The 57,097-nt window shown below is 68.4% G+C and carries 48 protein-coding genes and 3 tRNA genes (1 of these 51 running past the window's edge); 29 read left to right on the top strand and 22 right to left on the bottom strand.

Annotated elements, in window-relative coordinates; genetic code table 11:
- The first annotated feature begins 176 nt into the window (after positions 1-176).
- The 5 genes from LIN44_RS09120 (at position 177) to LIN44_RS09140 (ending at position 2,756) form a co-directional block, all read left to right on the top strand.
- The gene (locus tag LIN44_RS09120) at positions 177-1,094 is read left to right on the top strand and encodes a transcriptional regulator (protein ID WP_227311886.1); all 918 of its coding nucleotides are present in this window, start codon (positions 177-179) and stop codon (positions 1,092-1,094) included.
- 208 nt (positions 1,095-1,302) lie between these two features.
- A complete protein-coding gene (locus tag LIN44_RS09125; protein ID WP_227311887.1) occupies positions 1,303-2,385 on the top strand; it encodes an alpha/beta fold hydrolase in 1,083 nt (360 codons plus the stop codon).
- 107 nt (positions 2,386-2,492) lie between these two features.
- Positions 2,493-2,568: transfer RNA gene (locus tag LIN44_RS09130), tRNA-Asn, on the top strand.
- 4 nt (positions 2,569-2,572) lie between these two features.
- Positions 2,573-2,648: transfer RNA gene (locus LIN44_RS09135), tRNA-Gly, on the top strand.
- A 33-nt stretch (positions 2,649-2,681) separates the two neighbouring features.
- Positions 2,682-2,756, top strand: a tRNA-Thr gene (locus LIN44_RS09140).
- A gap of 58 nt (positions 2,757-2,814) precedes the next feature.
- On the opposite strand, the gene LIN44_RS09145 is transcribed toward LIN44_RS09140, so the two are convergent.
- From LIN44_RS09145 to LIN44_RS09155, 3 genes are all read right to left on the bottom strand, one after another.
- The gene (locus LIN44_RS09145) at positions 2,815-4,161 is read right to left on the bottom strand and encodes a type II toxin-antitoxin system HipA family toxin (RefSeq protein WP_227311888.1); all 1,347 of its coding nucleotides are present in this window, start codon (positions 4,159-4,161) and stop codon (positions 2,815-2,817) included.
- A 2-nt stretch (positions 4,162-4,163) separates the two neighbouring features.
- Positions 4,164-4,496: a helix-turn-helix transcriptional regulator gene (locus LIN44_RS09150; RefSeq protein WP_227311889.1), complete on the bottom strand. Its 333-nt coding sequence runs from the start codon at positions 4,494-4,496 to the stop codon at positions 4,164-4,166.
- Between the two features lie 228 nt (positions 4,497-4,724).
- Positions 4,725-5,435, bottom strand: a complete 711-nt coding sequence (locus LIN44_RS09155; protein WP_227311890.1) for a VTT domain-containing protein — start codon at positions 5,433-5,435, stop codon at positions 4,725-4,727.
- A gap of 228 nt (positions 5,436-5,663) precedes the next feature.
- Here LIN44_RS09155 and LIN44_RS09160 point away from each other — a divergent pair, with 228 nt between their 5' ends.
- Entirely contained in the window at positions 5,664-6,515 is an 852-nt protein-coding gene (locus LIN44_RS09160; protein WP_227311891.1) for a LuxR C-terminal-related transcriptional regulator, read from the top strand.
- 30 nt (positions 6,516-6,545) lie between these two features.
- Here the strand turns inward: LIN44_RS09160 and LIN44_RS09165 are convergent, their stop codons facing one another.
- From LIN44_RS09165 to LIN44_RS09180, 4 genes are all read right to left on the bottom strand, one after another.
- Entirely contained in the window at positions 6,546-7,775 is a 1,230-nt protein-coding gene (locus LIN44_RS09165; protein WP_227311892.1) for a hypothetical protein, read from the bottom strand.
- Positions 7,776-8,073: 298 nt separating this feature from the next.
- Positions 8,074-8,595, bottom strand: coding sequence for a phage tail protein (locus LIN44_RS09170; RefSeq protein WP_227311893.1), 522 nt, complete (start codon positions 8,593-8,595; stop codon positions 8,074-8,076).
- A gap of 36 nt (positions 8,596-8,631) precedes the next feature.
- A complete protein-coding gene (locus LIN44_RS09175) occupies positions 8,632-9,168 on the bottom strand; it encodes a phage tail protein (protein ID WP_227311894.1) in 537 nt (178 codons plus the stop codon).
- Between the two features lie 9 nt (positions 9,169-9,177).
- Positions 9,178-9,726, bottom strand: coding sequence for a phage tail protein (locus LIN44_RS09180; RefSeq protein WP_227311895.1), 549 nt, complete (start codon positions 9,724-9,726; stop codon positions 9,178-9,180).
- A 435-nt stretch (positions 9,727-10,161) separates the two neighbouring features.
- Between LIN44_RS09180 and LIN44_RS09185 the strand changes: the two genes are divergently transcribed.
- Complete coding sequence (locus tag LIN44_RS09185; protein WP_227311896.1) at positions 10,162-14,292, top strand: putative Ig domain-containing protein; 4,131 nt, start codon at positions 10,162-10,164, stop codon at positions 14,290-14,292.
- Positions 14,293-14,365: 73 nt separating this feature from the next.
- Here the strand turns inward: LIN44_RS09185 and LIN44_RS09190 are convergent, their stop codons facing one another.
- Positions 14,366-14,839 (bottom strand): hypothetical protein, encoded by a 474-nt coding sequence (locus LIN44_RS09190; protein WP_227311897.1) that lies wholly within the window; start codon positions 14,837-14,839, stop codon positions 14,366-14,368.
- Positions 14,840-15,087: 248 nt separating this feature from the next.
- On the opposite strand from LIN44_RS09190, the gene LIN44_RS09195 reads away from it, so the two are divergent.
- Both LIN44_RS09195 and LIN44_RS09200 read left to right on the top strand, forming a co-directional pair.
- On the top strand, positions 15,088-16,515 hold the full coding sequence (locus LIN44_RS09195) for a homospermidine synthase (protein ID WP_227311898.1): 1,428 nt from the start codon (positions 15,088-15,090) through the stop codon (positions 16,513-16,515).
- Positions 16,516-16,547: 32 nt separating this feature from the next.
- Positions 16,548-17,858: an FAD-binding oxidoreductase gene (locus LIN44_RS09200; protein WP_227311899.1), complete on the top strand. Its 1,311-nt coding sequence runs from the start codon at positions 16,548-16,550 to the stop codon at positions 17,856-17,858.
- A 12-nt stretch (positions 17,859-17,870) separates the two neighbouring features.
- Here the strand turns inward: LIN44_RS09200 and LIN44_RS09205 are convergent, their stop codons facing one another.
- Positions 17,871-18,311 (bottom strand): DUF2231 domain-containing protein, encoded by a 441-nt coding sequence (locus LIN44_RS09205; protein ID WP_227311900.1) that lies wholly within the window; start codon positions 18,309-18,311, stop codon positions 17,871-17,873.
- 105 nt (positions 18,312-18,416) lie between these two features.
- Positions 18,417-19,946 carry an FAD-dependent oxidoreductase gene (locus LIN44_RS09210; RefSeq protein WP_227311901.1) on the bottom strand — a complete coding sequence of 510 codons (1,530 nt, stop codon included), beginning with the start codon at positions 19,944-19,946 and terminating at the stop codon, positions 18,417-18,419.
- Between the two features lie 181 nt (positions 19,947-20,127).
- Here LIN44_RS09210 and LIN44_RS09215 point away from each other — a divergent pair, with 181 nt between their 5' ends.
- Complete coding sequence (locus LIN44_RS09215; RefSeq protein ID WP_227311902.1) at positions 20,128-20,742, top strand: DUF2239 family protein; 615 nt, start codon at positions 20,128-20,130, stop codon at positions 20,740-20,742.
- Between the two features lie 9 nt (positions 20,743-20,751).
- Here LIN44_RS09215 and LIN44_RS09220 read toward each other — a convergent pair whose 3' ends face one another.
- Positions 20,752-21,153 carry a hypothetical protein gene (locus LIN44_RS09220; protein ID WP_227311903.1) on the bottom strand — a complete coding sequence of 134 codons (402 nt, stop codon included), beginning with the start codon at positions 21,151-21,153 and terminating at the stop codon, positions 20,752-20,754.
- Between the two features lie 180 nt (positions 21,154-21,333).
- Here LIN44_RS09220 and LIN44_RS09225 point away from each other — a divergent pair, with 180 nt between their 5' ends.
- The 6 genes from LIN44_RS09225 to LIN44_RS09250 all read left to right on the top strand — a co-directional run bounded on the left by LIN44_RS09225 (position 21,334) and on the right by LIN44_RS09250 (position 26,855).
- Positions 21,334-21,840, top strand: a complete 507-nt coding sequence (locus LIN44_RS09225; RefSeq protein WP_227311904.1) for a DUF1993 family protein — start codon at positions 21,334-21,336, stop codon at positions 21,838-21,840.
- A gap of 371 nt (positions 21,841-22,211) precedes the next feature.
- Positions 22,212-22,847 (top strand): 7-carboxy-7-deazaguanine synthase, encoded by a 636-nt coding sequence (gene queE / locus LIN44_RS09230; protein WP_092308461.1) that lies wholly within the window; start codon positions 22,212-22,214, stop codon positions 22,845-22,847.
- Between the two features lie 145 nt (positions 22,848-22,992).
- Positions 22,993-23,469 carry a 6-carboxytetrahydropterin synthase gene (locus LIN44_RS09235; protein ID WP_012352882.1) on the top strand — a complete coding sequence of 159 codons (477 nt, stop codon included), beginning with the start codon at positions 22,993-22,995 and terminating at the stop codon, positions 23,467-23,469.
- Positions 23,470-23,479: 10 nt separating this feature from the next.
- Entirely contained in the window at positions 23,480-24,079 is a 600-nt protein-coding gene (gene tadA / locus LIN44_RS09240; protein ID WP_227311905.1) for a tRNA adenosine(34) deaminase TadA, read from the top strand.
- Positions 24,076-25,032 carry a muramoyltetrapeptide carboxypeptidase gene (gene ldcA / locus LIN44_RS09245; protein ID WP_227311906.1) on the top strand — a complete coding sequence of 319 codons (957 nt, stop codon included), beginning with the start codon at positions 24,076-24,078 and terminating at the stop codon, positions 25,030-25,032. The genes tadA and ldcA overlap by 4 nt, the downstream gene beginning before the upstream one ends.
- A gap of 200 nt (positions 25,033-25,232) precedes the next feature.
- The gene (locus tag LIN44_RS09250; protein WP_227311907.1) at positions 25,233-26,855 is read left to right on the top strand and encodes an ABC-F family ATPase; all 1,623 of its coding nucleotides are present in this window, start codon (positions 25,233-25,235) and stop codon (positions 26,853-26,855) included.
- Positions 26,856-26,920: 65 nt separating this feature from the next.
- Here LIN44_RS09250 and LIN44_RS09255 read toward each other — a convergent pair whose 3' ends face one another.
- Positions 26,921-27,523, bottom strand: coding sequence for a hypothetical protein (locus LIN44_RS09255; protein WP_227311908.1), 603 nt, complete (start codon positions 27,521-27,523; stop codon positions 26,921-26,923).
- 221 nt (positions 27,524-27,744) lie between these two features.
- Here LIN44_RS09255 and LIN44_RS09260 point away from each other — a divergent pair, with 221 nt between their 5' ends.
- The 4 genes from LIN44_RS09260 (at position 27,745) to LIN44_RS09275 (ending at position 33,323) form a co-directional block, all read left to right on the top strand.
- The gene (locus LIN44_RS09260) at positions 27,745-29,178 is read left to right on the top strand and encodes an aldehyde dehydrogenase family protein (RefSeq protein ID WP_227311909.1); all 1,434 of its coding nucleotides are present in this window, start codon (positions 27,745-27,747) and stop codon (positions 29,176-29,178) included.
- A gap of 130 nt (positions 29,179-29,308) precedes the next feature.
- Complete coding sequence (locus tag LIN44_RS09265; protein ID WP_227311910.1) at positions 29,309-31,768, top strand: penicillin acylase family protein; 2,460 nt, start codon at positions 29,309-29,311, stop codon at positions 31,766-31,768.
- A 131-nt stretch (positions 31,769-31,899) separates the two neighbouring features.
- Positions 31,900-32,607, top strand: coding sequence for a glutamine amidotransferase (locus tag LIN44_RS09270; RefSeq protein ID WP_227311911.1), 708 nt, complete (start codon positions 31,900-31,902; stop codon positions 32,605-32,607).
- Positions 32,604-33,323, top strand: a complete 720-nt coding sequence (locus LIN44_RS09275; protein ID WP_227311912.1) for an MOSC domain-containing protein — start codon at positions 32,604-32,606, stop codon at positions 33,321-33,323. Before LIN44_RS09270 ends, LIN44_RS09275 begins: the two co-directional genes overlap by 4 nt.
- Positions 33,324-33,340: 17 nt before the next feature.
- Here LIN44_RS09275 and LIN44_RS09280 read toward each other — a convergent pair whose 3' ends face one another.
- On the bottom strand, positions 33,341-33,592 hold the full coding sequence (locus LIN44_RS09280) for a DUF1289 domain-containing protein (protein WP_227311913.1): 252 nt from the start codon (positions 33,590-33,592) through the stop codon (positions 33,341-33,343).
- Positions 33,593-33,803: 211 nt separating this feature from the next.
- Between LIN44_RS09280 and LIN44_RS09285 the strand changes: the two genes are divergently transcribed.
- The 5 genes from LIN44_RS09285 to LIN44_RS09305 all read left to right on the top strand — a co-directional run bounded on the left by LIN44_RS09285 (position 33,804) and on the right by LIN44_RS09305 (position 39,166).
- Positions 33,804-34,289 carry a PaaI family thioesterase gene (locus LIN44_RS09285; protein WP_227311914.1) on the top strand — a complete coding sequence of 162 codons (486 nt, stop codon included), beginning with the start codon at positions 33,804-33,806 and terminating at the stop codon, positions 34,287-34,289.
- Between the two features lie 252 nt (positions 34,290-34,541).
- Positions 34,542-36,122 carry an alpha-amylase family glycosyl hydrolase gene (locus LIN44_RS09290; protein WP_227311915.1) on the top strand — a complete coding sequence of 527 codons (1,581 nt, stop codon included), beginning with the start codon at positions 34,542-34,544 and terminating at the stop codon, positions 36,120-36,122.
- Positions 36,119-37,741: an alpha-amylase family protein gene (locus tag LIN44_RS09295; RefSeq protein ID WP_227311916.1), complete on the top strand. Its 1,623-nt coding sequence runs from the start codon at positions 36,119-36,121 to the stop codon at positions 37,739-37,741. The genes LIN44_RS09290 and LIN44_RS09295 overlap by 4 nt, the downstream gene beginning before the upstream one ends.
- A gap of 37 nt (positions 37,742-37,778) precedes the next feature.
- Positions 37,779-38,150 carry a sensory rhodopsin transducer gene (locus LIN44_RS09300; RefSeq protein ID WP_227311917.1) on the top strand — a complete coding sequence of 124 codons (372 nt, stop codon included), beginning with the start codon at positions 37,779-37,781 and terminating at the stop codon, positions 38,148-38,150.
- Between the two features lie 44 nt (positions 38,151-38,194).
- Positions 38,195-39,166, top strand: coding sequence for a TIGR03885 family FMN-dependent LLM class oxidoreductase (locus tag LIN44_RS09305; RefSeq protein ID WP_227311918.1), 972 nt, complete (start codon positions 38,195-38,197; stop codon positions 39,164-39,166).
- Between the two features lie 176 nt (positions 39,167-39,342).
- On the opposite strand, the gene LIN44_RS09310 is transcribed toward LIN44_RS09305, so the two are convergent.
- From LIN44_RS09310 to prpB, 5 genes are all read right to left on the bottom strand, one after another.
- Positions 39,343-40,467 (bottom strand): asparaginase, encoded by a 1,125-nt coding sequence (locus LIN44_RS09310; RefSeq protein WP_227311919.1) that lies wholly within the window; start codon positions 40,465-40,467, stop codon positions 39,343-39,345.
- Positions 40,468-40,762: 295 nt separating this feature from the next.
- Complete coding sequence (gene prpF / locus LIN44_RS09315; RefSeq protein ID WP_227311920.1) at positions 40,763-41,953, bottom strand: 2-methylaconitate cis-trans isomerase PrpF; 1,191 nt, start codon at positions 41,951-41,953, stop codon at positions 40,763-40,765.
- Positions 41,954-42,230: 277 nt separating this feature from the next.
- Positions 42,231-44,843, bottom strand: coding sequence for a Fe/S-dependent 2-methylisocitrate dehydratase AcnD (gene acnD, locus LIN44_RS09320; protein ID WP_227311921.1), 2,613 nt, complete (start codon positions 44,841-44,843; stop codon positions 42,231-42,233).
- Positions 44,844-44,978: 135 nt separating this feature from the next.
- Positions 44,979-46,136: a 2-methylcitrate synthase gene (gene prpC, locus LIN44_RS09325; protein WP_227311922.1), complete on the bottom strand. Its 1,158-nt coding sequence runs from the start codon at positions 46,134-46,136 to the stop codon at positions 44,979-44,981.
- A gap of 112 nt (positions 46,137-46,248) precedes the next feature.
- A complete protein-coding gene (gene prpB / locus LIN44_RS09330) occupies positions 46,249-47,157 on the bottom strand; it encodes a methylisocitrate lyase (protein WP_227311923.1) in 909 nt (302 codons plus the stop codon).
- Positions 47,158-47,449: 292 nt separating this feature from the next.
- On the opposite strand from prpB, the gene prpR reads away from it, so the two are divergent.
- Positions 47,450-49,435 (top strand): propionate catabolism operon regulatory protein PrpR, encoded by a 1,986-nt coding sequence (gene prpR / locus LIN44_RS09335; protein ID WP_227311924.1) that lies wholly within the window; start codon positions 47,450-47,452, stop codon positions 49,433-49,435.
- Positions 49,436-49,443: 8 nt separating this feature from the next.
- On the opposite strand, the gene LIN44_RS09340 is transcribed toward prpR, so the two are convergent.
- On the bottom strand, positions 49,444-50,445 hold the full coding sequence (locus tag LIN44_RS09340; RefSeq protein WP_227311925.1) for a cysteine synthase A: 1,002 nt from the start codon (positions 50,443-50,445) through the stop codon (positions 49,444-49,446).
- A gap of 153 nt (positions 50,446-50,598) precedes the next feature.
- A complete protein-coding gene (locus tag LIN44_RS09345) occupies positions 50,599-50,892 on the bottom strand; it encodes a putative quinol monooxygenase (protein WP_092318219.1) in 294 nt (97 codons plus the stop codon).
- Positions 50,893-51,115: 223 nt separating this feature from the next.
- Between LIN44_RS09345 and LIN44_RS09350 the strand changes: the two genes are divergently transcribed.
- The gene (locus LIN44_RS09350) at positions 51,116-52,339 is read left to right on the top strand and encodes an HD-GYP domain-containing protein (RefSeq protein ID WP_227311926.1); all 1,224 of its coding nucleotides are present in this window, start codon (positions 51,116-51,118) and stop codon (positions 52,337-52,339) included.
- Between the two features lie 173 nt (positions 52,340-52,512).
- Here the strand turns inward: LIN44_RS09350 and LIN44_RS09355 are convergent, their stop codons facing one another.
- The gene (locus LIN44_RS09355) at positions 52,513-53,409 is read right to left on the bottom strand and encodes a hypothetical protein (protein WP_227311927.1); all 897 of its coding nucleotides are present in this window, start codon (positions 53,407-53,409) and stop codon (positions 52,513-52,515) included.
- Between the two features lie 190 nt (positions 53,410-53,599).
- Positions 53,600-54,508: a LysR family transcriptional regulator gene (locus LIN44_RS09360; protein ID WP_227311928.1), complete on the bottom strand. Its 909-nt coding sequence runs from the start codon at positions 54,506-54,508 to the stop codon at positions 53,600-53,602.
- A 117-nt stretch (positions 54,509-54,625) separates the two neighbouring features.
- Between LIN44_RS09360 and LIN44_RS09365 the strand changes: the two genes are divergently transcribed.
- Together LIN44_RS09365 and LIN44_RS09370 are read left to right on the top strand one after the other, a co-directional pair.
- Positions 54,626-54,943, top strand: coding sequence for a multidrug efflux SMR transporter (locus tag LIN44_RS09365; RefSeq protein ID WP_227314370.1), 318 nt, complete (start codon positions 54,626-54,628; stop codon positions 54,941-54,943).
- A gap of 214 nt (positions 54,944-55,157) precedes the next feature.
- On the top strand, positions 55,158-57,097 hold the 5' portion of the coding sequence (locus tag LIN44_RS09370) for an autotransporter domain-containing protein (protein WP_227311929.1). 1,846 nt of this gene lie beyond the right edge of the window; only the first 1,940 of its 3,786 coding nucleotides appear in the window; its start codon is at positions 55,158-55,160; the stop codon falls past the right edge of the window.

Consider the following 57,097-nt stretch of genomic DNA (forward strand, 5'->3'; position numbering starts at 1 on the left):
GGAGGCATGCCGCTCGGGGGAGGGGCATGCCGCGTCCGTCCATTTCCTGTGCTGCAGAAAAAAAGAAATTGCACATGACCACGGCAGTACGTCCGCCCGTTGCGGCGGCGGCATGCCGCGGCATTACATGTTGGGGGTCCCACTAAGCAGCAAGGGATAAAATGCAGCATTCACGGATGTTCACGCGCCAGGAACTGGACCGTTATTTTGCCTCCTATGTCGGGATGGAGGGAGGCAATCCAGGGGCTGCCGTCTGGATATGCGACCGAAGCCCCGCGTGGTCGGAGCCTATCGTCGCACCGCTTAATCCACAACTGGCCCCGCCGGCCTGGGACGCCGTGTTCCGCCAGCAGCATCGACAAGACATGGCCAGGTGGTTCGGCCACCAGTGCATGGCGCGCATCATGGCCGCCGCGCGGGCCGAGGCGCTGGGGGTGCGGCTCGGCGACAACGACTGGGAACACTACTACTGGGGCCATCTCTACTCGCCTGGCGGCGCGGAATTCAGGCTGAGCCTGTTTCCGCTGCCCGCGCATGTCGACGGCAGAACCACGTGGTCCAAGGCGTTCCGCGGCCAGCCGGAACTGATTCCGCAGAAGCGCTATGTCACGTTGTGCCGGGAGGGTGAACGCTTCCGCTTCATCGCCAGGACCTGCGAGCGCTGGCGTCCGAAGGTGGTCATCTGCCTGAGCCACCGCCATACCGACGAATATATCGAAGCGTTTGCGCTGGACGGCGTCGCGGGCGAAGAGCACGCGCTGCGGCCGGCGGACCAGGCCAGGCGCCTGCACCTGTTCACCCGGGGCGACACCACCTGGATCATCTGCCCGGCGATCGGCGGCAGCGCCGGCATGACCTCGCAGGTCCAGCTCGACGCGTTCGGGAAGTTTATCGGGGCGCGGCTGGCGGCGAGCGACTTCAAGCATTGCCTGGAGCTGGATGCGCATCAGCCAGCGGCCCGGCCCGAGCGCCAGCCGGAGCGGCACGCGGTGCCGGCGGTCGCGGTCGCCGAGCGCGAGATGGGGCATCGCATCCGGCCGGGTCTTGCCTGGGGCCAAGCCGCCATGACCGGGAATTGCGAGACCTTCGCCTAGCGCTGCCTGGCGGGGACGGGCTGTGTGGTATCGCCATGTGGTATCGCCGTGTTGTATCGCCGTTTAGGATCGCCACTTTGTATCCCCGTATTGGACGATCCCGGTCCAGATACACGGCGATACACAAGGCCCGGTTTCAGACACATGCCGCTTGCACCGGACTCCTAGACTTGCGTTCGGATTCACACCACGCATACAGGAGAACAATATGTCGAACGCCATCAACCTGCCCCGTCGGGGCTTTCTGGGTGCTGCCGCGGTGACGCTGGCGGCCGGTTCGCTGGGCCTGGCGCGCGCGGCGCGTGCACAGGCCGGGGTGTCGCCGGCGGACACGTTGCCCGCCGTCACGCCGGGCACGCATACGGGCTTTGCTTCGATCCGGCAGATCGACGCCGGCGTGCTCAACGTCGGCTACGCGGAGGCGGGCCCGGCCGACGGGCCGGTCGCCTTGCTGCTGCACGGCTGGCCTTATGACATCCACAGCTTTGCCGACGTGACGCCGCTGCTGGCGGCGCGCGGTTATCGCGTGATCGTGCCTTACCTGCGCGGCTATGGTTCGACCACCTTCCTGTCGGCCGACACCCTGCGCAATGGCCAGCCTTCGGCGCTCGCTGCCGACATGATTGCGTTGCTGGACGCGCTCAAGATCCAGAATGCGGTGGTGGCGGGCTTCGACTGGGGTGCGCGTACCGCCGACATCATGGCGGCGTTGTGGCCCGAGCGTGTGCGCGCGCTGGTGGCGGTCAGCGGCTACCTGATCGGCAGCCAGGCCGCAGGCCGGCAGCCGCTGGCGCCGGAGGCCGAGCTGCAGTGGTGGTACCAGTTCTATTTCGCCACCGACCGCGGCCGCGCCGGCTATCAGCAACACACGCACCAGTTCGCCCGGCTGATCTGGAAACTGGCCTCGCCGCAGTGGAACTTCGACGACGCCACCTTCGCGCGCAGCGCCGCGGCGCTGGACAATCCCGACCACGTCGCCATCACCATCCACAACTACCGCTGGCGGCAGGGCCTCGCCGCCGGCGAAGCCCGCTTCGATGCGATCGAGCAGCGGCTGGCCACGGCGCCCGCCATCGGCGTGCCCACCATCACCATCGAGGGCGATGCCAACGGCGCGCCGCATCCGAAGCCGAGCGCCTATGCCAGCAAGTTCACCGGCTGGTACGAGCACCGGACCCTGAGCGGCGGAGTGGGCCACAATCCGCCGCAGGAGGCGCCCACGGCGTTTGCACAGGCCGTGATCGACGTCGACCGGCAGGCGCCGGGGCGCGGCGTGCGCGGCGCGGCGTGACTGCCGGCGCGGGTTCGCAGTGCAGCGCTGAATCGGCTTTCAAAACAGGGCTTTCAAATCGGCGCGATGATGTTGTAGAATTCGCGCTTCGCTGAACGGCGATATGTTCCCTGATAGCTCAGTCGGTAGAGCGACGGACTGTTAATCCGCAGGTCCCTGGTTCGAGCCCAGGTCGGGGAGCCAGCATGCGGGAGTAGCTCAGTTGGTAGAGCGCAACCTTGCCAAGGTTGAGGTCGCGAGTTCGAGACTCGTCTCCCGCTCCAGATGATTCCGCGTGGGTCCACGCCGGAACCCCCGCCCATGTGGCTCAGTGGCAGAGCACTCCCTTGGTAAGGGAGAGGTCGGCAGTTCGATCCTGCCCATGGGCACCATTCTCCCTTGCGCTTTCCCTTGCGCATTTTCGATGCTTGCGCTGGCCCGCGCCGGCGTCTACAAATCCGTCTCGGCCGGCGTTGCCAGCCTGCGGTTGTGCCGGCGCATGCCGTCGAAGATCGCGTCGGCCAGATCCAGCGGGAACTCAGCCGGCAATCCCGACGCAACCTTGTCGATGACCTGCGCGGTCAGCCCGGTCACGTGGTCCAGGATGGCCTCGACCTCGGCGGGCGGGAAGCCGATGCGCTGTCCCTGGGCAAACCAGTGGCGCCGGCGGATCTCGGCGATGGCGTAGTGGCGGTTGCGGCCATGCAGCGCCATCGCCAGCCGGGCCTTCTGCGGCGCCAGCTGGTTGCGGCCGCGGCCGATCACGGGATGCGCCGACAGGACGTCGTACAGCGGCGTCGCCTCATACTGGCTGCCCGGCAGGTGGCTGATGCTGAAGTTCTTGGCATGGCCGTCGGTTGCCGCCAGCAGCCAGAACACCACCTGCGCCATGAAGAAATGCCGCCGGTCGGTCGCCGCCGCGCGCGAGCCGGACAGGATCTCGGCAATCGGCTGGATCCCGGGCCCGCCGTCGGACTCGTATTTCTGCAAGGCCGAGATGCCGGTGGCCTGGCACATGTCTTCCTGCGGCAGGCGCAGCAGCCAGGTGCCGCGGCTCGACGGCCTGCGGTCGAAGCGTTCGACCACCAGTGCCTTGGTGTCGGCGAAGCGGGCGATCTCGCACCGGGCCACGGGCAGGCCATAGGCCGCGACGATCTGCGCGCACAGCCATTCGTTTTCGACCGAGGTGCGCATGTCGGCGCGCATATTGCCCACCAGTCCGAGCGGCAGCTTGAAGATGTGCGTGGTCGGCGTGCTGCCCTGGGGCAGCTGCCATTGTCCGCGCCAGCGCAGCAGCGCGGTTTTCTCCTGCGCGCCGGCGATCGACAGCCGCAGGTCGTCGATGGGCTCGCGCTGGCCGAGCACGGGCGCCGACGTGGTTTCGCGCAGCAGCGTCGCAATGTCTTCGTCGCTGAGCGCGCGGCCGCTGACCGTCTGCAGCGCCTCGGGCGCTTCGCCGGGCGGCAGCATCTGGATGGCACCGACGCAGTCGCGTCCCACCCTGGCCAGCAGCGCGAAGGCGTCGGTGCCGCCGGCCCGATAGCGCGCCGCGATGCGGCGGCGGATGACATCGCTGTCGGGCAGCAGGTTGTCGAAATAGTTGGCCACCGCGGGACCGCGATGCGGCTGGTTGCCCGGTGTGAACGGCAGCGACAAGGACAGCGGGCGTCCCTGCGGATCGGCGATCCAGTCTTCGCGGTAGACCAGCCGGTCACCGCCGGCGCCGGTTTCCCAATGGCCGACCGGGATGCCGTTCATCCACAGGTCCAGCCGGTTGCCTTGCCGCGCGCGCGCCATGGTCACCAGTCCTCGCGCGGACGCCGGCGCGTCGCGGGGCGGGCCTGTTCAGGCGGGCTTGCCGGCGCCTTCGCTTTGGCCCGGGGCCGGGCTGGCACGGGCTGCGCGGTGTCGCCGGCCTCCGCCTGCGACAGCACGAGTTCGACGCCGAGCACGCGCAGCACCCGCAGCAGACGTTCGACGCTGACGGCGGCGGGGTTGGCTTCGAGTTCGGCGTAGGTTTGCTGCGTGACCCCGAGGTGCTCTGCCATCACGGCCTGGGTCATGCCGCGGGACTTGCGGAATCCCTGCAGAATCGGACGCAGCTGATGGACGGTCTTGATGGCGTAGTGCATGGCGCGGGGTTTTGGACCCGGGGGACCCGGTTGGATCCGGCAGGCGGCCGGACGGATACAGGATATTACCTGTTTCCCTGATTTACAAGCTTTAGCCTGTTATCCATAAAAACAGGCCATTGGCTGTATTTTAAGATTTGTATCTTACGATCACCGGGCAGAACCTGTGAGATGCCTGACTGCCAGGCAGTTGGCCGCTGTGGCGCCCACGCCCCGCCTGCAGTCCGCTCAGCGCTGCGGCAGGCGTGACCGGTGCTTCCTTGCACGCAGCGCCAGCCCGGCCGCCACCGCGACCACGGCGAGTACGCCCACGGCGACCAGGAAGTGCAGGGGCCGGTCGATGGCGAGGCTTTCCCCCGCGACCACGATGCCGAACGCATAGCCCGCTTCGGCGATGGCCATGGCCGCGAGGAATTTCAGGAAGGGGTAGTGCATGGTGCCGAACAGGTAGCCGGGGATCTCCGAAGGCACCGCGATGCAGAACAGCAGCACCGCCCAGAACTTCATTCGCTTCGACACATAGCCCCGGTACTTCTCCAGCTTGTCCGCGTAGCCGGTACGGGCGAGCAGGGGACCGGCGAGGCGGCCGATACCGAACGCCGCGCACGCGCCCAGCAGCCAGCCGCCCCACAGCAGCAGCACCGTCAGCGGCTTGCCCCATACCTCGCTGGCCACCGGCACCAGCACCACGCTCGAGGCAAAGGCGAGCATCGCCGAAACGGCCGAGTACACGAAGAAGACCATCGCCCCCGCCACGGGGTGCTGCGCCATGATCTCGCGCGCCCAGTCGACGGCCTGTTCGACCAGGTCCTTGAAGGCAGGCGACATCGCGACCATGACGGCCAGCACGGCCACGGTGCCGAGCGCAAGCCAGAACCAGATCGCGCGCCGGAGGGTGTGCCGCTTCCCAGACAATGTGGCAGACAGTTTGCTCAGCATATGAAAATTTAGAACGCGCGGCCGGGGGCAAAGTTTCGGCGCTGGCCGGCACGCCCGCCGGACCGTTGCCGGACGGCCACGGCAGTGCAGGGATGCAGGGCGTTCATGGCGAGTGGGCGCATGGTGCCTGTGCATGTCGCGTCTGCGTGCGGCAAGATACAATGCGACGGTCCTGGCATTTTCATCATTCTTGTCGTTACCTTTGTGCCCCGCAGGCGAAAGGCCAGTATGCGCCCCTCACCGACCGCCCTGACGTCCGAGGACAAGAAGCTGCAGGCATTCCGCGATGAAGTGATCGCCCTGTACGAGCAGGAGCCAGACTTGCTGGCGCTGCCGCACGTGCTGTTCCCCAGCGTGGCCAGGCTCACCGACGCCGACGTCGTCAGCTATGCCGAATTCCACCACCGCAGCAAGGAGGTCCGCGCGCTGGTCTCGGTGGACGATGACCCCGCCGCGCGCGCACGCGGCATGCAGGCTTTTGCCAGGCACCGGCACAGCCATCCGTTCTGGCAATGCGAGCCCGCGTTCTATGGCGAACGCGCCTTGCGCGAATCGGATTTCTTCAGCGATGACGAATTCATGGCGCTGCCGATGGCGAGGGAAGCCTTGCTGCCGTTGAACGCGCGACGGCTGCTGGCGATCGTGTTCCAGCACGACGGCTATGTGGTCACCGTGATGAGCTTGCGCGTCAGCGGCAGTCCGCCGTTCAGCGATGGCGACCGCGACCGCCTGCAGGCGCTGCGCCCGCACTTGCTGCGCTGCTACCGCCAGGCGCAGCAGCGCACCGTGGCCAAGCTCGGGCCGGCAGAGCGCCTGCGGCTGGCCTTCCCGACGCTGACGCCGCGCCAGCTCGAGGTGTGCGGATGGCTGGCGCAAGGCAAGTCGAACGAGGACATCGCGGCCATCCTCGGCGTCAGCGTCGACACCGTAAAGGTCCATGCCCGCGTGATCTACGACAAGATCGGCGCGGGCGGCCGGCACGGCGTGGTGGCGATGGCCCATACCGTGCCGCCGTTCGCGCAGTGGCCGCCGCTGTGGACGCTGCGTACGGCCGCCCCCGCGCCAGGGGCAGCCGCCTGACCAACGCGTGGCCCGTGGCCGCCCGGACCGCTACAGCCTGAGCGAAGGCCGCGCCGTGCTTGCCTTGCCGGCCAGCGGGCCGGCCACGGTCTTCAGCGCGCGCTGGCTTTGCGGCGGATAGACCGTGGCGGCGATCTCTGGCAGCGGATCCTGCACGCAGGCGCCTACCGTGTTCATGTTGTCGATCACCTGGAACGTCGTGATGGTGGGCAGTGCTTGCCACCAGACGCCGGTCGTGGTCACGTCCGGCTTGTCGATTTCAAACTTCTTCGCGATCGTGGTCGCCTCGCTGATCGACAGCTCCTCGGTGAACGACACCGAATAGGACAGCGTCAGGTTGACCTTGGCGCTGAGCACGCCGATGTCGAACCCGGATTCCAGCCCCAGGCTGACCCCCAGGGTTTGCGTTTCGCTGTCGGTGATGCTGACGCCGGTGGTGACGTCGACCTCGTAGCCCGTGTCCAGTCCGGGTTGTCCGGTCAGCTCCACCAGTTGCTGCCACACCTGGCTGATGCTGAGGATGGTGTAGGAGCTGCTGTCCGTGCCCGGCACCACCATGGTGAACGGTGTGTTGGCAGCCACGGTGGCCGGCATTTGCTCGCCGACGTAGCTCGGCGCTGGCGGCTGGTTCGCGGCGACGTAGGGCGTCGACGGTGGCGTGTCGAGCGTCACGATGCTGGCACCGCCCATGAAAGCCGGGCCGCTCGGGCCCCAGTTGCTGATGGCGCCATAGGGCTGGAGCACGAAGCCCTGCGTCGCGGTCTGGTCGGCGCCGTTGGTCAGCAGCACCGACTGCACCATGCCGCAGAACGGATACGAAGTGCCGTCCCAGAACGCGCCAACGTAGCTGGTGCCGCCGCTGACCGGTTGCTGCAGCGGATTGTCGGACACCGGCACCGATTGCACTTGCACGCCGTTGACCAGGCCCACCAGGCTCTGGCCCTGGGTCCAGATCATCTCCACCAGGCTCCACTGGTCGGTCGGGATCTGCCCGGCCTGGAAGGTAAAGCGGTTGCCGGCGTTGTCCCACACTTCCGGATACAGCATCGGCACGTCGCCGCCGCGGGTCCCCACGCCCAGGATCAGCGATTCACAGAGCGAAAACACTTTCTGGTCGGCGGGCAGTCCTGCGCTGTCGACATAGATCCAGGCCAGTACATGCACGGTGCTGGAGTTCAGGATGATGCCTGGCGCGCCGGCATTGAACTGCACGGCGCCGGGCGACGAGAAATTGAATGCACTGACAGTTGGAGCGCTCATGGTGTTACCCCTCGGATTCTGAATCGGTCATGAAGCAACGGGAACGGCATTCACCCCCGCAACAATGTGCCGCCGTATTGGTGGCGATGCGCGACGGAAGCGAAGGTGGCGGCTGAGGATCTTTTGTGGCCTGCGCTCCCGCAGCAGGTTGCGTGGCGCATGGCGCCGCACATGCGTGCTGCTGGGGCAATATAGGATCGGGCCATGCCGGTCGCCATTACTCATCGGGATTAGTGCGGCGGGGCAGGACGCCGGTCGTTGGCCTGTCAGCAGCGTTTCGATGGCGGACATCGACGGCCTACGGACGCGGCGGAAATTCGCCGGTCAGCGCAATGCAGTACATCAGCACCGTGCAGGGCTGCATGTTCTCGTGCGGCTGGCTGGCGCCGGACGTGCCCACGGCCTGCGGCGACAACGTGGTCATGACGGGTGCCGGCGAGGCGCCGACGGGGATGCAGGTCTGGTTGTTGGGCACCATGAAGCGGGCCGGCAAGCGGGCGCTGGCCTCGGTGGAGACCGCGCGCGCGGTGTCGCCGTAAACCGCGTGGTTGTGCGCTGGCATTTCCGCCGCGGTGAGCGTGACCGTGGCCGCGCCCTGCGGATTGCCGGGCTGGTTGTCGACCGGTCCGGTCACCGCGCGGCCGCGCAGGTCGGGCAGGGCGAAGTTGGTGGTGCCGTTGCCGCCGTACTGGGTGCCGAGCAGCGAGAACAGCGCCGGGTTCTGCTGGATCGCCAGCAGCTGGCCGTCGCACGAAGCCCAGCCGGCCGGCGGGTAGGCGCAGCCGAAGATGCGGATTTCTCCCAGGTACTGGTCTGACATATTGCCTCCGGGTTCAGGTTGGCTCGCGCCAGGCGCTCAGCTTTGCGACGGATAGATTCCGTCCGTGGCGATGATGTAGGTCAGCGACAGCGTGGGCATCTGGTTGCTGTGGGGCTGCGTGCCGCCCGCCATGCCGAGCGACCCCGGCGCAAAGGCATTCTTGCCGGGCGGGTTGGCGGTGCCGGCGTCGTAGAACACGTTCGGCGACGGCGTGGTGCCGGGCAGCACGTCCGGTCCGGGCGTGACCGTGGAGGCGATCGTGTTGGTCGCCTGGATCGGATGGGTGTGCCCCGGGATCTGGCTCGCCAGCAGGGTCACGTTGGCACTGCCGAAGGCCTGGCCGATGGTCCGCTCGCTCAGTCCGGGCCCGGTGCCCTGGCCCAGCGGCAGGTTGCCGCGCAGGTCCGGCAGTTTGAAGGTGGTGGTGCCGTCGCCGCCGTAGAGCGTGCCCAGCAGCGAGAACAGCATCTCGTACTCGGCAATGCTGAGCGTCTGGCCAGCACAGAATTGCCATCCCGCCGGCGCAAAGTTGCCGGCAAACATCCGGATTTCACCCACGAACGGTTCCGCCATGATGCCTCCTCAACCCCGGCTCGGGTAGCTGCCGACCAGCGAGATGATGTAGTTCAGCACCAGCGACGGCTGCATGTTGTCGTGCGGCTGCCCGCCGCCCGTGCTGCCGCAGGCTTCGTCCAGCCATGGCGTGAGCGAGTCAGGCGTGCCGTACAGCAGCTCGCCGGGGCCGGAGATCGACGGATCGCCGGGGTTGTACAGGTTGCTGGCCGCCAGCACGCGGTCTTGCGCGACGCCGACGTTCAGCGCCGTCGCCGGGCTGGAGGAGACGTTGAACGGATGGGTGTGGGCGGGCACCTGCGCGGTGGTCAGCGTGACCGCCTCGACGCCGGCCATCTGGCCCTGCTCGATGCCGTCGGGATCGCGGTGCAGCGGCGTGCGGCCGCGCAGGTCGGGCAAGGCGAAATCGGTGATGCCGTTGCCGCCGTATTGCGTGCCCAGCAGGCTGAACAGCGCCTGGTTCTGCGCGATGGACAACAAGGCGCCGTTGCACAACGCCCATCCTGTTGGCGCAAACGCGAACGCGCACAGCCGGACTTCTCCCAGATACTGGTCCACGATCTGCCTCCCCGGTTGAACAACACCCCAAAGACGCGGCGCCTGCGTGCCGTGTCGCGACGATAGAGATTTAATTGAATTTGATATCTGGTATCAAATTTGATCAATTACGCATTGATCGATTTGACGTATTTTCTGCACCGGGCCATTCCGCAGCCCATCCTCACGCGATTCACAGACAGACCGAAGTGTTGGCGATGCCAGCGGAAAGTCAACAAAAATAACAACGCTCGTCCCGAGCCGCGCCCGGCCAGTCATCGGCGCGCCGCGCTCGCCGACGGCAATGGCAGCCCGCCGCGAGCCGCGGGTGTCGGGAGATATCGGGTGTCTACACAAGGCAGGGGTTGCGCCGGCGCGGAGCGTGCCGGGCAGACGGTGGGGGCCGTCACACGAGTCCATCGGTGGCGGCAGCGCTGGCGCGGCCGGCTCGGGCCGGTGCTGTTGGCACTGTGGCTGGGTTTGCTGCTGGGGACTCCGGCGCCGGCACTTGCGGTCTCGTGCACGCTGAGCATTGCCGCCACGTCCAACCAGCAGACGGTCTATGGCTTCACCTCGGCGGACTACGCTGCCTGCGATCCGAACCAGTTCAGCATCGCCTACGACGCCGGCGGCAACGGCAACTTCGGCGCATCGACCAATCCCACCCCCACGTCCCAGGGTGGCACGCTGTACATCTACAACGGCAACCTGCCGAACGGCCAGAACGAGAACGGCTTTGTCTACACGCCGCGAGCCAATTTCATCGGCACCGACAGCGCGACGTTCTTCACCAGCGACGATGGCTCGTCATGGGCGCCCAACGGCACGGTGCAATTCAACGTCTCCGCCGGCCCGCCGACGGTGACCGCCATCTCGCCTTCATCTGGCCCGGCCAGCGGCGGCACCGCCGTGACCGTCACGGGCACCGGTTTCGTCGGCGTGACCGCGGTCAGGTTTGGCGCTTCGGCCGCATCATTCGTCGTCAACAGCGCGAGCTCGCTGACAGCCACCGCGCCTGCCGCCGCGGCAGGCACCGTCGACGTGACCGTGACCACCGCGGCCGGCACCAGCGCCACCAGCGCTGCGGACCGGTTTACCTATGTCGCCGGCCCGCCGGTGGCCAACAGCGTCAGTGCCACGGTAGCGTACGGCAGCGCCGGCAACCCCATCACGCTGAATATCACCGGCGGGGCGGCGAGCAGCGTCGGCGTGGGATCGGCGCCTGCCCACGGCACCGCCGTTGCCAGCGGTACGTCGATCACCTATACGCCCACCTCGTCCTACGCGGGACCGGACAGCTTCACCTATACGGCCACCAACGCGTCCGGCACCTCGGCCCCCGCCACTGTGACGATTACCGTGGCGAGCCCCAACCTCGTCTACGCGCCGTCATCGCCACCGCCGGGCTTCGTGGGCGGCGCCTACAGCCAGTCGCTGGCGGTGGCCAGCGGCGGCACCGGGCCTTACACCTACACGCTGGCATCGGGCGCATTGCCGCCAGGCATGACGCTGTCGAGCGCGGGTTTGCTGGCGGGGACGCCAATCGCCGGCGGCACCTTCAACTTCACGGTGCGCGCCACGGACAGCAGCACGGGAACCGGGCCATTCAGCGCTACCAGCGGCCCGCTGGCGCTGGTGCTGGGCGGCGCGGCGATGGCCCTGTCGCCGGCGCCCGGCGCGCTGAGCGCGGCGGCGGGAACGCCGTTCAGCCAGGCCTTCACGGCGAGCGGCGGCACCGGTCCCTATTCCTACTCGATCACGGTCAACGGCGGCATCATGCCGTCCGGGCTGACATTCAATAGCGCGACGGGCGTGCTGGCTGGTACGCCGGGCACGGCGGGGACCGTGTCGTTCATCATCCAGGCAAACGACAGCAGCACGGGAACGGGGCCGTACAGCGTGGCCGGCGCCTATACGCTGACCATCGCCGCGCCGACGGTAGCGCTGGCGCCCGCGACGCTGGCCAATCCCGCACTCGGTATCGCGTACAGCCAGAGCGTGACGGCGAGCGGCGGCACCGCGCCCTACACGTACAGCCTGGTCGCGGGCGCCTTGCCGCCCGGCCTGACGCTGAACAGCTCCACCGGCGCCATTGCGGGCACGACGGCGGCCGGCGGCAACTACAACTTCACGGTCCTGGCGACCGACAGCCTCGGCTTTACGGGCAGCCGCGCGTACAGCGTCACCATCGGTGCGCCGACCATCGTCGTCAATCCGGCCACGCTGCCGCAGGCGACCGTCGCCACGGCCTACAGCCAGGCACTCACGGCCGCCAGCGGCACGGCGCCATACACCTTTGCGGTCACGGCGGGCGCCTTGCCCGCCGGCATGTCGCTGTCGGCAGGCGGCGTGCTGTCAGGCACGCCGAGCGGCGGCGGCACGCACAACTTCACCGTGAGCGCCACCGACAGCAGCACCGGCACCGGCCCCTATACCGGCAGCCGCGCCTACACGCTTGCCGTGGCTGCGCCGGCGCTGAGCCTGTCGCCCGCATCGCTGCAGGCGCCGGTGGCAGGGGTGGCCTACAGCCAGGCGTTGACGGCCGGCGGCGGCACCGCGCCATACAGCTTTTCAGTGGCTGCCGGATCGCTGCCCGCGGGGCTGTCGTTGAACCCGTCCACCGGTGTGCTGAGCGGTACGCCGTCGACGGCCGGCAGCCATACGTTCACGGTACGCGTGACCGACAGCAGCACCGGCACCGGCGCGCCATACAGCATCAGCCGCGTCTATACGCTGACGACGGGGCAGGGCATGCCTTCGGCGCCGCCGGTGGCGGTGACCACGTTGTCCAATGCGCCGGTGACGATCCATGCCGCCGCCAATGCCGCCAACGGACCCTTCTCCGGCGTCAGCATCGTCACCCCGCCGACCAGCGGCAGCGCCGTGGTGAACGGACTGGATATCGTCTATACGCCGGCGCCGACTGCCTCGGGGCCGGTCACGTTCACGTACGCGCTGGCCAACAGCGCGGGGACGTCGGCGCCGGTACCGGTGACCGTCACGGTCAATGCGGTGCCGGTCCCGGTGGCGCAGAAGCAGGTGTCGACGCTGGCGGGCCGGCCGGTCGATGTCGACGTGACCGAGGGCGCCAGCGGCGGGCCGTTTACCGGTGCGGCGGTGGTGTCGGTCGTGCCCGCCGATGCCGGCACCGCCACCGTCGCCAGCGCCGCGCCGAAGGCGCCGGCCGCAGACGGCAAGCAGCTCGCCGCGACCGCCTACACCGTGAACTTCGTTCCGGCGGCCGCTTTCGCCGGTACGGCGGTGGTGACCTATACGCTCAGCAATGCCGTGGCGACCTCGGCGCCGGCGGTGATCCACGTGGCCGTGGCGGCGCGCCGGGACCCGTCCACCGATCCCGACGTGGTCGGGCTGGTCAACGCCCAGATCCAGGCGGCCCGGCGCTTTGCGACCGCGCAGATCGCCAACTACAACCAGCGCCTGGAGGCGCTGCACGGCACGGGCAGGGCGCCGTCAGGAAACCAGATATCGGTGGTGATGCCGCGCGCCCAGGCCGATCCCGAACGCTGCCAGGCGGTGGCGGGCTTCGCCGCGCGCGACGCTTGCCTGCGCGGCACGGCTGCAGCAGGCCAGCGCGGGCGCCCAACCGACACCGCGGCCGGTTCCCGCGCCGCGCACGGGGCGGGCGATGCCGGCAATGGCACCGGCAATGGCACCGGCAATGGCGCCAGCAGCCCTCCGGACCTGCCCGGCGGCGCGGACCCTGGCGGGCAGGCTGCCGCGGCCGACGCAGATGATGCGCGCCTGGCGTTCTGGACCGCGGGCACCGTGGATTTCGGCTTCGCCAATGCGGGGACGCAGCGCTCGGGCTTCCGCTTCACCACGGGCGGGGTGACGGCCGGGGCCGACTATCGCTTCTCCGACCAGCTCACGCTCGGCATCGGCTTCGGCTATGGACGCGACAGCACCGACGTAGGTTCGGCCGGCACGCGCAGCACGGCGGACAGTTTCAGCGCCGCGCTGTACGGCAGCTACCGGCCGCAGCCGTCATGGTTTATCGACGGCGTTGCCGGCTACGGCTCGCTCAGTTTCGATTCGCGCCGCTGGGTGGGCGATGAAAACGCGTTCGCCTACGGCAAGCGCGACGGTCACCAGGTCTTTGCCTCGTTGTCGACCGGGTACGAGTATCGCGGGCAGGCCTGGCTGATATCGCCGTACGGACGGCTGTCAGTGTCCGACAGCACGCTCGACCCGTTCACCGAGACCGGCGCCGGGTTCAGCGCGCTGAGGTATTTCGGCCAGAGCGTGACCACGGTGTCCGGCACCCTGGGGCTGCGCACGGAGTACGCCACGGCGACGCGATGGGGCCTGTTCCTGCCGTTCGCCCGGCTCGAGTACCAGCACGATTTCAGCGGCCAGAGTGCGGCCGGGCTGGCGTACGCGGACCTTGCCGGCACCGGTCCCGCCTATACGGTGGTCAACGCGCCATACGGGCGCGACCGCCTGCAGCTGGGGCTGGGCGGCAAGCTGCGCACGCGCTCGCTGACGTTTGGCCTCGACTACAACGTGATGGTCGGCATGGGCGGCCTGCAGCAGGGCGTGCGGCTGACGTTTGCGGCGCCGTTCTAGCGCGGGGGCGCCGCCGCGCCCGTGCTGATTTCCGCGCCCGGTTCCGCTCTCAGTTCCGCCCTCGGTTCCGCGCTCAGCGGCCCATGCCGGTTCCGGGCGCGCCGCCCGATGGCCCGGTCGTGCCGGTACCGCCGGTGCCGGTGCTCGGCGCGTCGGCTGCGCCGCCACGCGTGGTTCCCGGGCCGGTGACCGACGGCGAGCCGGTCGAGCCGGATGGCGCCGTCACGCCGGACGCGCCGGCCGCGCGGCCGGCGCCGGCATCGGTGCCATGCCGCTTGCCGGCCGACGAGCGCGAGCTGCCCTGCTTGTCGCCGCTGGCGGCCTTGCCGCCGCCGTCGGTCATGCTGGTGCCGGTCCCGGGCGTGCCTGGGCTGCCCGGCGTCCCGGTCGTCCCCGACGGCCCCGTGCCGGCGCTGCCGCCGCCGGAGCTGCCGCCCGAGCCCCCACCCGCGCCACCCGCGCCGCCTGCGCCCTGCGCCAGTGCCGCACCGCTTGCCAGCGCCGTGCAGGCAAGCCAGGCCATCATCCATGTCCGTGCTTTCATCATGATCTCCTTGCGTTGGAAGCACCGCAGCCGCAAGGGGCGTTCCACCCCCACGCGAGTGCTGCCGCGCACACCGTTGCAAGGTTTGCCGGTGCCGGCCGGCAATAGTTACCGGAGGCCACATCGCCCAAGTTCGCGGCCTCGGGCCGCGGTATATCGCTGAACATGGCGCGCGCCTCGGCCACGGGCATACCGATTGCTTAAGAGAGATAGAAGTCATCTCCGCAGCGGCGGTATCTCTGGAGCCTGCGATGGACGCCCCGGCAACCACATTCAAGAAGTTCGGCGGATTGGGCGGCCGCATGCTGATCGTCGGTTTCGGCAGCATCGCGCGATCCGTGGTGTCCGTGCTGCTGCGCCATCTCGACATGACTCCCGGGCAGATCACCGTGGTCTGTCCCCCTGCCAACGATACTTCCGTGGCCCAGGAGTATGGGATCCATGTCGTGTTCAAGGCGCTGACCGAGGAAAACCACAAGCAGGTGTTGCAGGACCTCGTCGGCGAGGGGGACTTCCTGCTGAACCTGTCGGTCAACGTCTCCAGCGAGGCGCTGGTGCGCTATTGCTGGGAGCACGGCGTGCTGTACCTGGATACCTCGATCGAGCCGTGGGCGGGCGCGGCCACGGATCCCGCGGCGCCGCTGTCGCGCCGCAGCAACTATGCCCTGCGCGAAGGCGTGCTGGCCTTCCGCCTCGACAAGCGCGACGGGCCCACCGCGATCCTGACGCAGGGCGCCAACCCGGGGCTGGTGTCGGCTCTGGTCAAGCAGGCGCTGGTCAATATCGCGGCGGACAACGACGTCGACCATGAAGCGCCGGCAAGCTTCGAGGACTGGGCGGCACTGGCGCGGCAGCTGGATATCCGTGCCATCCACATCGCCGAGCAGGACACGCAGGTCGGCGACCGGCGTAAAGCCGCCAATGAGTTCATCAACACGTGGTCGGTCGATGCCTTTATCGAGGAGGGGATGCAGCCGGCCGAACTCGGCTGGGGCACGCACGAACGGCACTGGCCGGCGGATGCGCGCCGGCACGGGTTCGGCTCGGATGCCGCGGTGTACCTGACGCGTCCCGGATTCGGCACGCGCGTGCGCAGCTGGACGCCGCTGGGCGGTCCTTACCACGGCTTCCTGATCACGCACGGCGAGTCGATTTCTATTGCCGATCACCTGACCCTGCGCGACAGCGGCGAAGTCGTGTACCGGCCGACGGTGCACTATGCCTACCGCCCCTGCGACGACGCGCTGCTGTCGATCGACGAACTGATGGGCAATGGCGGCCGCAAGCAGGACCACCAGCGCATCCTGCGCGACGACATCGTCGCCGGCATGGACGAGCTCGGGGTATTGCTGATGGGCAATGCGCGCGGCGCTTACTGGTACGGCTCCCGGCTGACCACGGAACAGGCCCGGCAACTGGTGGAACACAACACCGCCACCAGCCTGCAGGTGGTCGCCGGCATCCTGGGCGGCGTGGTCTGGGCGCTGGAGCATCCGCGCGCGGGCGTGGTCGAGCCCGATGACCTGGATTACGAAGCCGTGCTGCGCGTCGCGCGGCCCTACCTGGGCGAACTGGTCGGCGTCTATGGCGACTGGACGCCGCTGGCGCAGCACTCGCCGCTGTATCCGGAGGCGGGCGATGAAGATCCCTGGCAGTTCGTCAACGTGCGCGTGCCGTAGACGCCGGCCTGGCGCAATCGGAGCCGAAGACGATGTCGGGACTGCTGCAAAAGGAACTGGGAGTCATCGAGGACTCCTACTACGAGGCCAGCGTCGCGCGGCCGGCGCCAAGCCCGCCGCTGCAGGGGCGCACTGAGGCGGAGGTGTGCGTGGTGGGCGGCGGCTATGCCGGGCTGTCGTGCGCGCTGGAGCTGGCCGCGCGCGGCTTTCATGTCGCGCTGCTCGAGGCGCAGCGGATCGGCTGGGGCGCGTCCGGGCGCAATGGCGGCCAGGCGATCGTCGGCTTCGGCGCGGAAGGCGAGGGCGCGATCGAGCGCCAGTGCCCGGCCGAGGTGGCGCAGGCGGCCTGGAACGCATCGGTCGACGGCATGCGCCTGCTGGAGCAGCGCATCGCTGCCTACGGCATCGCCTGCGACCACGTGCGCGGCTACATGACGCTGGCGCCGCGGGCACACAAGGTGGAGGGCCTGCGCCGCTGGGTGCGCCATATGCACGAGCGCTATGACTATCCGCTCGAATGGGTCGAGCGCGCGGAGCTTGGCCGCCATGTCGACAGCGACCGCTTCGTCGCCGGCGCGTATGACCCGCACTCCGGCCACCTGCATCCGCTGAAGTACTGCCTGGGGCTGGGCGAGGCGGCGCGCCGGCACGGTGTCGAGGTGTTCGAGAACTCGGCCGCCTATCGCGTCCAGCGCGACCGGGCGCCGGTGGTGAAGACCGCGGAGGGCGAAGTGCGATGCCGCCAGGTGGTGCTGGCGGGCAACGTTTACCTGGGCGAGTTCGGCGACCATCTCGCGCCGGAAATCGCGGCGCGCATCATGCCGGTGGGGACCTACATGATCGCCACCGAGCCGATGGACGCGCAGCGCGCCAGCGCACTGATGCCGAGCCGGGTCGCGGTATCCGACAACAACCTGATCGTCGACTATTTCCGTCTCAGTGCCGACAACCGCTTGCTGTTCGGGGCGGGCGAAACCTTCAGCGCGCGCCCGCCGGGAAACCTGGTGCAGCGCATCCGCGCGCGGATGCTGCAGGTCTTTCCGCAGACCGCCGATCTGAATATCGATTACTCCTGGGGCGGCTTCGTCGATATCACCATGAACCGGGCGCCCGACCTGGGCCGCATCGGCACCAACCTCTACTATGCGCAGGGGTTCTCCGGACACGGGCTGTCGTTTGCCGGCATGGCCGGCAAACTGATTGCCGAGGCGATGAGCGGCGACGCCTCGCGCTTCGACGTCTTTACCCGCATCCGGCATCACCGCTTCCCCGGCGGCGCGCTGTTCAGGACCCCGGCGCTGGTGCTGGGGATGTGGTACTACAAGCTGCGCGACCTGCTGTAAGCGCCAGCCTCGTTACCGCGACGGTGCCGGCGGCGTCTGCACGCCCACGCCATGGACGTGCACCATCTTCCCGCCCAGCCAACCGGACACCACCAGCAGGCCGATGGCGATCGCCGACAGCACGATCGCGCCGGCACCTGCGCCGCGCATGCGCCACCAGGCATTGACGACATAGAGCGCGACTACCGTCAGGTTGATGCCCATGTGCAGCAGCGCAATGCGGCGGATGCCACTGGGCAGCGAGAGCAGGTCGATCAATCCGGGCAGCGCCGCGAGCAAGGCGCCAATGATGCCGCCGACCATGGCGTACAGGGCCACCACCGGCCAGTTGGGACTGGTGCCGCCGAAATAGCGGATCAGGTCGCAGGCGAAGGAAAAGATCCACAAGCCGATGGGGATGGTGATCAGCATCGGATGGATCGGATGCTTGGCAATGCTGGCGGGTGTGAGCATGGCGACTCCTTTGACGTTCAGGGCGCGCAAGGGCGCTTGCGTTCGCCGCGCCATCGCAATGCCATCGCAATGCCATCGCAACAGCGGCGCGGCGTGCCTCCCCGTTCAATGCTGGCGCTGGTCGTCCGGTGTCACGCTGACCGGCTCCAGTCCGCTTTTCGCCGGGCCATGCAGCACCGAGCCGTCGACGCCGAAGCGCGAGCCATGGCACGGGCAATCGAAGGATTGCTCCAGGCTGTTCCACTGGACCAGGCATTTCAGGTGCGGGCAGGTCGCGTCGAAGGTGTGCAGGCCGCCATCCGCATCGCGGAAGGCCGCCACGTGGCGGCCGCCGGCCTTGGTCACATGCCCTTCGCCCGGGGCGATGGCGTCGAGCGCCACGCCCTCGTCCTGGCCGAGCCAGTCGGCGTACCGGGCCACCACATTGGCGTTCTCGCGCGCGTACTCGACCACGGCCGTCACCGACTTGCGCGACGGATCGTAAAGCTCGGCCCAGTCGTTGGTGCGGTCGGTGATCTGGTCGCGGATCAGCATGCCGGCGATCGCGCCGTGGGTCATGCCATTGCCGGAATCACCGGTCACGACATAGACATTGGCGTCTCCCGGGTTGCGGCCGATAAAGGCGACCCCGTCGACCGGCTCCATCACCTGGCCCGACCACGCGAACACGGGTTCGTCGACCACCGGGAAGCGCTGGCGGGTCCAGTCGACCAGCCTGGCGAAGCGCTGCCCGGCATCGTCGGCCTGGCCGACCTTGTGGTCTTCGCCGCCGCTGATCAGCAGCTGGTGGCCGGCATCGAGATCGCCGGCAATGCGCACGTAATGGTAGGGATCGAGCGTGTCCCAGAACTGGCACAGCGGCATGCTGCCGCGCGGCACTTTCATGCCGACCACAAAGGTCCGGTACGCGGCCTGCTTGGTATGGATGGCAAAGCGGTCGATAAACGGCGTATTGGTGGCGACGACGACGTGGCCAGCCTGGATGCGCGCGCCGCTGGCCGTGCGCACGGTAGCGGGGTGGCCGTCGCTGACTTCCATGGCGCGGGTCTTGCCGTAGACCTTGCCGCCACGGCGCTGGATCGCCTCGACCAGGCCGCCCAGGTACTTCAGCGGGTGCAGCTGCCCCTGCCGCGGGAATCGCAGCGCCGAGCGCAGCGCCACCTTGCCGGTGGGCACGTCGCTGGCCCGCTCGACTTCGTCGAGCCCGGCCCGGTGCGCCGCGTCCAGTTCCCGCGACAAAAGATCATCGCCATCGGACGATTCGGCAAAGAGGAAACCGTCCACGCGCCGGAAATCGCAGTCGATGGATTCGGCCGCGCAGATCGACTCCATTCGCGACACCGCCGCTGCGTGGCTCTGGGCGATCTGCCGCGCCGCCCGATGCCCGAGGTGGCGTTCGATGTAGAAAAAATAATCGTCGAAGGCCGTCATCAGGTGCGCCGTGGTCCTGCCGGTTTCACCGGCGCCAGGCCCGTCCGCGTCGATCACGACTACGGCCAGTCCGGCCGCGGCCAGTTCATAGGCAACCGACAGCCCGGCGATGCCCGCGCCGATGACGCAGGCGTCGCACACCGCGTCGCCGTCCAGGGGCGGGCTGGAAAGGGTGGTCCCGGCTGCCCAGTATGAAAGCGTCATGCCGCCGACCTCCGCTTGTTTTGTGCCTATGTCTCAGTGATAGGCCAGTGACGCCGGCGCAGGTATCGGGCGCGGTCCTACAGTGAAGTGGCTGGACCTTAATTTACCCGGGCAATATTGACTTATTATTTTATCCGGGTAATATTTGGCGATGTTCCTGTTTGTCTTCCGACGATCTGCCATGCCAGCGCCTCACCACTTCACCACCTTCGACGGCCATCGCCGTATTGCCTCGGGTCCGCTGCCGGACAACGCGCTGGCGCTCAGGCGCGCGCTGGACCGTGGCGCCGCCGGGCCCGTGCTGGTGTTCGACGACCGCACCGGCCGCGCGATCGACCTGGATACCAGCGGCTCGGAGGCAGAGATCCTGGAGCGGTCGGCGCTGCGCGCGGCGCAGCTGGCCGCGCCGCAGCCGGTGGCAGGCGAGGGTGGCGAGGCCCCCGCCGCGGCCGAACCGCGCGGCCGCGGCCGGCCAAAGCTGGGTGTGGTGTCGCGCGAGGTGACGCTGCTGCCGCGCCACTGGGAATGGCTGGCCGCGCAGCCCGGCGGCGCCTCGGTGGCGCTGCGCAAGCTGGTCGAGCAGGCGCGCCGCGATCATGCCGGCAAGGAGCGCAGCCGCGCGGCCAGCGAGCGCGCCTATCACTTCATGGTGGCGATTGCCGGCGACCTGGCCGGTTTCGAGGAGGCGAGCCGGGCGCTGTTCGCCAACGACCTGGCCGCTTTCGCCAGCCGGATCGCGGCATGGCCGGCGGATGTGCGCGAACACGCGCTGCGGCTGGCGCACAGCGACGCCTGAACGGCACGCTCAGGTTCCGCCCAGCAGGTCGTGCGCATCGACGATCGCGTAGGCGATCTCAGGATGCGCCTCCATGCTGCGGCGGATCGCGGACGGGATCGACTGGCGGATCTTGCGGCACAGGCCGGGCTGCTCCTGCACCTGGATATTGATGCCGCGCACGGTGCGCACGCCGCGCGCGCTCGGCGTGATGCTCAGCACGATGCCAAGCTGGGCCTGCATCAGGCCCTCCATGCGCTGCAGCTCGGCCAGGCTGGTCAGGTTTTCGAGCCGTTCGACCAGCCGTTTTTCTTCGGCGCGGGTCAGGCGCAGCACCCGCAGGTCGGCATCGGGGTCGCTCAGCAGCGCTTCGCGCCCGCAGATGCAGGCACCGGGCGGGCATTCCGTGCGGAGCGGGAACGGCGCATTCATGGCGGGCGCAGGGCGGCAGGATCGCGGGGGACGGTGGCCGGATATGTTAAATCAGGTTGCCGGCCAGTGGCGCATGATCCGGCAGCGATGGCCGATCCGGTCTATGCTCGCGGCTGCGGTCCGGGCGCGCATGTCCGGGCCAGCCAACTAGAAACCCGCCCCCGGCACAGGAGACCCGCCATGGCACTTTCGATGTACGACGTTTCGATCCCCCCGTTTATCCGCGCGCTGGGCAACCTCGATGCGATCCTCGCCAAGGGCGCGGCGCACGCGCAGGCGCAGGGGATGGACCCGGCCGACCTGATCCAGACCCGCCTGATTGCCGATATGGACCCGCTGCCGGCGCAGGTGCAGCGCGCCAGCGATGCCGCCAAGGGCTGCGCGGCGCGGCTGGCCGGGATCGAGGTGCCGTCGTTTGCCGACACCGAAACGACCTTCGCCGAACTGCAGGACCGCATCGGCCGCACCATCGTGTTCCTGGAGCAGGTCACGCCGGCGCAGCTCGAAGGCAGCGAACAGCGCGTGATCGAACTGAAGCTGCGCCAGGGTCCGCTGCGCTTCGACGGCAAGTCCTACCTGCTTGGCTTTGCCTTGCCCAATTTCTATTTCCACGTGACCACCGCCTACGACATCCTGCGCCACAAGGGCGTGCAAATCGGCAAGCGCGATTATCTGGGCCTGAAGTAGGATCCGGCGCGCGTTGTACGTCACCTGTGCCGGGTGGGCTTGAGTCCACACGGCATCGGCCGCGCCGCGCCGGGCCGGCGGCCGCCAAGCGGAAATCCTGGGGCCTCTGGTATACTTGCGGCACGTCCGGCCCCATGCCGGACGCAGCCTGCGACAGGCCAGGACAGCCCCTACCGGCAGCCCCCACGCTGCCAGCACAGCCGCCCCGATCGATACGTTTCGGTCCACATCGAGGGCGCGACCACGCGCCAATGTGACCACGCGGCGCGAGGTCCGGCTCCGGCCCTGCCCATCCTTTACTGAACCCCGGCCAGCAAGGCGCTGCCGAACCGCTGCGAACCGCTGTTTACGGTCCGAGAGAGACCCCACGCATGACTTACGCCGTCAAGGAAATCTTCTATACGCTGCAGGGCGAAGGCGCCAACGCCGGCCGCGCCGCGGTGTTCTGCCGCTTTGCCGGCTGCAACCTGTGGAGCGGCCGCGAGCAGGACCGCGCCAGCGCGGTGTGCCAGTTCTGCGATACGGATTTCGTTGGCACCGATGGCACGCGCGGCGGCAAGTACCGCTCGGCCGAGGAACTGGCGGCGGTGGTCGCGTCGGAGTGGCCGCAAGGCGCCGGCGGCAAGCCGCTGGTGGTCTGCACCGGCGGCGAGCCGCTGCTGCAGCTCGATGCACCGCTGATCGACGCGCTGCATGCGCAGGGCTTCGAGATCGCGATCGAGACCAACGGCACCATTGCCGTGCCGCCCGGCATCGACTGGGTCTGCGTCAGCCCCAAGATGGGTTCGGAACTGGTGGTCACGCGCGGCGATGAGCTGAAGGTGGTGATCCCGCAGGAAGGGCAGGACTTCGCCGCATACGAGAAGCTTGATTTCCGCCATTTCCTGGTGCAGGCCATGGATGGGCCGCTGGCGCGGGAAAATACCGCCGCCGCGGTGGCCTTCTGCCAGCGCCACCCGCGCTGGCGGCTGTCGCTGCAGACCCACAAGCTGCTGGGCATCCGCTGAGCGCTCGGGCCGGTGGTTCGCCGCGCGGGCGGCATCGGGGCGCACGGGGCCATCACCACCCACGCAATTCAGTCCACAATAGAGGCTTCGGACGCACGCGCGGCGTCCGCTTCAACGCAGGCGGCCGGCACCGGCGCCGCTACACATGAGCAAACAAGTTTCCATCACCCGCCGGCTGGAGTTCGACTCCGGCCACCGCATCCCCAACCACTGCGGACAGTGCCGCAATATCCACGGCCACCGCTACCGGCTCGACCTGACGCTGTCGGGCGAGGTGCTGCATCGCGAGGGCGCGTCGGATGACGGCATGATCCTGGATTTCGGCGACATCAAGGCGCTTGCCAACGAGCACCTGGTCAGCAAGTGGGACCATGCCTTCCTGATCTACCGCGGCGACACCGCGCTGCTGAACTTCCTGCAATCGATGGAAGGGCACAAGACCGTGGTGCTCGACGCGATCCCGACGGTCGAAAACCTGGCCCAGGTGGCCTTCGACATCCTGGCGCCGGTGTTCAAGGACTGCTTCGGCCACCACCTGCAGCTGACCAGGCTGGTGCTGTTCGAAACGCCCAACTGCTGGGCCGAGGTCAGCGCGCCGGCGGTGTTGCCCGCGCAGGACTGAGCGGGCGACGATGAGCCAGCCGCCCTTGCCGCCATCGCCGCCCTTGCCATTGCGCGCGCCGCGCGCGCTGCCGGACGATCCGGCGCAGGCCGCCGAGCGCGACGCGCGCTACATGCGCGCCGCGCTCGAAGAGGCCCGCCTGGCCGAAGCCGCGGGCGAGGTGCCGGTCGGTGCCGTGGTGGTCTGGAACGACACCATCATCGCGCGTGGCCACAACCTGCCGATCCGCTCGGTCGATCCGTCGGCGCACGCCGAAATGCAGGCGCTGCGCGCCGCCGCCCGGGTCATCGGCAACTACCGCATGCCCGAGTGCGAGCTGTACGTGACGCTGGAGCCGTGCGCCATGTGCAGCGGCGCGATCCTGCACGCGCGGCTGCGCCATGTGGTGTTCGGCGCGAGCGATCCCAAGACCGGTGCCGCCGGCAGCGTGCTCAACCTGTTCGAGCAGGCGCAGCTCAACCACCAGACCACCATCGCCGGCGGGGTGCTGGCCGACCACTGCGGCCAGCTGCTGAAGGATTTCTTCGGCGCCCGGCGCCGCGCGCAGAAGGCCGCGCGCCAGCCGGCGCCGGCCGCCGACCCTGACCAGAACCACGATACCGAAGCATGAGCACGCCTAACCCCAGGCCGCATACCGAAGTCCGACTGATCGCCTCGTCCGGGTACCCGCACGATGTCGCCATCGCCGCGCGCGGCTGTGCCTGGCTCAAGCACCATGGCTACCACATGACCAATCCGGACGTGCTGGCGCGGCGCTATCTGCGCTTCGGCGGCACCGACGCGGAGCGGCTGGCCGACCTGCACGCGATCGGCACCGGCGTGCCGCATGAATTGACGCTGGCGGTGCGCGGCGGCTACGGCATCGCCCGGCTGCTGGCGCAGGTCGACTTTGCCCGCATCGCCGAACAGGCGCGTGCCAGCGGCACGCCCATCGTCGGCCACAGCGACTTCACCGCCTTCCAGCTGGCCTACCTGGCGGCCACCGGCGGCGTCACCTTTGCCGGGCCGATGCTGCTGGCCGACTTCGGCGCCGAAGCCGTCGACCCCTATATGTGGGAGCACTTCGAAGGCATCCTGCGCAACCCTGCCTACCGCGTCGACATCGCCGCGCCGCAGTCCGGCGGCCAGCCGTTCTCCGGCAGCGTCGAGGGCACGCTGTGGGGCGGCAACCTGGCGATGCTGTGCAGCCTGCTGGGCACGCCGTTCATGCCGCGGGTGCAGGGCGGCGTGCTGTTTCTGGAAGACATCAACGAGCCGCCGTACCGGGTCGAGCGCATGCTGGTCCAGCTGCAGCAGGCCGGCGTGCTGGGGGCGCAGCGGGCCATCGTGCTGGGCGATTTCTCCAACTACCGCGTTACCGACTACGACAACGGCTACGACATGGATGCGGTGGTGGCCTATCTGCGCGAGCAGCTGCCGGTGCCGGTGCTGACCGGCCTGCCGTTCGGGCATTGCGCGCGCAAGCTGACGCTGCCGGTCGGGGCGCAGGTGCGGCTGTCGGCACGTGCCGACGGCTTCGCCATGGCGTTTTCGGGCTATCCGGTGCTGCCGCCGCTGGCCTGAGCCGCGCGCCGCCGCCGCGCGCGCCGGTCGCAAGGAATGCGTCCGGATGATAGAATGCGCGGTTATTTCGTGATTTCCTGCCGGGTTCCCGCATGAACCTGGCGTGGCCCGTGCCGCACCATGGCGCCGGGCCGGCCATGGCCGCCGGAATCCTTCCGGCCCGCGCCGCGGCGCCACCATCTCCAGACAAGGTTCAAGACGTGCTTTCTACCGCAAACATCACCATGCAGTTCGGCCCCAAGCCGTTGTTCGAGAATATCTCGGTCAAGTTCGGCGAGGGCAACCGCTACGGCCTGATCGGCGCGAACGGCTGCGGCAAGTCCACCTTCATGAAGATCCTCGGCGGCGACCTCGAGCCGTCGTCGGGCAACGTCATGCTGGAGCCGGGCATCCGCCTGGGCAAGCTGCGCCAGGACCAGTTCGCCTATGAAGACATGCGCGTGCTCGACGTGGTGATGATGGGCCACACCGAGATGTGGGCCGCCGCGCAGGAGCGCGACGCCATCTACGCCAACCCGGAAGCGACCGACGAAGACTACATGAAGGCCGCCGAGCTCGAGGCCAAGTACGCCGAATACGACGGCTACACCGCCGAGGCGCGCGCCGGCGAACTGCTGCTCGGCGTGGGCATCCCCACCGCACAGCACCAGGGCCCGATGAGCGACGTGGCGCCGGGCTGGAAGCTGCGCGTGCTGCTGGCGCAGGCGCTGTTCTCGAACCCGGACGTGCTGCTGCTGGACGAGCCCACCAACAACCTGGACATCAACACCATCCGCTGGCTGGAGACCGTGCTCAACGAGCGCAACTCCACCATGATCATCATCTCCCACGATCGCCACTTTCTGAACTCGGTCTGCACCCACATGGCCGACATGGACTACGGCACGCTCAAGGTCTACCCGGGCAACTACGACGAGTACATGGAAGCGTCGATGCAGGCCCGCGAGCGCCAGATGGCCGCCAACGCGCGCGCCAAGGAGCGCATCAGCGAGCTGCAGGACTTCGTGCGCCGCTTCTCGGCCAACAAGTCCAAGGCCCGCCAGGCCACCTCGCGCGCCAAGCAGATCGAGAAGATCAAGGTCGAGGACATCAAGCCGTCGTCGCGCCAGAACCCGTTCATCCGCTTCGAGTTCGAGAAGAAGCTGCACAACCTGGCGGTCGAGGTCGAAGGCATCACCAAGAGCTACGACCGCAAGATCATCGACAACCTGTCGATGGCGATCCAGGCCGGCGAGCGCGTCGCCATCATCGGCGAGAACGGCGCGGGCAAGACCACGCTGCTGCGCAGCCTGCTGAACGGCGCGGTGCAGACCGGCGTGCAGCGCGGCGTCGAGGTCGACCGCGGCACGGTCAAGTGGGCCGAGAACGCCAACGTCGGCTACATGCCGCAGGACACCTACGAGGAATTCCCGGAAGACCGCGACGTGATGGACTGGATGAGCCAGTGGACGCAGGCCGGCGATGACGAAACCTCGCTGCGCGGCACGCTGGGCCGCCTGCTGTTCTCGGCCGATGACATCAAGAAGAACGTCAAGGTGCTGTCCGGCGGCGAGAAGGGCCGCATGATCTGGGGCAAGCTGATGCTGGGCCGCCACAACGTGCTGGCGCTGGACGAGCCGACCAACCACATGGACATGGAGTCGATCGAATCGATGCAGATCGCGCTGGACAAGTTCCAGGGCACGCTGATCTTCGTCTCGCACGACCGCGAGTTCGTCAGCGGCCTGGCCACGCGCATTATCGAAGTGCGCACCGACGGCACGCTGACCGACTACCTGGGTACGTATGACGAGTACCTGCAGTCGCAGGGCATCGACGGCTGAGCGCCGCGCCTGCGCCGCATGCTGAAGGCCGCCTCCGGGCGGCCTTTTTGCTGTCCGGCCTGGCGTCAGGCGGTGCTGCCGCCGCTGACCTGGTCCAGTTGCGCAATGATGGCGCGCGCCGTGATGTCTCCGCGGGCCTTGAGCAGCGCCGCGTGCAGCGGTTCGCGCAGCGCCATCAGCGCGGGCAGGTCCGCAGCCTTTTCCACCTTCACCTGCAGCATGTAGCCGCGCAGCCCGAGATGCTGGCCGATCACGTCGGTGTAGAACTGGTAAAGGCGCTGGTACGCCTGGATCTCGGCGGGCGAGTGGGCGGCGGCCGAACTGGCTTGTGGCGGCGCCGGTACCTCGGCCACGGGCGCATGGCGCATCGCATACACCGAGAACAGGTTGGCATCGGGCTCCGGTGGCGCGGCACGCAGCGGTTCTTGCGGCGCGGCGGCGGGCGGCGGTACCGGTTCGGCGACGGCTTCGACTAGTCCCTGCGCCAGCAGCGTTGCCATCGCCTCGGCGCCAATCCCCATGCCCGCCACCTGCGCCAGCAACGCCTGTTCGCGGCGCTCGCCGTTGACCATCAGCAGCAGCGCGCGCAGCTTGTGGTCCAGCTTGCGCGCGCGGCTGCGGATTTCGTCCTGTCCCGCCTCCGTCTTGCGGTAGATCGGATCGACCATGCCTCGCCCCCTTGATCTTGTTATGTGCGGCCGCCGCGGCGAGGATCGCATCCGCTTGCCACGGCCGATTATCGCCATATTCTTGTGCCGTGCCGCAGGCGCAGCCGGCGGCATATCCCGAGGCACCAAAACATGGGCCCGAATCCGCTCTACAATGTGCCTGCACCATAAAAGTAACAAAAAATTGCAATCGCCAATTCACCAAACCGAGAACTGTGGCCATGCAACAACGAGACAAACTCTTTATTAACGGCAAGTGGGTCGCGCCCCACGGCAACGGCACGATCGATGTCATTCATTCCGCCACCGAAGCGGTGATGGGGACCATTCCGGAAGGCTCGGCCCGCGACGCGGAGGACGCGATCCAGGCGGCGCGCGCGGCCTTCGACGGCTGGTCGGCCACGCCGCCGGCAGTGCGCGCCGGCTATATCGCCCGGATCGCCGAAGGGCTGAAGGCACGCAGCGAAGAACTGGCCCAGCTGATCGCCGGCGAAGTCGGCATGCCGATCAAGCTGGCGCGTGCGATCCAGGTGGGTGGCCCGGTCTACAACTGGGGCCAGGCCGCCAGGCTGCTGGAAGGGTTCAGCTTCGAGGAAGAAGTCGGCAATTCGCTGGTGGTGCGCGAGCCGGTGGGCGTGGTCGGCGCGATCACGCCGTGGAACTACCCGCTCAACCAGATCACGCTGAAGGTGGCGCCGGCGCTGGCGGCGGGCTGCACCGTGGTGCTCAAGCCGTCCGAGGTGGCGCCGCTCAATGCCTTCGTGCTGGCCGAGGTGATCGAGGCCGCGGGGCTGCCGCCCGGCGTGTTCAACCTGGTGACCGGCTATGGCCCGGTGGTGGGCGAGGTGCTGGCGAGCCATCCGGAAGTCGACATGGTGTCGTTCACCGGCTCGACCCGCGCCGGCAAGCGCGTGTCCGAGCTGGCCGCGCAGACCGTCAAGCGCGTGGCACTGGAACTGGGCGGCAAGTCGGCCTCGGTGATCCTGGACGATGCCGACCTGCCGGCGGCGGTGAAGGGCACCATCAATGCCTGCTTCCTCAACTCGGGCCAGACCTGCTCGGCGCACACCCGCATGCTGGTGCCGCGCGCCCGTTATGACGAAGTCAAGGCGATCGCGCAGAAGGTGGTCGCGGGCTTTACCGTGGGCGATCCGCTGCAGGAAACCAGCAAGCTGGGCCCGCTGATCTCGGCCGTGCAGAAGGACCGCGTGACCGGCTATATCCGCCGCGGCCTGGAAGAGGGCGCCGAGCTGGTGGCCGGCGGCCCCGAGACCCCGGAAGGGCTGGAGCAGGGCTTCTACGTCAAGCCGACCGTGCTCGGCAACGTCGAGCCGCGCGCGACGGTGGCGCAGGAAGAGATCTTCGGCCCGGTGCTGTCGATCATCTGCTATGACACCGAGGAAGACGCGGTGCGCATTGCCAACGACAGCGTCTACGGCCTGGGCGGCGGCGTGTGGTCCGGCGACGAGGCGCGCGCGATCCGCGTGGCGCGCCGCATCCGCACCGGGCAGGTCGATATCAACGGCGGACCGTTCAACATGCAGGCGCCGTTCGGCGGCTACAAGCAGTCCGGCAACGGGCGAGAAGCCGGCAAGTACGGCCTGGAAGAATTCCTCGAGTACAAGTCGCTGCAGCTGAAGAAGCCCGCCGCGTAACGGGACCGCAACCAGGACCTGCACGCGGAAATGCCCGGCTGGTCCGGGCATTTTGTCGTGCCGACATTGCGTGCGACATTGCGTAGATAATGCGCGGAAACGACATGACCACGACAAAGGGGGAGCAACGATGCGCGGGTTCGGTCGGCTGACCAGGTGGCTGGCAGTGCTGCTGGGGCTGGCAGTGGCCGGCGCCGCCGGCGCGCTGCTCTGGTATCGCCACGCGGCACAGCCGCCGGTGTCGGGCAACGCGGTGCTGGCGGGCTTGCGCGAACCGGTCACGGTCGTGCGCGACAGCCACGGCGTGCCGCATATCCGCGCCGCCAGCAAGGCCGATGCCTGGTTCGCGCTGGGCTACGTGCACGCGCAGGACCGGCTGTGGCAGATGCAGATGAACAAGCGCATCGTCGCGGGCCGGCTCGCCGAGATCCTGGGGCCGTCCGCCGTCGATAACGACAAGTTCCTGCGCACGCTGGGCGTGCGGCGCAACGCCGAGGCCATCCTCGCGCAGGCCTCGCCCGAGGCGCGCGCGGCGCTGCAGGCCTATGCCGACGGCGTCAATGCCTGGATCGACCAGCGCAAAGGGCCGCTGCCGCCGGAGTTCCTGCTGCTGCGCACCCGGCCGGAGCGCTGGGAACCGGCCGACACGCTGGGCTGGCAGACCATGATGGCATGGGACCTGGGCGGCAACTGGGTCCAGGAGACGCTGCGCATGCGGCTGGCACAGGTGCTGCCGGTGGCGCGCATCAGCGAACTGCTGGCGCCGTATCCGGGCGAGCAGCCGGTACGCACCATGGATTACGGTCATCTCTACCGGCAGCTGGCGCCGCTGGCGAGCGCGATGGCGAGCGTCGGCGACAAGGCGCCGACGGGCTATGTCGAGGGCATGGGCTCGAACAACTGGGTGGTGTCGGGGGCGCACACGCAATCGGGCAAGCCGATGCTGGCCAACGATCCGCACCTGGGCCTGCAGGCCCCGGCGCTGTGGTACTTCGCGCGCCTGAGCGCGCCCGGGCTCGAGGTGGCCGGCGCCACGCTGCCCGGCATGCCGCTGGTGGTGCTGGGCCACAACGACCGCATCGCGTGGGGGCTGACCAATACCGCGCCGGACGTGCAGGACCTTTATATCGAGCGCGTGCGCCCGGGCAACGATACCCAGTACCAGACGCCGCAGGGGTGGGCCAGGTTCGAGACCCGCACCGAAACCATCCGCGTCAAGGGCGCCGCCGACGTGACGCTGAACATCCGCACCACGCGCCACGGGCCGGTGATTTCCGATGTGGCCGAGTCGCTTGCCAGCGCCGCGGCGCCGCTGGGCGCGCAATACGTGGTGGCATTCCAGTGGACCGCATTGCGCCCGGATGACCGCACCTTCCTGGCAGGGCTGCGGCTGAACCAGGCGCGCGACTGGAGCAGCTTCACCGCCGCGCTGCGCGACTTTCATTCGCCGCAGCAGAACATCGTCTATGCCGACGTCGACGGCAATATCGGCTTCTACGCCCCGGGCCGCGTGCCGCTGCGCCGCGCCGACAACGACCTCAAGGGGCTGGCCCCGGCTCCCGGCTGGGATGCACGCTACGACTGGACCGGCTTTATCCCGTTCGAGGCGCTGCCGCACCAGTACAACCCCGCCGAAGGCATGATCGTGACGGCCAACCAGCGCATCGTCGCGCCCGACTACCCGTACTTCATCACCAGCGAGTGGACGGTGCCGTATCGCTACGACCGCATCCGCGCGCTGCTGGCGGCGACGCCCAAGCATACGTTCGACAGCTTCGCCGCGATCCAGAAGGACGTGGTCTCGCTGGCGGTGCGCGACGCCTTGCCGCTGCTGCTGGCCGCGCCGGTCAGCCGCGATGCCGCGCGCCCGGCGCGCGAACGCGCCGTGCTGGAGGCCTTGCGCCGGTGGGACGGCACCATGGATCCCACGCGCGCCGAGCCGCTGGTGGTCACCGCCTGGCTGCGCGAGCTGTCGCGCCGGCTGTTCGAGGAGAAAACCGGCGAGGCAATCTTCGTGCGCCTGTGGGACCAGCGCAACGTGCAGCAGCCCATGCTCAACATCCTGCGCGATCCGCGCAAGCTGGGCGCGTTCTGGTGCGACCGTCCCCATACCGGCCCGGCCGAAAGCTGCGACGATGCCGTGGCCGATGCCTGGACCCAGGCCATGGCCGACTTGTCGCGCCGCTATGGCGACGACCCCGTGCGCTGGCGCTGGGGCGAGGCCCATGCTGCGCGGCTGGAGCACCGGCCGTTCGGCAAGGTCGGCTACCTGGCGCCGCTGTTCAACCTGCGCGTGCCGACCGGCGGCGACACCTACACCGTCAACGTCGGCCGGCACAACCTGCGCGACGACAAGGCGCCGTTCGAAAACACCCATGCGGCCAGCGTGCGCGCGCTCTATGACTTGTCCGACCTGGCGGCGTCGCGCTTCATGGATTCGACCGGGCAGTCCGGCAATGCGCTGCTGCCGCGCTACCGCGACTGGATCACCAAATGGGCTGCGGTAGAGTACATCACCCTGCCGCCGGCGGTGGCTGCCGCGGCGCCGGACGGCGCCAATGCCCTGGTGCTGGCGCCTGCGACAAAATAGCGCGGGCCGCGGCATGCCTGGCCGGGAGGGTTCTCAAACTGGCGGGATCATGCCTGGGTCCTCCGCCGGGAGTTGGCGACAGACGCTAACATGAGGGCCTTTCTCTCCCTCATCCCCGGCAGGAGCCTTTGATGACAACCCGTACCACCCATGTGATCCAGCACGTCGCCTTCGAGCACGCGGGCGTGATCGGCAACGCCCTGCGCGCGCGCGGGCACACGCTGCGGGTGTTCCAGGCCGGCGTCGACGACCTGGCACCGATCGCCAGCGAGCCGGCCGACCTGCTGCTGGTGCTCGGCGGTCCCATCGGGGTCTACGAAACCGAGGCCTATCCGTGGCTGGACGCGGAAATCGCGCTGATCCGCCAGCGCCTGGCGGCCGGCGGCAAGATCATTGGCGTGTGCCTGGGCGCGCAGCTGATCGCGCGCGCCGCGGGTGCCAGGGTCTACCCCGGCGCCCGCGAGATCGGCTGGGCGCCCATCACGCCGACGCCGGCCGGACAGGATTCGGCGCTGGCCGAGCTGGCCGGAGCTCACTGGGAAGTCCTGCACTGGCACGGCGACACCTTCGACCTGCCGGCCGGGGCGCAATTGCTGGCTTCGACCGCGGCGGTACAAAACCAGGCCTATGCCATCGACAACCAGGTGCTGGCGCTGCAGTTCCACCCCGAAGTCATGCCGGGCGATATCGAGGCCTGGCTGATCGGCCATACTGTCGAACTGGCCAGGGCCGGCATCGATCCGCGCACCATCCGCGCCCGTACCGCGCAAGTCGGCGCCACCGTCGCCGCGGCGGGGGAACGCATGTTCGCGCGCTGGCTGGAGCAGGCCGGACTATGAGCCAGCCCGTCGCTATCCTGCGCGTGCCGCTTGCTGCGGTGCTGACCGGATCCGTGCGCCCGTTCGGCCCCAAGGGCGTACCCAGCGGCATTGCCAAGACCGCAACGCGCGCGCGGATCCGCGTGACCGCGACCGGCCTGGCCGGCGACGGGCAGGGCGATCCGCGGCACCACGGCGGCCCGGAAAAAGCAGTGCACCACTATGCGTTCGATCATTACCCGGCGTGGCGCGCGGCACTGGAAGAGCAGGGTGTCTCTGGCGACGGCGTGCTCGACACGCCGGGCGCGTTCGGCGAGAACCTGAGCACCACGGGGCTGACCGAAGCGGACGTCTGCATCGGCGACCGCTTCCGGCTGGGCACGGCGCTGGTGGAGGTGTCGCAGGCGCGCCAGCCTTGCTGGAAGCTCAACCACCGCTTCGGCTATGCCGGCATGTCGCGCGCCGTGCAGCAGAGCCTGCGCACGGGCTGGTATTACCGCGTGCTGGAAGCCGGCGAGGTCGCGGCGGGCGATGTGCTGGAACTGGTGGCGCGGCCGTGCCCCGGATGGTCGCTGCACCGTCTGCTGCAGGTGCTGTATGTCGACCGGCTCGACTATGCCGCGCTGGAGGAAATGGCCGCGCTGGCGCCGCTGGCCGAGAGCTGGCGCAAGCTGGCACGCCAGCGCCTGGAACGGCGCGAAGTCGAGGCGATGGAGCGGCGCCTGTCGGGCGAGTAGCGGGGGGACGGGGCGTATCAGCCCTGGCGGAAACGCTTGCCGGTGCCTTCGCGCGTGATGCGCTCCCAGACCTGCTGCTTTTCCTCGTCGCTGAAGAACACCCAGTTGCTGACCTCGGCCGCGGTGCGGCCGCAGCCCTGGCACACCTCGTCGAACAAGGTCGAGCAGATGCCGATGCAGGGGCTGTCCGGGCGCTCGCTCAGCGTGGCGTCCGTGGTGCCCGGGTCCGGTTCGGTATGGACGGCGTGGGATTCGGGCAGCTGCGGCATCGTCGGGGCAAAAATGGCGAAGGGCGGTGAAGCGGGAGCCCATTATAAGGCCTCGGACGGTGCGCTACCCGAAACCGCCATGCCCGCCGCAGGGCAGGAACGCATTGGCCAAGCAGCTTCCCGGCCACGCCCCGATTACCTGCGACATCATTGAGGCAGCGTTCGCCGGCTTCTATGCTCATGGCATTCACAGCGAGACCAGGGAGCCACCATGCTGCAAGCCATTCTCCGCCAGCCCGAGACCGACGGCACTGCCGCGGTCGACCCGCGCATGCGCGCCATGATCGACAACGTGCTGATGGCGTCGCCGGTGGCGCGGGCGCTCGGCGTGCGGCTCGACCAGCTGGCGCCCGATCATGTCGAGCTGTCCATGCCGTACCTGCCCACCAACGTGACCCATGGCAGCACCGTGCACGGCGGTGTGATCGCCACGCTGATCGATATCGCCGGCGCCGCCGCGGCCGCCTCCGGCGCCAGTGCCGACGCGGTGAAGGGCGGCGCCACCAGTTCGTTGTCGGTGCAGTACCTGGCTGCCGCGCAGGGTGTGGCGCTGCGCGCCGTTGCCGAGGTGGTGCGGCGCGGCCGGCGCCAGGTGGTGACCGAGGTGGCGGTGTATGCCGACTCGGCCGAGGCAAGCCAGGGCCAGGAGCCCGGCACGCTGGTCGCCAAGGCGCTGATGAGCAGCGCGATGTTCTGAGGCCCGGTGCCGGGTTTCCGTTCCCTGTAACGCAATTAACCGCCTGGCTTCGCCACACACCACGAGGCGCGAAGCGCGCTGCAGCTTGCAGTCGGGGCGCGAGAAGGTTTTACAGGCGGGGGCGCCGTGGCCGGGGTGCTTTTTGCAGAGCCTGTGTGCCTGGCGCACGCAGGGTGCATCGCTGCGCCGCGCCGGACCGTTCGGCACAGACATTGCGTGTCAGGCAGGCCACACCCGCCCGGACTCTGCGCTATGGCTGAAGACCAGTCGCCCGTTTCGGAAAACCCGCTGCCTGCCGTGACCGACGAGCCGCCGTGGTGGCAGGACGCGATCGTCTACCAGATCTACCCGCGTTCCTTCGCCGACGGCAACGGCGACGGGGTGGGGGACCTGCGCGGCATTGCCGCGCGGCTGGACCATGTCTGCTGGCTCGGCGCCGACACCATCTGGCTGTCGCCGGTGTTCCGCTCGCCCATGGCCGATGCCGGCTACGACATCAGCGACTACTGCGACATCGACCCGGTGTTCGGCACGCTGGCCGACATGCAGGCGCTGCTCGATGCCGCCCACGCGCGCGGGCTGCGCGTGCTGCTGGATTTCGTCCCCAACCATACCTCGGACCAGCACCCCTGGTTCGTGGCGTCGCGCAGCGCGCGCGACCATCCGAAGCGTGACTGGTACATCTGGCGCGACCAGCCCAACGACTGGCGCGCCGCGATCGGCGGCGGCAGCACCTGGACCTGGGATGCGCATTCCGGGCAGTACTACCTGCACCTGTTCCTGCCGCAGCAGCCGGACCTGAACTGGCGCAACCCCGAGGTGGTGGCGGCCATGCATGGCGTGCTGCGCTTCTGGCTGGACCGCGGCGTGGACGGCTTCCGCATCGACGTGGCGCATTGCATCGGCAAGGACCCGAGCTTTGCCGACCAGCCGCGTTGCCTGGCCGGCGAGCCGCTCGCGCACTTCAACGACGATCCCTACAGCCACGAGGTCTTGCGCGGCATCCGGCGGCTGGTGGACAGCTACCCGGGCAACCGCGTGCTGGTGGGCGAGGTCAACATCCGCTCGACCGCGACCGTGGTGCAGTACTACGGCGCTGGCGACGAGCTGCACCTGTCGTTCAACTTTCCGCCGCTGGATGCCCCATGGGATCCGGTGGTGTTCCGCACCTGCATCCGCGAGGTCGATGCGCTGCTGCAGCCGGCGCAGGCGTGGCCGACCTGGGTGCTGTCCAACCACGACAACGAGCGCCACCGCACCCGCTACGGCGGCTCGCTGTGCCGCGCCCGTGCCGCGGCGCTGATGCTGCTGACGCTGCGCGGCACGCCGTTCCTGTTCCAGGGCGAAGAGCTCGGCCTGCAGGACTGCGTGACGCTGCCGCACGAGCGCGTCGATCCCGGCGGCCGCGACGGCTCGCGCGCGCCGCTGCCGTGGCTGCCGGCGCCGCCGCACGGCTGGGAGGGCGCGCGGCCGTGGCTGCCGTTTCCGCCCGATGCGGGCGAGTTGTCGGTGGCCTCGCAGCGGTACCGGCCGGATTCGATCCTGCACCTGTATCGCGCCCTGATCACGCAGCGGCGCGCCAGCCCGGCACTGCGCCGCGGCAGCTGGGAAGAGCTGCCGTCGCCGCCGGAGGTGCTTGCCTATCGACGCAGGCATGGCGACGACGTCCGCGTAGCCTGCATCAACTTTTCCGCGCAGCGGCAGACGCTCGCGCTCGAAGGGCAGTGGCAGGTGGCTGCCGACAGCGACGGCGCGCCGGTGCCGCGCCGCTTTGCCGGCGAACTGCTGTCCGACCAGGCGCTGCTGCTGCAACCCGTGGAGGCCGCCTCATGAATGCACTGTGGTATCGCAACGCGATCGTCTACCAGGTCGACGTCAGCGTCTACCAGGACAGCAACGGCGACGGCTGGGGCGACATCCCCGGCCTGACCGCGCGCCTGCCGTACCTGCGCGGGCTCGGCATCACCTGCCTGTGGATCTCGCCGTTCTACCGCTCGCCGATGCGCGACGGCGGCTATGACGTGGTCGACCATATCAATGTCGATGCCCGCTTCGGCACCCTGGAGGATGTGGTCAAGCTGCTGGAAAAGGCCGAGGAACTGGGGATCCGCGTGGTAATCGACCTGGTCGCGCAACATACCTCGGACCAGCATCCGTGGTTCCAGGCCGCGCGCAAGGACCGGGATTCACCGTACCGCGACTACTACGTCTGGGCCGACCAGCCCGAACAGACCGCCGCCAAGCCGATCTTCCCGACCGTCGAGGACGATGTCTGGACTTGGGACGATGCGGCCGGCCAGTACTACCGCCACGTGTTCTACCGGCACGAGCCCGACCTGAACCTGGCCAACCCCGCGGTGCGGCGCGAGATCGAGGACATCATGTCGTTCTGGCTGCGGCTCGGGGTATCGGGCTTCCGCGTCGATGCGGCCGCGCACATGATCGAGCTGGCGCGGGCCGCGCCCGATGGCGGCGACGGCTTCTGGCTGATGGACGAACTGCGCCGGCATGCCTCGCTGCGCCGCGCCGACGCGGTGCTGCTGGGCGAAGTCGACGTGCCGCCGCAGGAGTATGCGCATTACTTCGGCGACGGGCATCGGCTGACCATGCTGTCGAACTTCTGGCTCAACAACCACCTGTTCCTGGCGCTGGCCCGTCGCCGGGCCGAGCCGATCGAGCGCGCGCTGCGCGAACAGCCCGCGCCGCCGGCGCTGGCGCAGTACGCGGTGTGGGTGCGCAACCACGACGAACTCGACCTGGAGCGCCTGAGCGACGCCGAGCGCGACGAGGTAATGCGCTGCTTCGCCCCGGAGCCGCGCATGCGCATCTACAACCGCGGCATCCGCCGCCGCCTGCCGCCGATGCTGGGCGGCGACGTGCAGCACATCGCCCAGGTGCAGGCGCTGCTGTTTTCGCTGCCGGGCACGCCGATCCTGCGCTATGGCGAAGAGATCGGCATGGGCGAGGACCTGTCGCTGGAAGAACGGCATGCGGTGCGAACGGCGATGCAGTGGTCGGATGAAGAGAACGGCGGCTTCTCGGGCGCGGCGCCAGCTGCGCTGCAGGTGCCGGTGATCCGCGCAGGGCCGCTGCGCTTTGCCACCACCAATGTCAACGCGCAACTGCTGCAGCCCGATTCGCTGCTGGCGCGGGTGGGCCGCATGCTGCGCACCCGCGTGGGCATGCCGGAGATCGGCTATGGCCGCTGGTCGATTCTCGCGACCGACTGCCCGGCGGTGCTGGCGCTGCGCTATGCGCTCGACGGCCGCACCACGGTGACGCTGGTCAACCTCGGCGCGGAGGCGGTCGAATGCCGCATCGGCGAGCTGTCCGGCGTGGCGCTGTGCGATGTCTTCGCCGACCGCGGCTACGCGCCCAGCCCGGCCGGTGCCGCGTGCTTTGCGCTGGGCGGCTACGGCTATCGCTGGATGCGCCGTTGCGAGGACCGCTGAGCCGCGCGCGGGCAATCGCCATGGAGGGAGAAGCACGATGGAAGCGATCGGACAAAGGCGCTGGGTCATTGCCGAAGGCTACCTGCCGCGCCCGCGCGGCGACGAAAGCCGCGAGCTGGCCAGCCACGAAACCGCATGCCTGCTCAACACCGGCGACCTGCCGGCGCATGTCACGCTGACCCTGTTCTTTGCCGGGCGCGAGCCGGCCGGGCCGTACCGCGTGACCGTGCCGGCGCGCCGTACGCTGCATCTGCGCTTCAACGACCTGCGCGATCCTGAGCCGGTGCCGGTGGCCACCGACTACGCCTGCGTGATCGAAGCCGACATGCCGGTGGTGGTGCAGCACACGCGGCTCGATTCGCGCCAGGCCGCGCTGGCGCTGATGACGACGGTGGCGTATGCCGGCTGAGCCGGGCGCGATCGTCCGCACCTGAGCCACACCCGGGAGCCCCCATGGCGCTGATCGGCTATCACGCTTCGCACGAACAGTTCGCGCCCGACCACCTGCTGCGCCTGGCCGTGCTGGCGCGCGACGCGGGCTTCGGTGCGCTCAGCGCATCGGACCACTTCCATCCGTGGAGCGAGGCGCAAGGGCACAGCGGCCACGCCTGGACCTGGCTGGGCGCCGCCATGGCGCAGGCCGCGCTCCCGGCGGGTGTGGTCACGTGTCCGTTCGGCCGCTACCATCCGGCCGTCATCGCGCAGGCCGCGGCGACCCTGTGCACGCTGTTCCCGGACCGCTTCTGGCTGGCAGTGGGCAGCGGTGAAGCGCTGAACGAGCACATTACCGGCCGCGCGTGGCCGCCCAAGCCACGGCGCAACGCCATGCTGCGCGAGTCGGTGGAGATCATGCGCGCGCTGTGGCGCGGCGAGGAGGTCAGCCACCGCGGCGCGGTCACGGTCGAGCGCGCGCGGCTGTACTCGCTGCCGGCAGCGCCGCCGCCGGTGTTCTGCGCGGCGCTGACCGAAGCCACCGCGCGCTGGGCCGGAGGCTGGGCGGACGGGCTGATCATGGTGTCGGGCGAGCGTGCGGGCATGCGCGCGCGCATCGATGCCTTCCGCGATGCGGCGGGCAGCGCCAGGCCGGTCTATATGCAGGTCAAGCTGGCCTATGCGGACCCTCAGGCCGGCGACGAAGCGGCGCGCGCGCTGGCGCATGCGCAGTGGCGGACCAATCTGCTGGACAGTGCCGATGCGGCCGAACTGGCGATGCCCGCCGATTTCGAAGCGCGCGCGGTGGCGGTGACGCCGGCCGACATGGATCGCGTAGTGCGGATCTCATCGGACCTGGGGCGGCATGCGGCTTGGCTGGCGGAAGATTTGCAGATGGGGGTGGATGCGCTGTTCCTGCACAACGTCGGGGTCAACCAGCAGGCGTTTATCGAGGCCTTCGGTGGTGAAGTGCTGGGGCAGCTGGCGGGTTGAGCCGGGCGTTGTGGCGGGCTGGGGCACGGCGGACGCGGCGCCCCTCTGCCGCTTGCGGTAGAGGGGCGGGGTGAGGGCGCGGTAAGGGCGCGGTAATGGCGCGGTAATGGCGCGGTAATGGCGGGGCGAAGGCGCGCGCCTCAGGCGGCAACACCGCTAACGCCCCGGAACGGCACTCAGTACTTCCAGAACACCTGCTGCAGCGCCTTGCTGTCGTTGGTCTGCGTCAGCGCCAGCGCCATCAGGATGCGCGCCTTCTGCGGCAGTTGGTCGTCGGTGACGATCCAGTCGTACTTGTCGTCGGGCTGCTCGGCGTTGCGCACCACCACGCCGCTGCCGGTGCGCGATGCGCGCACGATGTGCACGCCCTTGGCGCGCGCGGCCTTGAGCGGCTCGACCATGTAGTCGCCGACGCTGCCGTTGCCGGTGGCGGCGTAGATGATGGCCTTGGCGCCGCTCTTCACCGCAGCCTCGACCGCAGCCGGGTTGGCGTTGCCGTAGGCATAGACCACTGCCACCTCGGGCAGCTTGTCGATCTTGTCGATGTCCCACTGCGTCTGCAGCGTGTGCGGACGTGCCGGCAGGCGGTAGAACAGCGTGCGGCCTTCGACCACGTAGCCGAGCGGGCCGAACGGCGAGCGGAAGGTCTCGGTCTTGAAGGTGTTGGTCTTGGAGACGTCGCGGCCGGTGTGGATCTCGTCGTTCAGCACTGCCAGCGTGCCCTTGCCCTTGGAAGCAGGGTTGGATGCGACCAGCACGGCGTCGTAGAGGTTCAGCGCGCCGTCGGCGCCGAGCGCGGTGCCCGGGCGCATCGAGCCGACCACCACCACCGGCTTGTCGCTCTTCAGCGTCAGGTTGAGGAAGTACGCGGTTTCCTCGATGGTGTCGGTGCCGTGCGTGATCACGATGCCGTCGACGTCAGGCTGCTTGAGCAGTTCCGACACGCGCTTGGCGAGCTTGAGCAGGCGTTCGTTGTTGAAGCTTTCCGAGCCGATCTGGAAAATCTGCTCGCCCTTGACGTTGGCGACCTTGGAGATCTCCGGCACCGAGGCGATGATCTTGTCGACCGGGACCACGGCGGACTGGTAGGCGGCGGTGTTGGTCGCCGCCGCGCCGGCGCCGGCAATGGTGCCGCCGGTGCCGATGATGACGATGTTGGCCTTGCGGGCTTCGGCCGGGGCCGTGGCAGCGGCGGTGGCAGGCTGGGCCGCGGGGGCGAGCTGCGCGTGGGCGGCGCCGGTGATCAGGCTTGCCGACAGCAGGGCAGCGGCCAGCGTGGTGACGCGGGCGAAAGGTTTCATGATTCTCCTCGGGTATCTATACGAACGTGTGGCCCGTACTGGAGTCGGCACGACATACCTTATGGGTGGAATGGTGCCGTCCGTGTTCAGTCGGTGGCTGCCCGGCGCCGGGACTGTGGTGCAGGGCCCGGCGCAGGCAGCGGCAGAGACTATACGTGAGGAGAAATTCGCGTTGGAAGAGCGGCGCAAGGGTTATGCCGATTCGGCATGAAACTGCCGCCGCCATAACCCGAAGCGCATACTTCGGCAGCGCCGGCTGACCAGGGCCAGCGCCGGCCTTGCGCTTGCACCCGGCTCAGAACGCGTCGCCGGGCACGCGCACCCAGCCTTCCATCAGCACGCGCGCGCTGCGGCTCATGATGGCTTTCCTGACCACCCATTCGCCGTCGACCTGCTGCGCTTCGGCGCCGACCCGCAGCGTGCCGGAGGGATGCCCGAAACGGACCGCGTTGCGCTCGCCGCCGCCGGCCGCCAGGTTGACCAGCGTGCCGGGGATGGCCGCCGCGGTGCCGATCGCCACCGCCGCCGTGCCCATCATGGCGTGGTGCAGCTTGCCCATCGACAGCGCGCGCACCAGCAGGTCGACGTCGGCCGCGGCCACCTGCTTGCCGCTGGAGGCTACGTAGTCGGCCGGCCTGGCCACGAACGCCACCTTGGGGGTGTGCTGGCGCCGGGCAGCCTCGTCAACGTCCTTGATCAGGCCCATGCGCAGCGCGCCATGGGCGCGGATGGTCTCGAACATCGCCAGCGCCCTGGTGTCGCTGTTGATGGCGTCCTGCAGTTCGGTGCCGGTGTAGCCGATGCTGTCGGCGTTGACGAAGATGGTCGGGATGCCGGCGTTGATCATGGTGGCCTTGAGCGTGCCGACGCCCGGCACCTCCAGGTCATCGACCACATTGCCGGTCGGGAACATCGCGCCGCCGGCGCCTTCTTCCTCGGCGGCCGGGTCCATGAACTCGAGCTGGACTTCGGCGGCGGGGAAGGTCACGCCGTCCAGTTCGAAATCGCCGGTTTCCTGCACTTCGCCGTTGGTAATGGGTACGTGGCCGATGATGGTCTTGCCGATATTGGCCTGCCAGATGCGCACCACGGCCACGCCGTTGCGCGGGATGCGGCTCGGGTCGACCAGGCCGGCACTGATTGCGAAGGGCCCGACCGCGGCCGACAGGTTGCCGCAGTTGCCGCTCCAGTCGACAAAGGGCTGGTCGATCGAGACCTGGCCGAACAGGTAGTCGACATCGTGGTCCGGGCGCGTGCTCTTCGACAGGATCACGGTCTTGCTGGTGCTGGACGTGGCTGCGCCCATGCCGTCGATCTGCTTGCCATAGGGATCCGGGCTGCCGATCACGCGCAGCAGCAGCGCGTCGCGCGCGGGGCCGGGCACCTGGGCGCGCTCGGGCAGGTCTTGCAGGCGGAAGAACACGCCCTTGCTGGTGCCGCCACGGATGTAGGTGGCGGGGATTTTGATCTGGGGTACGTGGGCCATGGGAATGTTTAGTCCTGGTTAGGCCGGGGGCCTTGTACAGCTTGGGAATCAATGTGCGCGCAGGCAACGCGCGGTTCGTATGCGGGGTGGCTGATTGCATGCCACCGCCCTTGGCGGACGCTCCCCTCTCCCGCGAAGTGGGAGAGGGGTGGGGGTGAGGGCGGGAGCCTCCACGAAGTCAGGCGCTTCGGTACTGGACGCGCCGGCCCTCACCCCCGGCCCCTCTCCCGCAAGCGGGAGAGGGGAGCACACCGTCGGCTTCGGTAGCAGTCCAAGCTCAAGCCGCCGCCTTGCTCGACTCCAGAAAGTCCTGCGCAAACCGCTGCAGCACCCCGCCAGCCTCGTAGATCGACACCTCTTCATCGCTGTCGAGGCGGCACGTTACCGGCACCTCCACGCGCTCGCCGTTCTTGCGATGCACCACCAGCGTCAGCGTCGCGCGCGGCTGGCGTTCGCCGATCACGTCGAAGGTCTCGGTGCCGTCGATGCCCAGCGTCAGGCGGTTCACGCCCGGCTTGAACTCCAGCGGCAGCACGCCCATGCCGATCAGGTTGGTGCGGTGGATGCGCTCGAAGCCTTCGGCGACGATGGCTTCGACGCCGGCCAGGCGCACGCCCTTGGCGGCCCAGTCACGTGACGAACCCTGGCCATAGTCGGCGCCGGCGATGATGATCAGCGGCTGCTTGCGCTCCATGTAGGTTTCGATCGCTTCCCACATGCGCACCACCTTGCCTTCCGGCTCGATGCGCGCCAGCGAACCCTTTTTGACCTGGCCGTCGACCACGGCCATTTCATTGATCAGCGTGGGGTTGGCGAAGGTGGCGCGCTGCGCGGTCAGGTGGTCGCCGCGGTGCGTCGCGTACGAGTTGAAATCCTCTTCCGGCAGGCCCATCTTCGCCAGGTACTCGCCGGCCGCGCTGTTCGGCAGGATCGCGTTGGATGGCGACAGGTGATCGGTGGTGATGTTGTCGCCCAGCACCGCCAGCGGACGCAGGCCGCGCAGCGTGCGCGCGCCGGCCAGCGCGCCTTCCCAGTACGGCGGGCGGCGGATATAGGTGCTCTGCGGGCGCCAGTCGTACAGCGGCGCGGCGCTCTCGCCGGTCTCGGCGGTCAGCGCGAACATCGGCTCGTAGACCTTGCGGAACTGCTCGGGCTTCACGCTCTGCTTGACGATGGCGTCGATCTCTTCGTCGCTCGGCCAGATGTCCTTCAGGTAGACCGGCTTGCCGTCCTGGTCCGTACCCAGCACATCCTTCTCGATATCGAAGCGGATGGTGCCGGCGATGGCGTAGGCGACCACCAGCGGCGGCGAGGCCAGGAAGGCCTGCTTGGCGTACGGGTGGATGCGGCCGTCGAAATTGCGGTTGCCCGACAGCACGGCGGTGGCGTACAGGTCGCGGTCGATGATTTCCTGCTGGATCTTCGGATCGAGCGCGCCCGACATGCCGTTGCAGGTGGTGCAGGCGAACGCGACGATGCCGAAGCCGAGCTTTTCCAGGTCCGGCAGCAGGTTCGCTTCTTCCAGGTACAGCTCGACCGCCTTGGAGCCGGGCGCCAGCGACGACTTGACCCACGGCTTGCGCGTCAGCCCGCGCGCGTTGGCGTTGCGCGCCAGCAGCGCGGCGGCGATCACGTTGCGCGGGTTGCTGGTGTTGGTGCAGCTGGTGATGGCGGCGATGATCACGGCGCCGTCGGGCATCAGGCCTTCGGCTTCCTGCGCGCGGGCCTTGTCCAGGTCCACGGCGATGCCGCGCTCGGCCAGCGCCGAGGTCGGCAGGCGCTTGTGCGGATTGGACGGGCCGGCCATATTGCGCACCACGGTCGACAGGTCGAAGGTCAGCACGCGCTCGTATTCGGCGTGCTGCAGCGAATCGGCCCACAGGCCGGCGGTCTTTGCGTACGTCTCGACCAGCTTGAGTTGCTCTTCGGTGCGGCCGGTCAGGCGCAGGTATTCGATGGTCTGCTCGTCGATAAAGAACATCGAGGCAGTGGCGCCGTATTCCGGCGCCATGTTGGAGATCGTGGCGCGGTCGCCCAGCGTCAGGCTCGACGCGCCTTCGCCGCGGAACTCCAGGTAGGCGCCGACCACTTTTTCCTTGCGCAGGAATTCGGTCAGGGCCAGCACGATGTCGGTGGCGGTGATGCCGGGCTGGCGCTTGCCGGTCAGCTCGACGCCGACGATATCCGGCAGGCGCATCCACGAGGCGCGGCCGAGCATCACGTTCTCGGCTTCCAGGCCGCCGACGCCGATGGCGATCACGCCCAGCGCATCGACGTGCGGCGTGTGGCTGTCGGTGCCGACGCAGGTGTCGGGGTAGGCCACGCCGTGGTCAGCGTGGATCACCGGCGACATTTTCTCCAGGTTGATCTGGTGCATGATGCCGTTGCCCGGCGGGATCACATCGACGTTCTTGAACGCCTTCTTGGTCCAGTCGATGAAGTGGAAGCGGTCTTCGTTGCGCCGGTCTTCGATGGCGCGGTTCTTGGCGAAGGCGTCGGGATCGAAGCCGCCGCATTCCACCGCCAGCGAGTGGTCGACGATCAGCTGCACCGGCACTACCGGGTTGACCTTGGCAGGATCGCCGCCCTGGTCGGCAATGGCGTCGCGCAGCCCGGCCAGGTCGACCAGCGCGGTCTGGCCGAGGATGTCGTGGCACACCACGCGTGCCGGGAACCACGGGAAGTCGAGGTCGCGTTTGCGCTCGATCAGCTGCTTCAGCGAATCCGTCAGCGTGGCGGGGTCGCAGCGGCGCACCAGGTTTTCTGCCAGCACGCGCGACGTGTACGGCAGCTTGTCGTAGGCACCCGGCTGGATCGCCTCGACCGCGGCGCGCGCGTCGAAGTAATCCAGCTTGGTGCCCGGTAGCGGTTTGCGGTTTGCAGAATTCATGGTGTAGGGAAATCTATATAGGTATGAAAAAGGGGTAGTGGCCCCGCTCATCGTTCGATGATAGCGACCAACTACCCCTTTGCCCGCAGGCTCGGATTCAATGCAACCCGACGCAGCGCAATCCGGCAGCCGGTCTTACTTGCGATCCTTGATCGGCACGAACTTCAGGTTTTCCGGCCCCGTGTAATTGGCGCTGGGGCGGATGATCTTGTTGTCGATGCGCTGCTCGATGATGTGCGCGGCCCAGCCCGAGGTGCGCGCGATCACGAACAGCGGCGTGAACATCGCCGTCGGCACGCCCATCATGTGGTAGCTGACCGCGCTGAACCAGTCCAGGTTGGGGAACATCTTCTTGATGTCCCACATCACGGTTTCGAGCCGCTCGGCGATGTCGAACATCTTCATCGAGCCGGCGTCCTTCGACAGCTTCTTCGCCACTTCCTTGATCACCTGGTTGCGCGGGTCGCCGGTGGTGTACACCGGGTGGCCGAAGCCGATCACGACTTCCTTGTTCTCGACGCGGCGGGTGATGTCGGCCTGGGCCTCGTCCGGGTTGTCGTAGCGCTTCTGGATCTCGAACGCGACCTCGTTGGCGCCGCCGTGCTTGGGGCCGCGCAGCGCGCCGATTGCGCCGGCGATCGACGAGTACATGTCCGAGCCGGTGCCGGCAATCACGCGCGCGGTAAAGGTCGAGGCGTTGAACTCGTGCTCGGCATACAGGTTGAGCGAGGTGTTCATGGCGCGCTCCCACAGCGCCGACGGCTTCTCGCCGTGCAGCAGGTGCAGGAAGTGGCCGCCGATCGATTCATCGTCGGTTTCCACCTCGATGCGGCGGCCGTTGTGGCTGTAGTGGTACCAGTACAGCAGCATCGAGCCGAGGCTGGCCATCAGGCGGTCGGCGATGTCGCGCGCGCCCGGGGTGTTGTGGTCTTCCTTCTCCGGTAGCACGGTGCCCAGCACCGACACGCCGGTGCGCATCACGTCCATCGGGTGCGCGCTGGCGGGCACCCATTCCAGTGCCGCCTTGACGTTGGCGGGCAGGCCGCGCAGCGACTTCAGCTTGGCCTTGTAGGCGGCCAGCTCGGACTTGGTCGGCAGCTTGCCGTGCACCAGCAGGTGGGCGATTTCCTCGAACTCGCAGGTCTCGGCGATGTCGAGGATGTCGTAGCCGCGGTAGTGCAGGTCGTTGCCGGTACGGCCGACGGTGCACAGCGCGGTGTTGCCGGCGGCAACGCCGGACAGCGCGACGGATTTCTTGGGCTTGGGCGTGACGAGCGGTTGCGCTTCGGACATCTGGGTCTCCTTGGTGTGATGCCTGGTGTTGCCTGTTTGTGATCGGCCGGATCTATGTGGCCGAACGGCCGGGAGGGGAGATCCCCGCCCGGCCGCGCCTGAGTCTGCTTGCTTACTTGCCCTTGCCTTGCGCGAACAGGGCGTCAAGCTTCTGCTCGAAGGCATGGTAGCCGATGCTCTCGTAGAGCTCCGCGCGGGTCTGCATGGTATCGACCACGTTCTTCTGCGTGCCGTCGCGGCGGATCGCCGCATAGACGTTTTCCGCCGCCTTGTTCATGGCGCGGAAGGCCGACAGCGGATACAGCACCATCGACACGCCGGCGCCGCCCAGTTCCTCGGTGGTGAACAGCGGCGTGGCGCCGAACTCGGTGATGTTGGCCAGCACCGGCACCTTCACCGCGTCGACGAACTTGCGGTACATGGCCAGGTCGGTCATGGCTTCCGGGAAGATGGCGTCGGCGCCGGCTTCGACGCACGCCACGGCGCGCTCGATCGCCTTGTCCAGGCCTTCCACGGCGAGCGCGTCGGTGCGGGCCATGATGACGAAGTTCTCGTCGGTGCGGGCGTCGACCGCGGCCTTGATGCGGTCGACCATTTCACCCTGGGTGACGATTTCCTTGTTGGGACGGTGGCCGCAGCGCTTGGCGCCGACCTGGTCCTCGATATGCATGGCCGCGGCGCCGAACTTGATCAGCGACTTGGTGGTGCGGACCACGTTGAAGGCCGAGGCGCCGAAGCCGGTGTCGACGTCGACCAGCAGCGGCGTGTCGCACACATCGGTGATGCGGCGGATATCAGTCAGCACATCGTCCAGGTTCGAGATGCCCAGGTCCGGCAGGCCCAGCGAGCCGGCCGCCACGCCGCCGCCCGACAGGTAGATGGCGCGGTAGCCGGCGCGCTTGGCCAGCAGCGCATGGTTGGCATTGATGGCGCCGACCACCTGCAGCGGATGTTCGTCGGCAAGCGCCTGGCGGAAGCGGGCGCCAGCGGAGCGCGCGAGGTCGGAAGCGGAGTAGGTCATGGCGTATGCGTTGGTGAACGGGACAAGCCCGATATTGCAAGGGGTGTGCCAGGCATTGCGAACCCGCACCGAAAGCGCGGGATGCCTTGCCAGCACTGGGCTGGTGGGCAGTGCACCGAATCCCGTCACGGGTTTCATGCCGGTTTTTCATCACAATTGAAATCCAGCTGCTGCCTTTTGGAATTCAAAGTTGAAATCCGGGCCCGCGTAACGGACAATGTGACAGCACTGTACGCCTGTTCATGCCGCCTTTCATCCCACCTTCCATCCCGCATCCTTTCCGCATCGCATCATGGCTCCTCCCGTTTCCACGCAAGGCCGTCCGCGCATCTGGGCGATCGGCATCAGCCGCCTCGCGCGCGCCTTTGCCGACCTGATCCCGGCCTACGCCGACCGCGCCGAATTCCGCATCGTCGGCAAGGGCTTCGAGGCCGCCGCCAGCGCGGTGTCGCGCGAGGTGCGCGAGGGCCGGCTCGACGTGGTGGTCGCCGGCGGCTCCAACGGCGCCTACCTGCGCCAGCACGTCGATGTGCCGGTGGTGCTGGTCAAGGTCACGGGTTTTGACGTGATGAGCGCACTGGCCACCGCGCGGCGGATTTCGCCGCGGGTTGCGCTGGTCACGCATGCGGCGACCTACGCCGAGGTCGATGAATTCGTGCGCGCGTTCTCGCTGTCGGTGCCGGCCTACACCTACCTGACCGAGGACGACGCCGTGGCGCGCGTGAAGGCGCTCAAGCAGGAGGGCATCCAGGTGGTGGTGGGCCCCGGCCTGGTGACCGACCTGGCCGACCGCCATGGACTGACCGGCGTGTTCCTGTACTCCGGCAACTCGGTGCGCATGGCGCTGGAAGACGCGATCGAGGCCGCGCGCCTGCGCCGCATCGAGGCCACCCGGCGCGACTACGTCAACACCATCTTGGCGCACCTGAACGAGGGCGTGGCGGCAGTCGATGCGCAAGGGCGGATCCAGTCGTTCAACCCGGCGATGGAGCGCTTCCTCGGCACCTCCGCTGCCGCCGCGGTGGGGCGCAAGCTGCAGACGCTGGCGCCTGGCCTGGCGCTGGAAGGCGTGATGCAGACCGGCGACAAGGAGCTCGAGGCGATCCACAAGCTGGGCGACAAGATGGTGGTGGTCAACCGCATCCCCATCATTGGCGAGGCCGGCACCACCGGCGCGGTGCTGACCATCCAGGACGCCAGCGCGATCCAGCGCGTCGACCGCAACCTGCGTTCGCGCAGCCGCGCGCGGCCGGCGGCGGTGCGCTACAGCCTGGACGACCTCGCCGGCACCTCGGCGGCGATGACGGCGCTGCGCGAACTGGCGCGGCGCTACGCCGCGGTGGACTCGACCGTGCTGATCGGCGGCGAAAGCGGCACCGGCAAGGAGGTGCTGGCGCAAGGCATGCACGATGCCAGCCCGCGCCGCGCGTTCCCGTTCGTCGCGGTCAACTGCGCCGCCTTCCCCGAGGCGCTGCTGGAAAGCGAGCTGTTCGGCTACGAAGAGGGCGCCTTCACCGGCGCGCGCCGCGGCGGCAAGGCCGGGCTGTTCGAGTCGGCCCACAACGGCACGCTGTTTCTCGACGAGGTCGGCGACATGCCGCCCGCGCTGCAGACGCGCCTGCTGCGCGTGCTGCAGGAAAAGCAGGTGCTGCCGATCGGCGGCCTCGACGCGGTGCCGGTCAACGTGCGCGTGATCGCCGCCACCCATCGCGACCTGGCCGCGATGGTGCGCGACGGCAGCTTCCGGCAAGACCTGTACTACCGGCTCAACATCCTGCGCATTGCCATGCCGCCGCTGCGCGAGCGCGCCGAAGACCTGCCCGAACTGGCCGAGCTGCTGTACCGCCGCGCGCAGGACCGGCTGGGGCTGGAACGCCCGCAACGCCTGCCCGCGGCGGCGCGCGCGCGGCTGGCGCGCTACCGCTGGCCCGGCAATATCCGCGAACTGGAAAACGTGACCGAGCGCATCGCGGTGCTGGTGGCCGGCCGCCGGCTCGACGGCGAAGCCTTGCAGCGCGAACTGCATGCCGCCGCGCCCGAGCTGTTCGGCGATGCCGTGCTTGCCGACGCGCCCGGGGCCGGGCACGCGGCTGGGTCCGAAGCGGCACCGGCGGCGCCGTCCGCACGGGCGCGCCGCTCGCTCGCGCGCGTCAAGCAATCCAGCGAAGTCGACCATATCCGGCGCGTGCTGGAGGAGTGCGGCGGCGACCGGACCGCCGCCTGCCATATCCTCGGCATCAGCCCGACCACGCTGTGGCGGCGGCTCAAGGCGGCCTAGCGTGGACGTTATCCGGCGGGGCTTGCCCGGCGGAACGGAATCGGCTGCAGTCCCTTGCCCTGCAGCCATTGTTCATTGAACAGCCGCCCCATGTACAGGTCGCCACGGTCGCACAGCAGCGTGACGATGGTGTGCCCCGGTCCCATCGCGCGCGCCAGCGCCACCGCGGCGCCGACGTTGATGCCGGATGACCCACCCACGAACAGCCCTTCCTCGCGCAGCAGCCGGTAGACCATGTCGACGCAGGTCTGGTCGACGATGCGCACGGCATCGTCGATCGGCGTGTCCTGCAGGTTGGCGGTGACGCGGCTGGAACCGATGCCTTCGGTGATCGAGCTGCCTTCGGCCTTGACCTCGCGGTGCTTGACGAAGTGGTACAGGCCGCTGCCGTGCGGGTCGGCCAGCACGATGCGCACGCCGGGCTTGTGTTCCTTCAGGCAGCGCGCGATGCCCGCCAGCGAGCCGCCGGTGCCGGTGGCGCAGGTAAACGCGTCGATATGCCCGCCGGTGGCGTGCCAGATCTCGGGGCCGGTGGTCTCGTAGTGGGCCTGGCGGTTGGCGAGGTTGTCGAACTGGTTGGCCCAGATCGCGTTATCGGTTTCGTCGGCCAGCCGGCCGGCAATCTTCTGGTAGTTGTCGGGATCGGCGTAGGGCTTGGCCGGCACCGCCCGCACCTCGGCGCCCAGCATGCGCAGCCGTTCCATTTTTTCCGGCGATTGCGTGTCGGGAATCACCACGATGCAGCGGTAGCCTCGCGCCGCGCACAGGTGGGCCAGACCGATGCCGGTATTGCCCGCGGTGCCTTCGATCACCGTGCCGCCCGGCTTCAGCAGCCCGCGCCGCTCGGCATCGCGGATGATGTAGAGCGCCGCGCGGTCCTTGACCGAGCCGCCCGGATTGAGGAATTCCGCCTTGCCGTAGATGTCGCAGCCGGTTTCGGCGCTCACGCCGGCCAGCCGGATCAGCGGCGTGTGGCCGATGGTGCCGGCAAATCCATCCCTGACTTCCATGGTGCACTCCTGCCGCGCCCGTGGCGGGCGTCACCTTGAGTGATAGATCGGTGCGGCGGGAATGACAAGCGGGCAGGGCGGCCGCAGGCGCGACCGAACCGGGGGAAGTGACCGGGATGGCGCCTTGCGCCGGGTGGTATCGAGCCGGCAGGCTCAGGCGGCGTTGAGCCAGCGGAAGCTGAAATCGCCTTCGACGAAGTCCGCGCGCGCCGCGTGGAAATCGCGCATATACGGGCGGTTCAGGTGCGATTCGAGCGCGCGCTTGGAGTCCCAGACCATGTAGATGACGAACACCCGCGCATCCTCGGCATCCTGCCCGACGTGGTAGTCCAGGCAGCCGGGCTCGGTCAGCCCGCGCGAGCGCAACGCGGTGAGCTGGGAAACCAGCGCGTCGCGGCGATGGGTCTTGGCACGGGCGATGCCGACTAGCGTGTACGTTCCGGACATGGGTGAACGGGGGCGACTGGCTGGCGTCTGTGAGCACTGGGCCAGCCATTGTAGCGGCGGCCATGGCCATGCCGGCAATGCCCGACGGCGCCGTCCGGGCATTTGGGCGGCGCTTGACAAGGGTGGCCGGCGCGGTTCTGGTCGCCGTGACCGCTCAAGTTATGCCCGCCGCTGCCGATAGCCGGGGCGACAACAAGAAAACCATCATCCGAGGGGGTCGCGCATGCTGAGACGCATTGGGTCGGAGCAATTGCAGGTCGGGATGTTCGTCGCCAGGCTGGGCGGGCCCTGGATCAGCCACCCGTTCTGGCGCGCGCGCTTCCTGGTCGCCAGCGAGGAGCAGGTACGGCAGATCCGGTCGGCGGGCGTGCGCGAAGTCTGGATCGATATCCTCAAGGGCCGCAATCTGCCGACGCCGGAAGAGGCGGCCAACGCCGCCCCGGCCATTGCCCCGGCCCAGCTTGCGCCCGGCGCCGATGGCCCGGCCGATGCAGCGCCAGCCACCACGCTCGAAGCCGAGATCGTGCATGCGCGCGAACTGCTGCAGTCCGGCAAGGCCGTGATCGGCTCGATGTTTGCCGACGTGCGCATGGGGCGGGCGCTGGAGGTCAGCGGCGCGCTGCTGCTGGTCGACGCGGCCTCGCGCTCGCTGTCGCGCCATGGCCAGGCACTGCTGGCGCTGGCGCGGCTCAAGGCCCGTGGCGACGACAACTACCTGCATGCGTTCGCGGTCTGCGCGCTGATGATCGCGGTCGGCCGCACGCTGGGCCTGCCCGACGACGAGGTGCGCGAACTGGGCCTGGCCGGGCTGGTGCATGACATCGGCAAGCTGGCCGTGCCCGGCGCCGCCATCCTCCGCGCCGGCGAGCGCACGCCCGAGCAGGAGGAGGCCTACCGCCGCCATCCTTCCGCGGGCTACCGCATCCTCAACGAAGCCCGGCTGTATTCGAACATCCCGCTCGATGTCTGCGTCCACCACCATGAACGCGTCGACGGGCGCGGCTTTCCGTTCGGACTGGTCGGGCGGGAACTGAGCGTGCACGCCAGGATCGGCGCGATCTGCGATACCTACGACACGCTCACCGCCAGCCACCCCGGGCACCAGCCATGGTCGCCGGCCCGCGCCATGGAATACATGGCCGTGCGCGTCGACACGCTGTTCGACCGGCGCGTGTTCAAGGCCTTCTCGCGCACCGTCGGCATCTATCCGCTCGGTACCGTGCTGCGGCTGCGCTCGAACCGGCTCGCGGTGGTGTGCGCGCAGCATGACGCCGATCCGCTGCGGCCCAAGGTGATGGCGTTCTATTCGGTGTCGCAGTCGCGGCCGGTGCCGACCGAGCTGATCGACCTGCGCCATGGCGACGAAACCGTGGTGGCGTTCGAGAACGCGGCGGAGTGGGGCTTTACCGATGAGCAGTTGCTGGAGATGTATGCGCCGGCGGCGTGAGACGGTTCCACCGACGTAGTGCGCATTCAAGCTGTCACGACTCTTAGTGCTACCTGACGCGGCTTAACGCTGCCGTGTTGAGTCGCGCAGCGACGGGTGTGATCCCATTGGCGATTCCTGTCAGGAGCTGCGTCCCGAGGGTAGGAGCCGCAAGCCCGTCGATCCGGCGGGCTTCACGGAATATGTGCGCCGACCTGAAGTGCGACAATCGTGGCGTCGTCGGAGGCTTTCAATCTCGGCCACGACTGGCAGGCGGGATCGTCGCGCTCGATTTCGCGGACCTTGCTTACGAGTCCCGCCACCCCGATCCTGAAGACTTCGTCCAGCGCGTCTTCAAGGGTACAGGCGCCGTATTTGTCGATCAGCCTGGCGGCGCCATCACTCAACAACATTAGCGATGGCGGTTCGATGGCATGGAACGATTCGAACGCAAGAGTGGAGGGGTCCCAGTTGGGCGCCGCGATGGCATAGCCCCCAGGCTGGTTCATCGTCTTGCGCCTGGCGAGCAGGCGTCGCGAGATATCTGCCAGGACAGCGCTGCGCCGTTCGTTGTCTCCAGGCGTCTGTGCAAGGCGCGCAGCGAGTTCATCGAATTCCAGATCGAACGATGGTCCGAGCGTGGATTCCACGATATGAGCCGATCCAGGTCCGCTCCGTAACACGCCGCAGCAATCCCCGAGTTTGGCAAACGAAACCCGGTGGCCTCCCGAATGCCGTTGGACCTTTGCCAGGATGACCGAGGCAGAGGGCAGAAGGTGCGCATCGGCAGCGCGACCTTTGATCAATGCACGACAGTCCGCATTCGCAGCGTCGATGGCAGACGCGAGCAGCGCATCCGAATCGTGCGTGGTACCGTTGCACACGATCGAGCGATGCAAGTGCCAGTTAATCCGGAGCGCGTACCATTCGGCGTCGGAATGATTGGGCGCCAGCATCAAGGATGGAGAAATTCCGGTAGCGCCGTCGATGACCCAGGCGTGCACGGACGTGTCATCGGCCACATAGCCGCAAACGTCCTCGGACGGTTGGTTGCCGGAAGAATACGATCCGCTTTCGATCTGCTTCAACATGGCAAGTCTGTGTCCTTGCAATATGTCCCTGAACGACTATCGGCTGAAGCAGACCCGCGTGCGCGCGGTGAACGGGCTCAACCTGGTACCAAATCCACCCGCGACAATTAATGTTCGGATTGTTTGCGACCCTGGCAAAGGCCGCAAGTAAAAAAACTCAGCAGCGATTTGAATATTGTCGCGGGAAGTGTCATCCCGCCAGCCATCGCCCTTCTCTGAGCCGCTCATGCAGGAAATCCGCCAGCGCCCGCACGCGCGCGCTGTGCCGCAGGTCCGGGTGGGTCAGCACCCACAGGTCGGTATCCATGGCGGCGTCGGCCGGCGCCAGCCGCACCAGCGCCGGATCGTCACCCGCCAGCAGGCACAGCAGCATGCCGGCGCCCATGCCATGCCGGACCGCGTCCGCCATCGCCACCAGGCTGTCGGCGCTGACCACGCGGCGCGGCTCCGGCACGTGCTCGCGGATCCAGCGCGACTGCGCCAGGTGCGACAGGGCTTCGTCCGGCACCACCCAGTCATAGGCCGGCCAATCCGCCAGCGCGGGGTGGTCCTCGTCGGTCGGCAGCCCGAGTTGACGCAGGTAGTCTCGCGCCGCGTACGGCGCCGTCTGCAGCCGGCCGATGCGGCGTCCGACCAGGTACTCCGGCGGCGCGTTGGCCGGGCGGATCGCCACGTCGGCCTCGCGCCGGCTCAGGCTGAGGAAGCTGTTGTTGACGACGAGCTGCAGCTGAATGCGTGGATGCAGCGACCTGAACTCGGCAAGCAGCGGCATCAGCAGCGCGCCGAGCAGCGTATCGGTGGTGGTCACGCGCAACGGTCCGCTCAGCTGGCTGTCGAGGCCGGACAGCTGGCGTTGCGCCGCATCGATCTGTTCGCCCACGCCGGCCAGCCGTTGCGCCAGCGCTTCGCCGGCGGGGGTCATGGCGTAGCCGGTGGCATGGCGCTCGAACAGCAGCGTGCCCAAGGTGTCTTCCAGCCGCGCCAGGCGGCGCAGCACCGTCGAGTGGTTGACGTGCAGGGCGCGCGCGGCGCCGGCCAGCGAGCCGGCTTGGCCCACGGCAAGGAAGTATTTCAGGTCGTCCCAGTCGGCTTCGTGCATGTTTGCATAGCCCTTTTGCAGATTTCGCCAGTATGCGTGCGGATCCGCACAGCCTACAGTGGCTGGACGTCGCCGGCAACGGATGCCGGGCGGCGCAACGAGGAGAACAACATGGCAATGGCATGGACGCTGCTGGTGCTGGCCGGGCTGATCGAGATCGTGATGGCGCTGGCGCTCAAGCATACCGACGGCTGGACCCGCTTCGGTCCGACGGCGCTTGGCATCGGCGCCGCGCTGGCCAGCATCTACCTGCTCAGCGCGGCGCTGCGGCACCTGCCGGTGGGGACGGCCTATGCGATCTGGACCGGCATCGGCGCGATCGGTGTGACTTTGATCGGCATCCTGTTCCTGGGCGAGAGCGCGTCGCCGCTGCGGCTAGTGCTGATCGGGCTGATCTTCGTCGGCATTGGCGGGCTGAAGCTTTTGCCGGGATGAGGTGGGCGCTGGTTGCCGGGATTGCGCTGGTCAGCCCTGTGGCTGGCTTTTGCTGTGCTCGCTGAGCTACGCAAGCACTTAATACGTAAATCAAAAAGTTGAAATAACGCTCGGGATGCAAGTGATGTATGGTTTATCAGCCACTTGTTGCCGGGACATCTGCGCTTGGAGAGGATAAGACGCGTCGTTGTCGCTGGCCGAACCGAGCGAGCCTATGACCCACAACGCCTCACGCCTTGCGCCGCCGTTGCGCGCCGGACTGACCGTGCTGGCCGGTACGCTGCCTGTGCTGGCGACTTCGGTGATGGCCCAGCAAGTCACCTGGACTGGCACTGCCGGCAGCAACATCTTCGATAGCGCCAACTGGAGCAGCGGGCAGGTGCCGGGTTATCAGGACGCGGTCCTGATCAATGGCGCGGGGCAAGCGCCGCGCTGGGATACCAGTATCCAGAGCGGCTGGGGTATCGCGCAATTCCTGCTCGGCAGCGGCATCAATACTTCCGCGCAGTTCAGCACCGTTTTCTCACCGGACGTGTATTCCGCACGCTTCGACGTCTACGATCCGAATACCGGTAACTACGCGGAAGCGGGGGTGGGCGTGAACGGCGGCAACGGCCAATGGAACATCGACTTCCGGTCGCAGCCGCAGGCCAACCTGGATGCCACGGTCAGTGCCTTGAATGTTGGCGTCGGCGCCGGCAGCACCGGCCGGCTCAATCTGCTCGGCACCGGCAAGAGCAGCCAGTCCAACAACTACCGCGCCGGGCTCGGCATGACCGCCGGCAATCTGGTGGCGGGTGCGTCCGGCAATGCCAGCGCCGAGATCAACGTGGACGGTGCCGGTCTCGGCGTGCTCCGCGGTTCGATGCTGGTCGGCCAGGGCGGCACGGGCACAGTCAATGTCCTGTCGCGGGGCAAGATTGCCGCGGCATTGGACGGCAGGGTTGACCGTGCGCCGCTGCAGAACCTGGCTGGCAGCAACGGCGGGACTGGCACGATCAACGTCCTGTCCGGTGGCAAGCTGGCCTTTCCGCCAGCCGGGCTGAGCGCTGGCAAGGCACCAGCGATCCTGCCTACCTGGATCGGCAGCAGTGGTGGTCAGGGCACCGTTACGGTCAGCGATGCCGGCTCACAGGCGACGTTTGGCAATGGCCTGGTACTCGGCCAGGGCAGCGGCAGCGTCGGCAATCTCAATATCCTCGCGGGCGGCAAGGTGTTGTCCAGCGTGATCGTGGGCATGGACGAAAACGGCAACCAGTTCGCACGACCGGGCGTGATGCAGCTTGGCGTCGACGGCGGCACCGGCAATGTGACGGTATCGGGCGCGGGATCACGCTGGAACATCGCGGGCAGCGTCACGCAATCCGATGATCCCCAATACGATGGCATCGGCGAGCTTCACGTGGGCGCCGGCGGAACCGGCAACGTCGTCATCGGCGACGGCGGGGTCGTGTCCCTGGGCCGGGGCAAGAGTTCCCTGCCGAGCCCGTACGCCCTGACCCCGTTTGTCGGCGGCCTGGGCTACCTGTATCTGGCCGACAGCGCGGCTTCCCGGGGCCGGCTGACGATCGGTGCGCCGGTGGGCAGCACGCCGGTGGCACCGGGCCAGCTTGAAGCGGCCGGCGTGATCTTTGGCGCCGGCGACGGTGCCATCGTGTTCAACCATGCCGACCAGAACTACCAGTTCGGCATCCCGCTGCAGGGCAGGGGCACCATCGAGAACCATGCGGGCACGACGTGGCTGACCGCGGACAACAGTGCCTTCTCGGGCAGCACCAACCTGTCCGGCGGCACGCTGGGGCTGGCCCGCAACGCATCGATCGGGCAAAGCCAGGTCAACGTGCTGGCGAACGCCGGCCTGGCCTACGCCGATGCCGTCAGTGCCGCCAATCCCGTCGATATCCGCGCCGATGCCACCCTTGCCGCGGTCGTCAGCGCCGGCACCGCCACGCAGGGCGGGGCCATCTCGGGCAGCGGTGCGCTGGACAAGCAAGGCGGCGGTACGCTCAACCTGGCCGCCGCCAACAGCTTCACGGGCCCCGCCGTCGTCAGCGGCGGCACGCTCGCGCTCGTCGGCGCCGGCAGCGTGGCGCAGGCGCAGCGCGTCGTCGCCGACGCCACCTTCGATGTCTCCGCCGCCAGCGGCGCGGCCAA

The organism is Cupriavidus sp. MP-37, assembly GCF_020618415.1.
Lineage (GTDB): Bacteria > Pseudomonadota > Gammaproteobacteria > Burkholderiales > Burkholderiaceae > Cupriavidus.

Bases quoted from the DNA above. Each gene is read 5' to 3' on its own strand.
- LIN44_RS09120 (WP_227311886.1), top strand. From the start codon at position 177: ATGTTCACGCGCCAGGAACTGGACCGTTATTTTGCCTCCTATGTCGGG.
- LIN44_RS09125 (WP_227311887.1), top strand. From the start codon at position 1,303: ATGTCGAACGCCATCAACCTGCCCCGTCGGGGCTTTCTGGGTGCTGCC.
- LIN44_RS09145 (WP_227311888.1), bottom strand. From the start codon at position 4,161: ATGGCGCGCGCGCGGCAAGGCAACCGGCTGGACCTGTGGATGAACGGC.
- LIN44_RS09150 (WP_227311889.1), bottom strand. From the start codon at position 4,496: ATGCACTACGCCATCAAGACCGTCCATCAGCTGCGTCCGATTCTGCAG.
- LIN44_RS09155 (WP_227311890.1), bottom strand. From the start codon at position 5,435: ATGCTGAGCAAACTGTCTGCCACATTGTCTGGGAAGCGGCACACCCTC.
- LIN44_RS09160 (WP_227311891.1), top strand. From the start codon at position 5,664: ATGCGCCCCTCACCGACCGCCCTGACGTCCGAGGACAAGAAGCTGCAG.
- LIN44_RS09165 (WP_227311892.1), bottom strand. From the start codon at position 7,775: ATGAGCGCTCCAACTGTCAGTGCATTCAATTTCTCGTCGCCCGGCGCC.
- LIN44_RS09170 (WP_227311893.1), bottom strand. From the start codon at position 8,595: ATGTCAGACCAGTACCTGGGAGAAATCCGCATCTTCGGCTGCGCCTAC.
- LIN44_RS09175 (WP_227311894.1), bottom strand. From the start codon at position 9,168: ATGGCGGAACCGTTCGTGGGTGAAATCCGGATGTTTGCCGGCAACTTT.
- LIN44_RS09190 (WP_227311897.1), bottom strand. From the start codon at position 14,839: ATGATGAAAGCACGGACATGGATGATGGCCTGGCTTGCCTGCACGGCG.
- LIN44_RS09195 (WP_227311898.1), top strand. From the start codon at position 15,088: ATGGACGCCCCGGCAACCACATTCAAGAAGTTCGGCGGATTGGGCGGC.
- LIN44_RS09200 (WP_227311899.1), top strand. From the start codon at position 16,548: ATGTCGGGACTGCTGCAAAAGGAACTGGGAGTCATCGAGGACTCCTAC.
- LIN44_RS09205 (WP_227311900.1), bottom strand. From the start codon at position 18,311: ATGCTCACACCCGCCAGCATTGCCAAGCATCCGATCCATCCGATGCTG.
- LIN44_RS09210 (WP_227311901.1), bottom strand. From the start codon at position 19,946: ATGACGCTTTCATACTGGGCAGCCGGGACCACCCTTTCCAGCCCGCCC.
- LIN44_RS09215 (WP_227311902.1), top strand. From the start codon at position 20,128: ATGCCAGCGCCTCACCACTTCACCACCTTCGACGGCCATCGCCGTATT.
- LIN44_RS09220 (WP_227311903.1), bottom strand. From the start codon at position 21,153: ATGAATGCGCCGTTCCCGCTCCGCACGGAATGCCCGCCCGGTGCCTGC.
- LIN44_RS09225 (WP_227311904.1), top strand. From the start codon at position 21,334: ATGGCACTTTCGATGTACGACGTTTCGATCCCCCCGTTTATCCGCGCG.
- queE (WP_092308461.1), top strand. From the start codon at position 22,212: ATGACTTACGCCGTCAAGGAAATCTTCTATACGCTGCAGGGCGAAGGC.
- LIN44_RS09235 (WP_012352882.1), top strand. From the start codon at position 22,993: ATGAGCAAACAAGTTTCCATCACCCGCCGGCTGGAGTTCGACTCCGGC.
- tadA (WP_227311905.1), top strand. From the start codon at position 23,480: ATGAGCCAGCCGCCCTTGCCGCCATCGCCGCCCTTGCCATTGCGCGCG.
- ldcA (WP_227311906.1), top strand. From the start codon at position 24,076: ATGAGCACGCCTAACCCCAGGCCGCATACCGAAGTCCGACTGATCGCC.
- LIN44_RS09255 (WP_227311908.1), bottom strand. From the start codon at position 27,523: ATGGTCGATCCGATCTACCGCAAGACGGAGGCGGGACAGGACGAAATC.
- LIN44_RS09260 (WP_227311909.1), top strand. From the start codon at position 27,745: ATGCAACAACGAGACAAACTCTTTATTAACGGCAAGTGGGTCGCGCCC.
- LIN44_RS09265 (WP_227311910.1), top strand. From the start codon at position 29,309: ATGCGCGGGTTCGGTCGGCTGACCAGGTGGCTGGCAGTGCTGCTGGGG.
- LIN44_RS09270 (WP_227311911.1), top strand. From the start codon at position 31,900: ATGACAACCCGTACCACCCATGTGATCCAGCACGTCGCCTTCGAGCAC.
- LIN44_RS09275 (WP_227311912.1), top strand. From the start codon at position 32,604: ATGAGCCAGCCCGTCGCTATCCTGCGCGTGCCGCTTGCTGCGGTGCTG.
- LIN44_RS09280 (WP_227311913.1), bottom strand. From the start codon at position 33,592: ATGCCGCAGCTGCCCGAATCCCACGCCGTCCATACCGAACCGGACCCG.
- LIN44_RS09285 (WP_227311914.1), top strand. From the start codon at position 33,804: ATGCTGCAAGCCATTCTCCGCCAGCCCGAGACCGACGGCACTGCCGCG.
- LIN44_RS09290 (WP_227311915.1), top strand. From the start codon at position 34,542: ATGGCTGAAGACCAGTCGCCCGTTTCGGAAAACCCGCTGCCTGCCGTG.
- LIN44_RS09295 (WP_227311916.1), top strand. From the start codon at position 36,119: ATGAATGCACTGTGGTATCGCAACGCGATCGTCTACCAGGTCGACGTC.
- LIN44_RS09300 (WP_227311917.1), top strand. From the start codon at position 37,779: ATGGAAGCGATCGGACAAAGGCGCTGGGTCATTGCCGAAGGCTACCTG.
- LIN44_RS09305 (WP_227311918.1), top strand. From the start codon at position 38,195: ATGGCGCTGATCGGCTATCACGCTTCGCACGAACAGTTCGCGCCCGAC.
- LIN44_RS09310 (WP_227311919.1), bottom strand. From the start codon at position 40,467: ATGAAACCTTTCGCCCGCGTCACCACGCTGGCCGCTGCCCTGCTGTCG.
- prpF (WP_227311920.1), bottom strand. From the start codon at position 41,953: ATGGCCCACGTACCCCAGATCAAAATCCCCGCCACCTACATCCGTGGC.
- acnD (WP_227311921.1), bottom strand. From the start codon at position 44,843: ATGAATTCTGCAAACCGCAAACCGCTACCGGGCACCAAGCTGGATTAC.
- prpC (WP_227311922.1), bottom strand. From the start codon at position 46,136: ATGTCCGAAGCGCAACCGCTCGTCACGCCCAAGCCCAAGAAATCCGTC.
- prpB (WP_227311923.1), bottom strand. From the start codon at position 47,157: ATGACCTACTCCGCTTCCGACCTCGCGCGCTCCGCTGGCGCCCGCTTC.
- prpR (WP_227311924.1), top strand. From the start codon at position 47,450: ATGGCTCCTCCCGTTTCCACGCAAGGCCGTCCGCGCATCTGGGCGATC.
- LIN44_RS09340 (WP_227311925.1), bottom strand. From the start codon at position 50,445: ATGGAAGTCAGGGATGGATTTGCCGGCACCATCGGCCACACGCCGCTG.
- LIN44_RS09345 (WP_092318219.1), bottom strand. From the start codon at position 50,892: ATGTCCGGAACGTACACGCTAGTCGGCATCGCCCGTGCCAAGACCCAT.
- LIN44_RS09350 (WP_227311926.1), top strand. From the start codon at position 51,116: ATGCTGAGACGCATTGGGTCGGAGCAATTGCAGGTCGGGATGTTCGTC.
- LIN44_RS09355 (WP_227311927.1), bottom strand. From the start codon at position 53,409: ATGTTGAAGCAGATCGAAAGCGGATCGTATTCTTCCGGCAACCAACCG.
- LIN44_RS09360 (WP_227311928.1), bottom strand. From the start codon at position 54,508: ATGCACGAAGCCGACTGGGACGACCTGAAATACTTCCTTGCCGTGGGC.
- LIN44_RS09365 (WP_227314370.1), top strand. From the start codon at position 54,626: ATGGCATGGACGCTGCTGGTGCTGGCCGGGCTGATCGAGATCGTGATG.